Annotated in this window: 49 protein-coding genes and 4 tRNA genes (2 of these 53 only partly in view); 28 read left to right on the top strand and 25 right to left on the bottom strand. The window is 54.1% G+C overall.

Annotated features, from left to right (window positions below):
- From AB8996_RS07695 to AB8996_RS07645, 11 genes are all read left to right on the top strand, one after another.
- Positions 1-1753, top strand: the 3' portion of a protein-coding gene (locus tag AB8996_RS07695) for a TIGR03111 family XrtG-associated glycosyltransferase (protein ID WP_369298393.1). The gene continues 1190 nt to the left of window position 1, outside the view; only the last 1753 of its 2943 coding nucleotides appear in the window; its start codon lies beyond the left edge, outside the window; its stop codon occupies positions 1751-1753.
- On the top strand, positions 1750-2859 hold the full coding sequence (locus AB8996_RS07690) for a hypothetical protein (protein ID WP_369298392.1): 1110 nt from the start codon (positions 1750-1752) through the stop codon (positions 2857-2859). Before AB8996_RS07695 ends, AB8996_RS07690 begins: the two co-directional genes overlap by 4 nt.
- Positions 2856-3323 carry a 6-carboxytetrahydropterin synthase gene (locus AB8996_RS07685; RefSeq protein WP_369298391.1) on the top strand — a complete coding sequence of 156 codons (468 nt, stop codon included), beginning with the start codon at positions 2856-2858 and terminating at the stop codon, positions 3321-3323. The genes AB8996_RS07690 and AB8996_RS07685 overlap by 4 nt, the downstream gene beginning before the upstream one ends.
- Position 3324: 1 nt before the next feature.
- Entirely contained in the window at positions 3325-5841 is a 2517-nt protein-coding gene (locus AB8996_RS07680) for a 6-pyruvoyl-tetrahydropterin synthase-related protein (protein WP_369298390.1), read from the top strand.
- A complete protein-coding gene (locus tag AB8996_RS07675; RefSeq protein ID WP_369298389.1) occupies positions 5798-6829 on the top strand; it encodes a glycosyltransferase in 1032 nt (343 codons plus the stop codon). The genes AB8996_RS07680 and AB8996_RS07675 overlap by 44 nt, the downstream gene beginning before the upstream one ends.
- A 31-nt stretch (positions 6830-6860) precedes the next feature.
- Complete coding sequence (locus tag AB8996_RS07670) at positions 6861-8759, top strand: HD domain-containing phosphohydrolase (RefSeq protein WP_369298388.1); 1899 nt, start codon at positions 6861-6863, stop codon at positions 8757-8759.
- Positions 8760-8785: 26 nt separating this feature from the next.
- Entirely contained in the window at positions 8786-9151 is a 366-nt protein-coding gene (locus AB8996_RS07665; protein WP_369298387.1) for an Hpt domain-containing protein, read from the top strand.
- Positions 9152-9177: 26 nt separating this feature from the next.
- A complete protein-coding gene (locus AB8996_RS07660) occupies positions 9178-11751 on the top strand; it encodes a response regulator (RefSeq protein WP_369298386.1) in 2574 nt (857 codons plus the stop codon).
- 132 nt (positions 11752-11883) lie between these two features.
- Positions 11884-12702 (top strand): amidohydrolase family protein, encoded by an 819-nt coding sequence (locus tag AB8996_RS07655; RefSeq protein WP_369298385.1) that lies wholly within the window; start codon positions 11884-11886, stop codon positions 12700-12702.
- A gap of 22 nt (positions 12703-12724) precedes the next feature.
- Complete coding sequence (gene pnuC / locus AB8996_RS07650) at positions 12725-13471, top strand: nicotinamide riboside transporter PnuC (protein WP_369298384.1); 747 nt, start codon at positions 12725-12727, stop codon at positions 13469-13471.
- Positions 13458-14654, top strand: coding sequence for a sugar MFS transporter (locus tag AB8996_RS07645; RefSeq protein WP_369298383.1), 1197 nt, complete (start codon positions 13458-13460; stop codon positions 14652-14654). The genes pnuC and AB8996_RS07645 overlap by 14 nt, the downstream gene beginning before the upstream one ends.
- Positions 14655-14716: 62 nt before the next feature.
- On the opposite strand, the gene AB8996_RS07640 is transcribed toward AB8996_RS07645, so the two are convergent.
- From AB8996_RS07640 to AB8996_RS07585, 12 genes are all read right to left on the bottom strand, one after another.
- Positions 14717-15904, bottom strand: a complete 1188-nt coding sequence (locus tag AB8996_RS07640; RefSeq protein WP_369298382.1) for a glycine C-acetyltransferase — start codon at positions 15902-15904, stop codon at positions 14717-14719.
- A gap of 169 nt (positions 15905-16073) precedes the next feature.
- Positions 16074-17111 (bottom strand): L-threonine 3-dehydrogenase, encoded by a 1038-nt coding sequence (tdh, locus tag AB8996_RS07635; RefSeq protein ID WP_369298381.1) that lies wholly within the window; start codon positions 17109-17111, stop codon positions 16074-16076.
- Positions 17112-17342: 231 nt separating this feature from the next.
- The gene (locus tag AB8996_RS07630; protein WP_369298380.1) at positions 17343-17843 is read right to left on the bottom strand and encodes a Gx transporter family protein; all 501 of its coding nucleotides are present in this window, start codon (positions 17841-17843) and stop codon (positions 17343-17345) included.
- A 70-nt stretch (positions 17844-17913) separates the two neighbouring features.
- Positions 17914-18264 (bottom strand): NusG domain II-containing protein, encoded by a 351-nt coding sequence (locus AB8996_RS07625; RefSeq protein WP_369298379.1) that lies wholly within the window; start codon positions 18262-18264, stop codon positions 17914-17916.
- 3 nt (positions 18265-18267) lie between these two features.
- The gene (locus AB8996_RS07620; RefSeq protein ID WP_369298378.1) at positions 18268-18816 is read right to left on the bottom strand and encodes an Rnf-Nqr domain containing protein; all 549 of its coding nucleotides are present in this window, start codon (positions 18814-18816) and stop codon (positions 18268-18270) included.
- On the bottom strand, positions 18816-19424 hold the full coding sequence (locus AB8996_RS07615; RefSeq protein ID WP_369298377.1) for an Rnf-Nqr domain containing protein: 609 nt from the start codon (positions 19422-19424) through the stop codon (positions 18816-18818). The genes AB8996_RS07620 and AB8996_RS07615 overlap by 1 nt, the downstream gene beginning before the upstream one ends.
- Positions 19421-20728 (bottom strand): FMN-binding protein, encoded by a 1308-nt coding sequence (locus AB8996_RS07610; RefSeq protein WP_369298376.1) that lies wholly within the window; start codon positions 20726-20728, stop codon positions 19421-19423. Before AB8996_RS07610 ends, AB8996_RS07615 begins: the two co-directional genes overlap by 4 nt.
- Entirely contained in the window at positions 20728-21663 is a 936-nt protein-coding gene (locus AB8996_RS07605) for an RnfABCDGE type electron transport complex subunit D (protein WP_369298375.1), read from the bottom strand. The genes AB8996_RS07610 and AB8996_RS07605 overlap by 1 nt, the downstream gene beginning before the upstream one ends.
- Positions 21663-23024: an RnfABCDGE type electron transport complex subunit C gene (locus tag AB8996_RS07600; RefSeq protein WP_369298374.1), complete on the bottom strand. Its 1362-nt coding sequence runs from the start codon at positions 23022-23024 to the stop codon at positions 21663-21665. The genes AB8996_RS07605 and AB8996_RS07600 overlap by 1 nt, the downstream gene beginning before the upstream one ends.
- Positions 23025-23035: 11 nt before the next feature.
- A complete protein-coding gene (locus AB8996_RS07595; RefSeq protein WP_369298373.1) occupies positions 23036-24076 on the bottom strand; it encodes an FAD:protein FMN transferase in 1041 nt (346 codons plus the stop codon).
- Positions 24077-24160: 84 nt separating this feature from the next.
- Complete coding sequence (locus tag AB8996_RS07590; protein WP_369298372.1) at positions 24161-25189, bottom strand: hypothetical protein; 1029 nt, start codon at positions 25187-25189, stop codon at positions 24161-24163.
- 217 nt (positions 25190-25406) lie between these two features.
- Complete coding sequence (locus AB8996_RS07585) at positions 25407-28232, bottom strand: ATP-binding cassette domain-containing protein (RefSeq protein WP_369298371.1); 2826 nt, start codon at positions 28230-28232, stop codon at positions 25407-25409.
- A gap of 182 nt (positions 28233-28414) precedes the next feature.
- Between AB8996_RS07585 and AB8996_RS07580 the strand changes: the two genes are divergently transcribed.
- The 10 genes from AB8996_RS07580 to AB8996_RS07535 all read left to right on the top strand — a co-directional run bounded on the left by AB8996_RS07580 (position 28415) and on the right by AB8996_RS07535 (position 40705).
- Entirely contained in the window at positions 28415-29257 is an 843-nt protein-coding gene (locus AB8996_RS07580; protein WP_369298370.1) for a patatin family protein, read from the top strand.
- A gap of 10 nt (positions 29258-29267) precedes the next feature.
- Complete coding sequence (locus tag AB8996_RS07575) at positions 29268-30008, top strand: carbon-nitrogen hydrolase family protein (protein WP_369298369.1); 741 nt, start codon at positions 29268-29270, stop codon at positions 30006-30008.
- A 121-nt stretch (positions 30009-30129) separates the two neighbouring features.
- Positions 30130-31236, top strand: a complete 1107-nt coding sequence (locus AB8996_RS07570) for a cadherin-like beta sandwich domain-containing protein (protein WP_369298368.1) — start codon at positions 30130-30132, stop codon at positions 31234-31236.
- A 768-nt stretch (positions 31237-32004) separates the two neighbouring features.
- The gene (locus tag AB8996_RS07565) at positions 32005-32982 is read left to right on the top strand and encodes a PfkB family carbohydrate kinase (protein ID WP_369298367.1); all 978 of its coding nucleotides are present in this window, start codon (positions 32005-32007) and stop codon (positions 32980-32982) included.
- Complete coding sequence (locus AB8996_RS07560; protein WP_369298366.1) at positions 32969-34243, top strand: hypothetical protein; 1275 nt, start codon at positions 32969-32971, stop codon at positions 34241-34243. Before AB8996_RS07565 ends, AB8996_RS07560 begins: the two co-directional genes overlap by 14 nt.
- Before the next feature lie 27 nt (positions 34244-34270).
- Complete coding sequence (locus AB8996_RS07555) at positions 34271-36067, top strand: hypothetical protein (RefSeq protein WP_369298365.1); 1797 nt, start codon at positions 34271-34273, stop codon at positions 36065-36067.
- Positions 36068-36226: 159 nt separating this feature from the next.
- Positions 36227-37132, top strand: coding sequence for an ABC transporter permease (locus tag AB8996_RS07550; RefSeq protein ID WP_369298364.1), 906 nt, complete (start codon positions 36227-36229; stop codon positions 37130-37132).
- Positions 37133-37147: 15 nt separating this feature from the next.
- Positions 37148-38029, top strand: coding sequence for a carbohydrate ABC transporter permease (locus AB8996_RS07545; RefSeq protein ID WP_369298363.1), 882 nt, complete (start codon positions 37148-37150; stop codon positions 38027-38029).
- A gap of 87 nt (positions 38030-38116) precedes the next feature.
- Positions 38117-39277, top strand: a complete 1161-nt coding sequence (locus AB8996_RS07540) for a uroporphyrinogen decarboxylase family protein (protein WP_369298362.1) — start codon at positions 38117-38119, stop codon at positions 39275-39277.
- A 27-nt stretch (positions 39278-39304) separates the two neighbouring features.
- Positions 39305-40705, top strand: a complete 1401-nt coding sequence (locus AB8996_RS07535) for a trimethylamine methyltransferase family protein (RefSeq protein WP_369298361.1) — start codon at positions 39305-39307, stop codon at positions 40703-40705.
- Between the two features lie 131 nt (positions 40706-40836).
- Here AB8996_RS07535 and AB8996_RS07530 read toward each other — a convergent pair whose 3' ends face one another.
- Positions 40837-41568, bottom strand: a complete 732-nt coding sequence (locus AB8996_RS07530; protein ID WP_369298360.1) for a glucosamine-6-phosphate deaminase — start codon at positions 41566-41568, stop codon at positions 40837-40839.
- A gap of 177 nt (positions 41569-41745) precedes the next feature.
- Between AB8996_RS07530 and AB8996_RS07525 the strand changes: the two genes are divergently transcribed.
- A complete protein-coding gene (locus tag AB8996_RS07525) occupies positions 41746-42882 on the top strand; it encodes an ROK family protein (RefSeq protein WP_369298359.1) in 1137 nt (378 codons plus the stop codon).
- Positions 42883-43417: 535 nt separating this feature from the next.
- On the opposite strand, the gene AB8996_RS07520 is transcribed toward AB8996_RS07525, so the two are convergent.
- The 4 genes from AB8996_RS07520 to AB8996_RS07505 all read right to left on the bottom strand — a co-directional run bounded on the left by AB8996_RS07520 (position 43418) and on the right by AB8996_RS07505 (position 45676).
- Positions 43418-44080, bottom strand: coding sequence for a nitroreductase family protein (locus AB8996_RS07520; protein WP_369298358.1), 663 nt, complete (start codon positions 44078-44080; stop codon positions 43418-43420).
- 218 nt (positions 44081-44298) lie between these two features.
- Entirely contained in the window at positions 44299-44748 is a 450-nt protein-coding gene (locus AB8996_RS07515; protein ID WP_369298357.1) for a DUF6650 family protein, read from the bottom strand.
- A gap of 618 nt (positions 44749-45366) precedes the next feature.
- Positions 45367-45451 (bottom strand) — tRNA-Tyr (locus AB8996_RS07510).
- 149 nt (positions 45452-45600) lie between these two features.
- Positions 45601-45676: transfer RNA gene (locus tag AB8996_RS07505), tRNA-Thr, on the bottom strand.
- A 490-nt stretch (positions 45677-46166) separates the two neighbouring features.
- Between AB8996_RS07505 and AB8996_RS07500 the strand changes: the two genes are divergently transcribed.
- The 3 genes from AB8996_RS07500 (at position 46167) to hisF (ending at position 48031) form a co-directional block, all read left to right on the top strand.
- Entirely contained in the window at positions 46167-46535 is a 369-nt protein-coding gene (locus tag AB8996_RS07500; protein WP_369298356.1) for a helix-turn-helix domain-containing protein, read from the top strand.
- A 118-nt stretch (positions 46536-46653) separates the two neighbouring features.
- Positions 46654-47271, top strand: a complete 618-nt coding sequence (gene hisH / locus AB8996_RS07495; protein WP_369298355.1) for an imidazole glycerol phosphate synthase subunit HisH — start codon at positions 46654-46656, stop codon at positions 47269-47271.
- 1 nt (position 47272) lies between these two features.
- On the top strand, positions 47273-48031 hold the full coding sequence (gene hisF, locus AB8996_RS07490; protein WP_369298354.1) for an imidazole glycerol phosphate synthase subunit HisF: 759 nt from the start codon (positions 47273-47275) through the stop codon (positions 48029-48031).
- Positions 48032-48285: 254 nt separating this feature from the next.
- On the opposite strand, the gene AB8996_RS07485 is transcribed toward hisF, so the two are convergent.
- The 3 genes from AB8996_RS07485 to AB8996_RS07475 all read right to left on the bottom strand — a co-directional run bounded on the left by AB8996_RS07485 (position 48286) and on the right by AB8996_RS07475 (position 50941).
- Positions 48286-48708, bottom strand: coding sequence for a DUF2000 domain-containing protein (locus AB8996_RS07485; protein ID WP_369298353.1), 423 nt, complete (start codon positions 48706-48708; stop codon positions 48286-48288).
- Positions 48692-49525 (bottom strand): AraC family ligand binding domain-containing protein, encoded by an 834-nt coding sequence (locus tag AB8996_RS07480; protein ID WP_369298352.1) that lies wholly within the window; start codon positions 49523-49525, stop codon positions 48692-48694. The genes AB8996_RS07485 and AB8996_RS07480 overlap by 17 nt, the downstream gene beginning before the upstream one ends.
- A gap of 174 nt (positions 49526-49699) precedes the next feature.
- On the bottom strand, positions 49700-50941 hold the full coding sequence (locus AB8996_RS07475; protein WP_369298351.1) for an aminopeptidase P N-terminal domain-containing protein: 1242 nt from the start codon (positions 50939-50941) through the stop codon (positions 49700-49702).
- 199 nt (positions 50942-51140) lie between these two features.
- Between AB8996_RS07475 and AB8996_RS07470 the strand changes: the two genes are divergently transcribed.
- The 3 genes from AB8996_RS07470 (at position 51141) to AB8996_RS07460 (ending at position 52994) form a co-directional block, all read left to right on the top strand.
- Positions 51141-51214 (top strand) — tRNA-Gln (locus AB8996_RS07470).
- Positions 51215-51255: 41 nt separating this feature from the next.
- Positions 51256-51331: transfer RNA gene (locus tag AB8996_RS07465), tRNA-Pro, on the top strand.
- Between the two features lie 916 nt (positions 51332-52247).
- Entirely contained in the window at positions 52248-52994 is a 747-nt protein-coding gene (locus AB8996_RS07460; RefSeq protein ID WP_369298350.1) for a metallophosphoesterase, read from the top strand.
- A gap of 141 nt (positions 52995-53135) precedes the next feature.
- Here the strand turns inward: AB8996_RS07460 and AB8996_RS07455 are convergent, their stop codons facing one another.
- From AB8996_RS07455 to AB8996_RS07435, 5 genes are all read right to left on the bottom strand, one after another.
- Complete coding sequence (locus AB8996_RS07455; protein WP_369298349.1) at positions 53136-53438, bottom strand: hypothetical protein; 303 nt, start codon at positions 53436-53438, stop codon at positions 53136-53138.
- A gap of 297 nt (positions 53439-53735) precedes the next feature.
- Entirely contained in the window at positions 53736-54059 is a 324-nt protein-coding gene (locus AB8996_RS07450) for a hypothetical protein (protein ID WP_369298348.1), read from the bottom strand.
- A gap of 7 nt (positions 54060-54066) precedes the next feature.
- Positions 54067-54504: a hypothetical protein gene (locus AB8996_RS07445; protein WP_369298347.1), complete on the bottom strand. Its 438-nt coding sequence runs from the start codon at positions 54502-54504 to the stop codon at positions 54067-54069.
- A gap of 309 nt (positions 54505-54813) precedes the next feature.
- A complete protein-coding gene (locus tag AB8996_RS07440; protein WP_369298346.1) occupies positions 54814-56682 on the bottom strand; it encodes a SpaA isopeptide-forming pilin-related protein in 1869 nt (622 codons plus the stop codon).
- Between the two features lie 101 nt (positions 56683-56783).
- A protein-coding gene (locus AB8996_RS07435) for an S-layer homology domain-containing protein (RefSeq protein WP_369298345.1) crosses the window boundary here: on the bottom strand, positions 56784-57671 show its 3' portion. It continues 528 nt past the right edge of the window; the window shows 888 of its 1416 coding nt (coding positions 529-1416); its start codon lies off the right edge, out of view; the stop codon is at positions 56784-56786.

Genomic DNA, 57671 nt, shown 5'->3' with positions numbered 1-57671 from the left:
CATTCTGGTGTTCTTTATCCGCATGGCAGGCATTATCAACAGCATTTCCACGGACAGTTCCTGGAGGACGCGGACATTTTCCGAGGAATGGGAGGCTTTCTGCGCCACTGCCAAAAAGCTGTGCAGGAAGCCGCTGGAGGTCTTGGGAAAATTCCGCGGGCTGGTAAACCGAAAACTGCCGGAGAAGTATGACGAGCCGGAGCAGCCTGCAAAGGAGGAGCCGGGGAAACGGGAATGCGCGCCCTGCTCTGTGGGCTGGTATATCGGCACGGGGGTCCTCTGGACGCTGTCGGCGCTGCTGTGCGTGGCGGTGTATTGGTCGCGAAAGACCTTTGGCGTGGAGATCAACGAGATATGGAACACCCTCAAGGGCGGCACGGAGGGCACGGGCGCAGGAATGGTCACGGAGATCCTGACCGGGCTGGTGCTTCCCGTGGCGGTCGCCTTGGGCTGCTGGGTCGCTTTCTGCATAACGGACCGCTTCTTTGCCCGTAAGTTCCGGCGCGGTCAGGGATACCGAAGCTTTCACACGGTGATCCTTTACAGCGCCGCGGCGCTGCTGTTTTTGAGCGTGGTCTATGCCAACGCGTCTTACGGATTGCTGGACTATTTTGAATTGCAGGGCAGCAGGACCACGCTTTACGAGGAACAGTATGTTTCCCCCGGGAACGTGGCGATCACCTCCTCCGGCAAGACAAAGAACCTGATCGCCATTTACGTGGAAAGCTTGGAAACCACCTATGCGTCTGTGGAGGCAGGCGGGCGCCAGCAGGAGAATTTCATTCCCAGGCTGACGGCGCTGGCACAGGAGAACCTCAGCTTTGGGGACACTCCCGGCTTGGGCGGCTTCCACTGCACCCAGGGGACGAACTGGACCATGGCGGCGCTGTTTGCCAGTACCAGCGGCGTGCCCTATGCGCTGCCGGGTACAGAACGGAACTATGGCAGCGATGAGAGTTTTCTGCCGGGAATCGTCACTTTGGGAGACGTGCTGGAGGAAAAGGGGTACGCGCAAGAATTTATCTGCGGTTCTCCGGGGGCTTTTGCCGGACGTTCCAATTATTTCCGGGAGCATGGCAGCTATGAGATATTCGATTTGTTTTCCGCCAGGGAAAAGGGGTATGTTCCCGAAAATTATTATCACAGCTGGGGTATCGAGGACAAGGTCCTGTTCGATATTGCCAGAGAGGAGCTTACCGATCTGGCAAGCGGCGGGGAGCCCTTCAATTTCACCCTGCTGACGGTGGACCTGCACGCCCCGGACGGCTATCTCTGCGACTGGTGCGAGGACAAATATTCCAATGTCACCGCCAATGTGGCAGGCTGCACCGACAGGCTGGTGGCAGATTTTGTGGATTGGTGCAGGACCCAGAGCTTCTACAGGGACAGCGTGATCGTCATTGTAGGCGACCACCCCCGAATGGACGGCAATCTGGTGGACGGCGCGGAGTATTACGACAGAACGGTGTACGACTGCATTTTGAACAGCGATACCGCCTGTGAAGCCGATGTAAAGGATCGAACCTTTACCACCATGGATCTGTTTCCCACAACCCTTGCCGCCATGGGCTTTGAGATAGAAGGGAACCGGCTTGGGCTGGGGACGAACCTGTTCTCCACGGAAAAGACGCTGGCGGAGAAAAAAGGCTTTGACTGGCTCAACAGCGAGGTGCTGAAGACCTCGGAATATTATACCAACGTTTTTGTACAGCAGCCGGTGCAGGGCGGTACGGGAAAGGAGGCGGCAAAATGAAGCAGAAAGAAAAACAGGAGCTTGCGCATAAAGCTCTGGAGCGGCCTGTTCGCAGGAAGCCTGTCGCGTTGATTGCGGCGATGCTGTCTGTTTTGGTTTCTGTTTTTGCCGCAGCCCTCGTCTGGGCAGAGCTGGAGCATTATGAAAGCGGTGTGCTGGACGTATGCGCCACGCAGCAGGACGCTTACGTGCAGCTGGTGCTGGATCAGATCAACCTGAAAGAAAACCGCAGCGATGAGGAGATCATCACCGGGATATTAAGCAGCCTGGACGCTTCCTCCAACAAATACTGGACATTCTCCAGGGAGCAGGCAATGCTGTTCGTCAAGGACGTATTGGAGACCAACAAGTACAAGGGCTTTACAACGGCGACCTATTATTCGTCGGAAAGCGCCCAGGCTTTTTTGCAGTCTTTGCAGGTCAACCGGGTCGTCCACGGGGAGATCGAAATAAACGGGAGCGAATATATCGCTTCCGGCGTGGCGTTCCAGTACCGCGGCGAGGCTTATCGTATCTGCCTGTTGACCAACTGCCGCGTGCTGCTGGATAACAACAGCTTTCTGGAAGCAAAGGTGGGCTTGTGTATTACGGCGGCTGCTTTGCTGGTCCTGCTCTGTATCACGACGCTGGGCATGGCGCTTTCTATCCAGAAGCTGATGGCGGAGCGGGAAAGCCAGAAGCAGCTGGTGGAGAGGCTGAATAGAAGCCTTGTCTCCCTGAACGAGCGCCTGTCCGATCAGGATATCCACAACGCCCGGACCAACCTGTGGAAGCGGGAAGCCCTTCCTGGATTTCTGGAAAAGCTGATAAAGCGCAAGGCGTTCCCCTTTACTGTGGTGAAGCTGGGCTTCCCCGACAGCCAGGGGAAAGACGCGGTGCTGCTGCTTTCCCAGCATTTGATGGACAAAAGCGTGCTGAAATTTGAATGGGGCGGCAGGGCTCTGGTGCTGGTGTTCATTCAGGCGGAGCCAGCCGCTGTGGAGCGCGATATCGCCCCGTTACTTACGCCGTTGGGAACAGAGGTGCTCTACCGCCGCCAGGTGGAAAAGGCTGAGGAAGAGTTTGCGCAGAAGATCATGGGGGAATTGCAGGGGGACGAAGAATGAGTATCCGGCTGTACAGGGAATATCAAATCAAATTTTATCTGAATGCCCGGCACTATATCATTGTGAACGGCCGCAAGGGAGAAGCCCATTCCCATACATGGGAGTTTGCCCTTACTATCAAGTTCGGGCGCACGTCCTTTGTGGAATTTAACGTGTTTGAAAAGGGGATTTCCGACTACCTGAGCCAGTATCAGAACACCGTTTTGAATGAGCAGCCGCCCTTTGACGGTATTTTGCCTACGCTGGAAAACATGGTGGATTACTTCTCCGACGAGTTCTATCGTATCATTCACGATATCGGCGGCGTACTGACAAGAATAGAAGGCAGCGAAACGCCGACCAGAAGCTATATTCTGAACCTGACCGGGGACGAGGAGCATGCCAGGCGTTCGGAAGATGTGGAAGCCTCCATTCTGTCCGACGTGATGGACGCAGTGCTGGATGAAATTGTCGAGGAGCGGTGAGATGAGGGAAAAGCGAACGGGTTGGCAGCTGTACTGCCTGATCCCCCTGTTGTATCTGGGGCTGGCAACTGCCGTGGTAGCGGTGGTCAGCCGGAATGGGGGATATCCCACAGGTTCCGATACCATGTACCACATTTTTCGGGGAGATATGGTCTATCAGGCGCTGCGCAGGGGAGACCTCTGGAGCAGCTATACGCCGCTGTGGTACAACGGCGTGGAGATTTTGCGGTACTGGCCGCCCCTGCCCGCTTATTTTATGGCGCTTTGCCAGGCGGCCGCCGGAGGGGACCCCATGAACGGGTACCTGCTGTTTGTGGGGGCTGTCTGTTTTTTCGGCGCCCTGCCGTGGCTTTGGATCGGCGAACGCCTGGACCGTCCCCTGCTGGGCGGCTTCCTCGGCGGGCTGTGGTTCTTTCTGCCCAATAACCTGCGGGCAGTGTTTCAGGAGGGCAACCTTGCCCGTTCTCTCAGCATGATCTTTCTGCCCATTTTCCTGTACCTGATGGAAGAATACCTCCGCGGCAGGAATTGGAAGCTGGCGCCCGGCATGGTGCTGAGCTTTGTGCTCATGCTGCTGTGCCATCTGGGCTATGCCGGAATGCTGGCTCTGGCGGTTCTGCTGTTTTTGCTGGTAAATCGTATCTTCTGCGGAAAAACGTGGGGAGCGGGCGTGGTGATCCTTTCCATGGTGCTGGGCTTTCTGCTGACAGGCATTTGGTCGCTGGCGGCTTTGCGCGGAGGGATATCCAATATCGACAGCTCCGAAAGCATGGCGGGGTTCTTCCAGGATTTCCTGTTGACCTTAAACCCGGTGGAGCGCTTTTCCACTGGCAGCGGCTATTTCTATTTTGGTCTGGCAGCGTTTTTGCTGGCGCTCTTTGGCATTTTGGGCAGTGGGAAGCGGGAGCGCCCCGGCTTTGTTACAGCCGTTCTGCTCTGCTGCTTTACCGCCTCCTCCGCGTATTATGTGTTCCGTATGCTGCCCGGCGGACAGTATTTGTGGATGCTGCGTTTTATTTCCATCGCGTTGTGTCTGATCTTGCTCAGCTTCCTGTGGTGGAAGACCCTGAAGCTGCCGCTGGCGTTGGCGCTTTGCGTCCTGCTGGTGCTGGACGTCCTGCCCTCCGTTCCTCTCATGACTGACGCACAGAGTGGGGAGCTTGTAGAGGAGCGCATGGCAGGGCTTCAGGAAGCCACCCTGATCGACAAAGGGCAGGAGCTTACCACCCAAAGGCTGGCGCTACTGGACGAAAGCGCGCTGGAAGCCCGGGGAGCGTATCTGGTCTCAGACTGGGGAAACGGCGTGCCGGCTGCCTTTGGCGCCGGCTGGGAGGCTGCGGCGACCTCCTCCAATATCGTGCAGCTGAATAAGGCGTATTCCCAGGGGAAATTTCTCTATCTTTTTGACCGCTGCAAGGAATTGGGAAACGACACGGTGCTGATCTACGAGCGCCGCCTGCCCGCTGACCCGGCAGCTGTGGAAAAGCTGGACGCTGCGGCGGAACAGACGGGCTATGGGCTGTCTGCAAAAAGCCCGGGATATCGCCTGTACCATTTGGAAACGGGAGCGAAAAACTGGGGCACGAAAACCAAATATCCCGCCATCGCCATCGGTTCAGGCTCCGCTGCGCTGGCGCTGGATTTTCCCGCCATGAAGGAAACGGATTTCGATAACCTGAACGATTACACCTTTGAAGAATTGTCTCAATACCAGGTCGTTTATCTGGCGGGCTTTACCTATAATGACCGGGAAAGCGCGGAGGAGCTGGTGCTCCGCCTCAGTGAGGCGGGGGTGCGTGTCGTCATTTCCGCAGACGATATCCCCGAGGACAGAGCTGTGGACAGGCGCACCTTTTTGGGCGTGACATGTAACCCTATCACCTTTTCCAACGGGTATCCCGAGCTGGACACGGTGGACGGCGTTATCAACGCAGACCTGTTCCCTTCGGAGCATTCCACCTGGGATACCGTATTTTTGAACGGGCTGGACAACTGCTGGGGCAAGCTGTACGACAACGGGCTGGAAATGGAATTTTTCGGCACGGTGAAAAATGAAAATATCGTGTTCATCGGCATCAATCTCAGCCGGTTTTACGGCTTAACGGAAGACGCGGCGGTAGGGAAGCTGCTCAGCCGGGCAATGGAGCTTTCCTCTGACAGATTGCCGGAGCGCACCATCGTCCCGCTGGAGATTTCCCAAACATCTCACGAGATTTGCATTGATTCCCCGGAAGACGGGGTGAACACCTCCATTGCCTATCACGACAGCTTTGTGAGCGGGCAAAGTATTGAGGAATATAATCATCTGACCTATGTGGGCAAGGGAGAAACGGTGATTTCCATAAAATTCCCTTACCTGCTGCCGGGAGCTGCGCTCAGTATTTTAGGGCTTGCGCTGACCATTGCCTTTGTCCTTTTCCTGCGAGCCCGCAGCCGAAAAGCACAGGATCAGTCTGCCGGAGAGGAGGAAGCAGATGAGCGGAGCCATGAAATGCGGGATACTGATCCCGGCGTATAACCCGGACGAACGCCTGATTTCCCTGGCAAAAAAGCTGGAAGATTTTCAAATCATTGTCGTCAATGACGGCAGCGATGATCCAGAGCTGTTTTCCCGCCTCAGGAAAGTGACGGGCGTTACCGTGCTGACCCACCCGGAAAACAGGGGAAAGGGCGCCGCCCTGAAAACAGGGTTCCGTTATATGCTGGAAATGGGCTTTACCCACGCGGTCACTGCCGATGCAGATGGGCAGCACTCCCCGGAGGATATCCGGCGGATCGTGGAGATCACCATGACGCGCCCGGAGCAGTTGATCCTGGGGGTCAGGGAGCTTTCCCAAATGCCGCTGCGCTCCCGGGCGGGCAACCGGCTGACCTGCCTGCTGTTCCGAAGCATGTACGGGGTCAGCCTTACCGACACCCAAACCGGGCTGCGCGGGCTTCCCCTCAAAGAAGCCCTGCTTTCCCTTGCGGGGGAGCGGTACGAATACGAAACGGAGCTGCTCATTCACACCGGGGAGCTGTTCCCCGCGGGGATTTTCGAACTGCCTATCGCAACGATCTACAGTGAGCACAACGAGAGCTCTCACTTTCGACCGATCCAGGACGGGCTGCGGATCTACGCGATCCTGTTCCGCAGCCTGCCAAAATTCCTGCTGGTCTCCCTGCTGTCCTTTGGGCTGGATTATCTGTTGTTCCTGCTGCTGTATTACAGGGTGCTCCATGGGGCGGAGACCGCCACGGTTCTGGCAAGGCTGTGCAGCGGAAGCTTTAATTATCTCTGTAACAGCAGGCTGGTGTTTTCAGGGAAGGGAACCCGGTACACAGCTAAAAATTATCTTCTTCTTGCCTGCGGGCTGCTGCTGGCGAATGTGGCGCTGGCACACCTTTTTATCACCATACTGGGGCTTCCTGCGGCGGCAGTCAAGCTTTGTGTGGAGTGCACCCTGTATTTTGTCAGCTTTCTGGTGCAGAGCCGTCTGGCAAACCGCCGGACAGATCGAAAATGAATTTCGGAGATGGGAAAGGGGAAAACGGAAAATGCCGGAGCAAAAGAAAAAGCAGAAAATTTTGATCGCTGACGACTCTGAAATGAACCGGGAATTGCTGGTGGAAATGCTGCAGGACCAGTATGAGCTGCTGGAAGCGGAAAACGGGCGGCGGGCGGTGGAGCTCTTGACCGAGAAGCCGGGGGAGATATCCCTTGTGCTGCTGGACCTGCTCATGCCGGAAATGGACGGCTTTGAGGTGTTGGCTGAGATGAACCGCTGGCACTGGATCGAGGAAACGCCGGTGATCGTCATTTCGGCAGAGACAGCGCCCGCCTATATTGACCGTGCGTATGAATTTGGCGTGACTGATTTTATCACCCGTCCCTTTAACATGGCAGTGGTACATCACCGTGTGGAAAATGCGCTCCTGCTTTTTGCCAAGCAGAAGAAAATGACCGGCATCATTGCAGACCAGCTTTATAAAAATAAGCAGAACAGCCGCCTGATGATCTCCGTGCTGTCCCATATCGTGGAGTTTCGCAACGGTGAAAGCGGATTGCATGTGACCCATATCAACGTCATTACCTCCCTGCTGCTGCAGCAGCTGCGGCAGCGGGAAAAGAAGTACGGCGTCAGTGCGGAAGCCGCGGACCTGATCGCTACAGCTTCTTCCCTCCATGATATCGGGAAGATCGCCATTCCCGCCGAGATACTGAATAAGCCCGGTAAGCTGACTGATGAGGAATTTGCCGTAATGCGCACCCATTCCCTGCTGGGAGCGGAAATGCTGCGCAGCCTGCCGGAAAATCAGTGGGGCACTCCGCTGGTGCAGCTTGCCTATGAGATCTGCCGCTGGCACCACGAGCGGTATGACGGCAGCGGCTATCCTGATGGGCTGAAGGGAGACGGCATTCCCATTTCAGCTCAGGTGGTGTCCCTTGCGGACGTGTACGATGCGCTGACCAGCCAGCGCTGCTATAAGAAAGCATTTTCCCACGAAACGGCATTGGACATGATATTCAGCGGGCAGTGCGGCGCCTTTAATCCCGCTTTGCTGGATTGCCTCCGGGATATTGCTTCGGAGCTGCCGGAGGAACTGCTTGCCAATTCCGACCTTCAAAACGAGCAGGAGGACGCCCACCGGGTTGCCGAGGAGATGCACAGCTATGGTCTGATATCTTCTGAGCATGCTTTGGAAACGAATTTCCCGGAGCGGCAAAAAGAGGTATCCCCCCTGCTTCCCCATGATGCCGCCACACGTCTCGAAAAGCTGGAAAAGGCGATCCGGCAGGTGTCAAACGGCAGCTTGAACGTTACTTTGGAGCCGGAAAGGGACGACGAGATCGGGAAGCTGGTGACAGCGTTCCAAAGCATGGCGATAAATCTCCACAAAAACCTGAAAGAATTAAATGACCGCGCTTACCGGGACGGTCTGACCCTGGTAAAGAACCGCGCCGCCTATCAGCGGGATATCGATAAGCTGGACGAACAGATCAGGGCCGGGTCGGACTGCCGCTTTGCCGTGGCGGTCATGGACGTGAACTATCTGAAATATATCAACAATACCTACGGGCACGCAGTGGGAGATGAGTTGATCGTTCAGGGCTGTAAAACGGTTTGCCATGTTTTTGACCACAGCCCGGTGTACCGTATCGGCGGCGATGAGTTTGTGGTCATTATGAAAGATGACGATTACCTCCATCGGAAGGAATTGACGGAAAAGCTTCGGAAAAGCGCGGTGGAGGTGGATTGTCAGGACGGCACGGTGTTCCGTATGCCCATGTCTCTGGGGCTGTCAGACTATGACCCGGAAGCGGACCGCTGCTTCCGCGATGTGTTCAACCGGGCGGACGCCCTGATGTACCAGAACAAAATGAACATCAAAAGCGCGTATCCGCCGCCCGTTCCTGCGGGGAAAAATCCCCCGCAAGCCGATACAAACCCATAGGCTGTTTTTAAGAAGGAGGAAACAGAATGGAACTGAAAGAGTGCTATGCCGCCTTTGGCGGAAATTTTGACGAGGTTGTCGGCAGGCTGCCCTCGGAAAGTCTGGTAGAAAGGTTTTTGTTGAAATTCCCTGCCGACGGAAGCTTTCAGGGGCTTTGTGAAGCCTGGCAGGACCAGGACGCAGAAACCGCGTTTCGCATGGCGCACACGTTGAAGGGCGTCTGCCAGAACCTTGGCATTACACCGCTGGGGGAGGTTTCCGCCGCGCTGTGCGACCTGCTCCGGGGCGGCTCGATCCCGCCGGAAGCAGGGGAAATGCTGGAGAAGGTAAAAAAGGAGTACGGCAATACGCTTCAGGCGATAACCGCCTATCGGGCGGCTAAGGCAGAATAAAATCCACGGAGAAAGGAGGGTACAGCATGGACAGCAATCAGCTAAGGAAGAAAACAACGCGGTTCCTTATCATCAGCTTTGCATTTTTGGCGGTGTTCAGCGTGGTGGTATTCAGCCTGATGGGGATTTTTGTGAGCAGCAAGAGCACGGAAGCCCTGTACGAGTTGGGGGAGCTGTACATGACCGGCATGAGCGAACAGCTCTCCAACCATTTTGAAACCACCATTCACCAGCGTCTCCGTCAGATGGAGGGGCTCAAAATGGTGGTGCGCACAGAGGATATGAACGATGACGAGCTGTATGATGAACTGACCTACCGCGGCAGTGTGCGGGACTTTGACTACCTAGCTCTCTGTTCTGAAGAAGGCGAGTTTGAAATGGTATACGGCGATATGCTGACGGTCAAGAACCTGCCGCCGTTTCTGGAAGCGCTGAATAACGGGGAGAACCGGGTCGCGCTGGGGCGTGACACCGCGGGCAATGACGTGGTGCTGTTCGGGGTCAGCGCGTCCTATCCCATGAAGGACGGGAAAAACTGCACCGGGCTGGTGGCTGCCCTTCCTATCGGCTACATTACAGAGACCCTTTCTCTGGAAGAGGACAGGGAAGACACCCTGATCTACAGCCATATCATTCGCCCAGACGGTAGCTTTGTCATTCAAAATTGCAATATGGAAATGAGCAGTTTCTTTGAAAGCGTACAGGAACTTTATCAGGCGGACAGCGCCGGAGAGGCTTTCCCGGAGGTCATTCCGCAGGCGAGTGAGTTATATGCCGCGTTGAAAAACAGCAGCAAATTTTCCTCCCTGCTGGAGCTGGACGGGGAAAAGCGGCAGATCTACGGGGTAGCGCTGCCCGATTCCGAATGGTACCTTGTAATGGTCATGCCCTACGGCATGATGGATAAAGTAGTCAGCGACCTGACAAATCAGCGCACCTGGGGGACATTGGGCGCGTGTGCTGCTGTTTTAGTGGTGCTGATCGCTATTTTTATCCGTTATTTCTCTCTGTCAAAGATGCAGATACAGGAGCTGGAAAAGGCGCGCCATGAGGCGGTGCAGGCAACAAAGGCAAAAAGTGAATTTCTTTCTAACATGAGCCACGATATCCGCACTCCTATGAACGCCATTGTAGGCATGACAGCCATTGCCCAATCCCATTTGGAGGACCGGGAGCATGTGGAGAACTGCCTGAGAAAGATTTCCCTGTCCAGCAAGCACCTTTTGGGGCTGATAAACGACGTGCTGGATATGTCTAAAATCGAAAGCGGCAGGATGACCCTTGCCATTGACCGGGTATCGCTGAATGAGGTAATGGAAGAGATCGTCAGCATTACCCAGCCTCAGATCAGAACCAAAAAGCAAAGCTTCGATGTACATACCGACAATATCACTGCCGAATATGTGTATTGTGACGGCGTCCGTTTGAACCAGGTGCTGCTGAACCTGCTGTCCAACGCGGTAAAGTATACCCCGGAGGGAGGCTCTATCCTGCTGGCTCTGGCAGAAAAAGAATCCCCCAAGGGAGAAGGCTATGTGCGGCTGTGCCTGAAAGTGAAGGATAACGGTATCGGAATGTCGCCGGAATTTGTAAAACGGGTGTACGAATCCTACAGCCGTGCCGACAATGCGCGGGTGCATAAGACCGAGGGTGCCGGGCTGGGCATGGCGATCACCAAGTATATCATCGATGCCATGGGCGGTACGATAGAGGTGGAAAGCGAGCTGGACAAAGGCACAGAATTCCGTGTGACGCTGGACTTGGAGAAGGCGGAGGTTACGGAAATGGAAATGAAGATGCCGCCGTGGAGAATGCTGGTCGTGGACGATGACGAGACCCTGTGCCGCACCACCGCCAGCGCTCTGGAATCCATTGGCGTGCGCCCGGAATGGACCTTGAGCGGAGAATCTGCCATTGAAATGGCAGTGCAGCGCCATAATGCCGAGGACGATTACAAAATTATTCTGCTCGATTGGAAGCTTCCCGGCATGAGCGGCATACAGGTTGCCGCCGAGCTGCGTAGCCAGCTGGGAGACAGCATTCCGATCCTGCTGATTTCCGCCTATGATTGGAGCGAGTTTGAAACCGAAGCGAGAGAGGCGGGAATCAACGGGTTCCTCTCCAAACCCCTGTTCAAATCCACCTTGTACCACGGACTTAGCAGCTATATGGGCGTTTCGCAGGAGCCAAGTGTTTCCGAGGAGCCAAAGGTGCATATGGAGGGGCGGCGGGTGCTGCTTGCGGAGGACAATGAGCTGAACTGTGAGATCGCCAACGAGCTGCTCAAAGAGATCGGGATAGAAGCCGAATGGGCGGAAAATGGGCAGATATGCCTGAAAATGTTCCAGGGCTCTCTCCCGGGCTATTACGACGCGATCCTCATGGATATCCGAATGCCGGAAATGAACGGCTATGAAGCCACCAAAGCCATTCGCGCCCTGTCCCGTCCCGATGCACAGACCATTCCCATCATCGCCATGACGGCGGACGCTTTTTCCGAGGATATCCAGCAATGCCTTGACTGCGGCATGAACGCCCACATTGCCAAGCCGGTAAACCTTGCGGAGATCACCCGTCTGCTCAATAAATATTTCCAGTAAGTCTTTGAGAAAGCGCCTCCCTATCCGTCTTTTGGATAGAAGCGGGGCGCTTTTTTTGCGTTTGACATTTTTCGGAAAATGTCATAAAATATCCATGTTTGTGCAAAATCTGGAGAAAGGTGATTGGAAATCGTGGACAAAAGTACGCTCATGGAAAGAAAGATCGACTGCCACACGCACATTGTCAGCCCGGAGATACGGGAGGAATATTTCCGCCGCACGTCCGGGTACGCCCTGGTCATGCAGTTCCCGGAAAGCATACTGGCAAATGAGAAGTGCATTGAGACTGTAACGGGGGACAACCGCCTGTTCCTCAATGCCTGTATAGATTTGAAGGTCCCCATTCCACTCCAGCTGCACACCATAGAAGCCCATCTGGACGACTGGAAGGTAGTGGGTCTGAAAATATATTTGAGCTATCAGAGCGGGAAAGCAAGCGATAAGGCGCTGTATCCCATTTACGAATTTGCCGCCCGGCATGAGCTGACCGTGACCTTTCACACCGGGCTGTGCTCGCTGGTGCTGCCCTCCGACAACGATATCGAGGGTTCCGCCGCCAGGTACATCGCGAAAGCGGCGGAGGATTTCCCCACGGTGAATTTTGTCATCGCCCATATGGACGACCCGCGGTTCACGGAGTGTATCCGCATCGTGTCGGAGCACGACAATCTGTATACGGATTTTTCCGGCGCGTATGAAACCGGGACAAAAGAGGGGAACGATGTGGACGGCGCCATCAGAACCTTTGGGGACGCCATTCATTCCCAGCCCGGCACGGAGCGGAAAATCCTTTACGGTACGGACTTCTGCCCGCCCATCAACCTCGCCCAGCTGGACGAGTACGATTACAGTATCGAAAAGATTTTCCCGCCGGAAGTTTTTCCGCTGATTTATTACGAGAACTGTCTCCGGGCATTTCCCCGGCTGAAACGGTATCTGGAAGCCCAATAGGGCAGTCTGAGAAAGGATATGTATGAAGCATTTTTTGAAAACATTTACCCCTTATCAAATTATTTACCTTGCCGCTGTGTTCGTAATGACCGGCGCGTTCATCGTTTTTCTGCCCAACTACATTCTGGACGATACCAGCAATACCCTGGCGGTGGTCTGCTCTGTCATCGCAACATTGTCGAACCCGGTGTGCGAGCTGCTGATTTCCAAGCAGAGCAAATGGAACTTCCTTGTGGATATGTTTCTCATTGAGCTGCCGGAGCTGGTGCTCTGCCTTGCCATGGGCTGGTACACCATCGCCATCGTCACCATGGCGTTCTGGATCCCTATTGACGTGATAAGCTTCCTGCGGTGGAAGCACCACCCGGACGAGCAGGAGGAGGAGCTGACCGTGGTCAAGCGCCTCAGTATCAAGCAGGACATTCTGGTGGTGCTGGCGATCCTTGCCTTCGGCTTTGGCGTGGGCTCCCTGATCTCCCTGATCCCCGGCGCGGCGGATTCCTATTTGGACGCGCTGGCGGCGGCGTTCGGCATGGCGAACGGCATTCTGCTGCTGCTGCGCTACAATGAGCAGTGGTACGCGTGGTTCATCACATTGGTGCTGTACGCCGTGCTGTACATCATTTCCGGCACGTATATCATGCTGATCACCGTTGCCGCCATGCTGGTGAATACCTGCTACGGCTTCACCAAATGGGTGCTGTATATCAAACGCCACCCTGAGGGACATACGGCGGATAAAGGGGACGCGGAACATGGAAAAGCATAAAGGAAACTACAACCACACGAAATATGCCTGTTATATCGCTTATGTGTCCCAGGCGGTGGTGAACAATTTTGTTCCGCTGCTGTTTTTGACCTTTCAAAAAAGCTTTTCCATTTCCCTGAACCAGATCGCCGTGCTGGTGACGATAAATTTCGGCGTGCAGATGGCAGTGGACCTTTCCAGCTCTCTCTTTGTGGATAAGCTGGGATATCCGCTGTGTATCAAAGCCGCCCATCTTTTTGTGACGGGCGGTCTTGTAAGCCTGTGTTTCCTGCCCTCTCTGCTGCCGGACGCCTTTCTGGGCATCGTGCTGGCGGTGATCCTGTACGCCGTGGGCGGCGGGCTGCTGGAGGTGCTGGTCAGCCCCATTGTGGAAGCCTGCCCCACGGAGAAAAAGGAATCGGAAATGAGCCTGCTCCATTCCTTTTACTGCTGGGGGCATGTGCTGGTGATCGTGTGCAGCACCCTGTTTTTCGCCCTGTTCGGGCTGGAAAACTGGCGCGTGATGGCATGTATCTGGGCGCTGATCCCTCTGGGCAATTTCTTCTTTTTCTGCACGGTTCCCATTCCCTCGCCTGCGGCGGAGGGGAAGGGCATGAAGATCGGAGAGCTTGCGAAAACCGGCATATTCTGGAAGCTGTTTTTGATGATGCTCTGCGCCGGGGCTTCTGAGCAGGGCATGAGCCAGTGGGCGTCCGCCTTTGCGGAGGCTTCCCTCCACATTCCCAAAACAGCCGGGGACCTGCTGGGCCCCTGCGCCTTCGCCATCATGATGGGGCTTGCCCGTCTGTTTTTTGGCAAACAGGGGGAGAAGATCAGGCTGGAAAAATTCATGAATTTCTCCAGCCTGCTGTGCATTGCCAGCTATCTGCTGGCAGCGCTGTTCCATGTGCCGGCGCTGTGCCTGCTGGGCTGTATGCTGTGCGGGCTTTCCGTGGGTATCATGTGGCCCGGCACGTTCAGCATTGCGGCAAAAGGGCTGCAAAACGGCGGGACTGCCATGTTTGCCCTGCTGGCGCTGGCAGGGGATATCGGCTGCGCAGCAGGACCTGCTCTGGTAGGCAATGTGGCGGAATTTTCCGGCGGAAATTTGCAGACCGGGCTGCTGGCGGCGGTGATCTTCCCCGTCCTGCTCCTGTGCTGCAATTTGATTCGGAAAAGGAAGCCAACTTCTAAACAAGCTTAAAACACGCCCCGGACAACAGTCCGGGGCGTGTTTCCCAATAACTAATTTCTAACAACTGACAACTAAATACCCATTTCTTCCTTGACTTCCCGGAAGCACTGCACGGCGAAATCCAGGTCTTCCCTGGTGTGCCCTGCGGAAACCTGCGTGCGGATACGCGCCTTGCCCTGAGGGACCACGGGATAGCTGAAGCCCACGACATACACGCCCTTTTCCAGCATGCGGGAAGCAAATTCCCCAGCTACCTTGGCGTCGTACAGCATGACGGGAACAATGGGGTGGGTGCCGGGCAGCACGTCAAAACCCAGCTTGCCCAGCTGCTCCCGGAAATAGGCGGTGTTGGCGTGCACCTTGTCCCGCAGCTCCGTGGACGCCATCAGCAGCTCCAAAGTCTTCAGGCTGGCGGCGCAGACTGCCGGAGCCAGCGTGTTGGAGAACAGGTAGGGGCGGCTGCGCTGACGCAGCAGATCCACGATCTCCTGGCGGGCTGCGGTGTAGCCGCCGGAAGCGCCGCCCAGCGCCTTACCGAAGGTGCCGGTGATGATGTCCACCCGCCCCTGTACGCCGCAGTATTCCGGGGTGCCCCTGCCGGTGTCGCCCATGAACCCGGCGGCATGGCTGTCGTCCACCATGACCAGCGCGCCAAATTCCTCTGCCAGGTCGCATATCCCCTGCAAATTGGCAATGTAGCCGTCCATGGAGAACACGCCGTCGGTGGCGATAAGCATGACCTTACAGCCCGCTTCTTTGGCGGCTGTAAGCTGGGCGCGGAGGTCGTCCATGTCGTTGTTCTTATAGCGGAAGCGCTTTGCCTTGCACAGGCGCACGCCGTCAATGATGGAAGCGTGGTTCAGCTCGTCGGAAATCACCGCGTCCTCAGGACCTAAAAGGGTCTCGAACAAGCCGCCGTTGGCGTCGAAACAGGAGGAGTAAAGGATCACGTCGTCCATGCTCAAAAACTCTGCCAGCGTCTGCTCCAGCTGCTTGTGGACGGACTGCGTGCCGCAGATAAACCGCACGGAGGACAGCCCGAAGCCCCATTTGTCGTAGCTTTCCTTGGCGGCTTCGATCAGCGCCGGGTGGTTGCTCAGCCCCAGATAGTTGTTGGCGCACATATTGACCACCTGCTTTGCCTGGGTGGTGTCAATGCGGGATTTCTGGGGCGTGGTGATGACGCGCTCGTCCTTCCACGTGCCTGCCTGCCGAATGGCTTCCAGTTCGTTTCTGTATTTTTCCAGTGCCTGTTTCATGAAAATGACCTCCTGTGAATGAGTTGTTCGTTGTGGGTGGTTTGTTATGAGAAAGGGGGAAGAGAACAAGTAACCGCTAAACTCCCATTTATCTTTTTCTTTCGGTCGGGCTTATCATTTGCGGTTTTCGCTGGTCAGCTCCACGTGTGCCCCCGGTGCAGCCGGAATTTCACTTGCTCCAATCCAGAATGACCTTGCCGGACTTCCCGCTGTTCATGGCGGCAAAGCCCTCTTCAAACTGGGTGTAATGATAGCGGTGGGTGATGATGGGGGACAGGTCCAGACCGCCCTGCACCATGTAGGACATCTGGTGCCAGTTGTCCATCTTTCTCCCGTAAATGCCCTGCAGGGTCAACCCCTTGCAGATAATGCTGTTCATATCCATGGGGACGGGCTGGTTGGAAATGCCCAGCAGGCTGATCTTGCCGCCGTTGCGCATGACGGAGATCATCTGGGTCAGGGCGGCGCCGTTGCCGCTCATTTCCAAACCGATGTCAAAGCCCTCTACCAGCCCCTGCTTCGCCATGACTGTGGGCAGGTCCTCGTTCTGGATATTTACGGCTGCGTCCGCGCCCATTTTCTTTGCCAGCCCCAGGCGGTACTCGTTCACATCGGTGATGACCACCCGGCGGGCGCCGGCGTATTTGCAGATCCCTACGGCGATCATGCCGATGGGACCCGCGCCTGTGATGAGCACGTCCTCGCCCACCATATCCCACATCAGCGCGGTGTGGGTGGCATTGCCGAAAGCATCGAAGAACGCCACTACGTCCTCCGGCAGGCTTTCATCGATGATGATGACGTTGCTTTCCGGGATACAGACATATTCGGCAAAAGCGCCGTCCCGGTCCACGCCCACGCCCATGGTGTCGTGGCACCATTGGATATTGCCGGTGTGGCAGTTCCGGCAGCGCCCGCAGGTGATGTGCCCCTCGCCGCTGACCCGCTGCCCTACATGGAGCCCGGTAACGCCGTCGCCCAGCTTGGCGATCTCGCCCACGTATTCATGCCCGATGGTCATGGGCGGGCGAATGTGTTCCCGCGCCCAGGGGTCCCAGTTATAGATATGTACGTCCGTGCCGCAGATCGCGGTTTTGTGGATCTTGATGAGCACCTCGCCCGGTTTTGGCTCCGGAACGGGAACCTGCCGCAGCTCCAGCCCGGGTCCGGCGACAGGCTTTACCAAAGCGTCCATGAGTTGTGCCATAATTGTCCTCCCAATAAATACAGTTTTGCCGAATATTGGCGGTTTTGTGCTTTTTCTGAGGACAGTATAGTCCGCAAGTTCTGAAAAGTCAATAGTACAAATACAAAAACTTAGAAATGTCTTTATTGTGAGGACGGTTGTGTCTACCAAGGGGGAAAACGCAGAAAAGGACCTGTGTGTCCCCAGGGACATACAGGTCCTTTTGAAAACATTTGCTGTCTGCCGCATTGGTCACAGCTTTTCCATGCGTTTGAGCACGATGCCGGAGATCAGACCGATCAGCACGCCTGCTACCACGCCGCTGATGAGCAGCACAGGGAGGTAGTATACCAGTTCAGCTGTTTTGGTGACGAAGCATGCCACAATGATCTGTCCGATATTGTGGCACACGCCGCCTGTCACGCTGACGGTCACGCAGGAAAAGCGCCGGCTCTTTTTCAGCAGGATCATGACGGTCAGGCTCAGCACCGCACCCGCCACGCTGTACATCAGGCTCATCACGGAGCCAAACAGTACGCTTACCAGAAAAATGCGGACCAGGCTCACCGCTACTGCTTCCTTTTCGCCGATGCCGTACAGTACAAAAACAATGGCGACGTTGGGCAGCCCCAATTTAATGCCGGGGACAGCCACAAGGGGCGGGATCTGATGCTCGATGAAAGATAAGATCATCGCCAAAGATACGAATAGTGCCAGAGTAGTAAGTTTCGAGACCTTTTTCATCTTTTTCATTCCCTAAAACCTTTTTGAAGGAGGTCAGCATTTTGCGCTTCAGGAGTTCGACCTGATGGTTGCCGTGCAGTCACCCAACGATCTCCACAAAACTATCTCCGCCGGAAACCGTTACAGTCAGCTTATTGGGCAGACAGGTGATGGTTTCGCCTGTCCGGCTGACAGAACCCTGGTGGATACAATACTTGTCGGGGCAGTTGGCTTCCTCCATGCGGGCTTTCCCGTCTTCGATACGCAGCACATTGGTGCCGCCGTTCAATTCGTAAACACCCTCTGTGGAAAGGGAGTACCGCCCCTGCTCCTGACCGTCCACCCGGACGATGACCTCCGCGCCTTCCTCCCTGCCAAGCTGCAGGAAGAGGAACAGCACCAGCGCTACCAGCAGAATACCGCCGATCACGAGAAAATCACGGCGTTTCATGCTTTAATATGCCAGCAGCGCCAGCGCCATCATGCCGGCGCAGAGCAGGCAGACAGGCAGCCCGCGGAACGCCTTGGGCACGCTGGTTTCGTCGATCCGGCTGTGCAGCTTGGAGAACACGGTCATGGTCAGGGTGAAGCCAATGCCCACCGCCAAAGCGGTGAGGACAGCCTCGCCGTACGCCAGCTCCGTATTGTGGATGCACAGACCCAGTACGGCGCCGTTGATGGCAAATTTCATAAAGTCTACCTTGCAGTAGCTTTCCAGCTTTCTTTTGGCAAACACGTGGATCAGCTCCACCACCAGCAGCATGACGATGACAAACGCCATGGTGCGCAGGTAGGGGACGTCCTTCAGCAGATAGGTCTGCAGCGGCCAGGTGATTACGGTGCTCAGCACCATGACGATAGTGCTGCCCAAGCCTACTACCAGGGATTTCCTGGCGGAACGCTCGTTTTCGATCACTGCGCCCGTGCCCAGGAAATGCAGAAGGGCATAGTTGTTGGAAAGCAGCCCGGCAAGAAGAATCCCAAAAATCACATCAGCAGTCATCAGTCAGTTCCCTCCTTTTTTGTCGTTGCCTTATCGTGAATGGCGCGAATGGCGGCAAACACGATCGCCAGCACCAGATAGCCGCCGAACACGCCGGCGAGAGCGGAAACGCGATAATCCTGCAAAGCAGAAATGGTGACGCCCCAGATGCTGCCGTTGCCCAGGACCTCACGGATCAACGCGCAGACCACCATAATAACGGTGAACAGCAGGCCGGTTTCCAGGGCGGTCTTAATGGTGATCCCCTCGGTATGGCTGCCCGCCACGTCCTCCGCGTTGCGGTAGGGGACGGCGCTGACTGCCAGGGCAGCCAGATGGACGCCAAGCATATTGACCACATTGGGGAAATATGCCTGCATCAGCATATCAATGAGGGAAACGAACCCGGTGATGATCAAGATGTAAATGGGAAGATGAGCCTTTGCAGGGATCAGCTTCCGAAGCCCGGAAATGACGGCGGCGCTGAAAAACAGGGCAAGCAGAACCGCCGCGCCCATGCCCAGAGCAGCCCGCAGGTCCGCGCTGGAAGCCATGACAAAGCCTACGCCCAGGGGCAGCAGGTAAGCGGCTTCTTTATTGGAAATGCTGGTTTGTTTGGTCTCTTTCAAGATTCTACACCTCCGTTTTGTACTGCCGGGAAGGCTGCAAACACATCGTTTACCGCCTGCTGCATGGCATGAGACGTCATGGTAGCACCGGCGATCAGGGCATTGTCGCCCGTCCAGGTATCCTGGGTCAGCCCGGTAAAGGACTCCTTGTAGGCGGGCTGGTCTACGGTGTCGTCCACATTGAAGTATTCTTCATCGAAGAACAGCTTTTTCGCATCTGTCTTGACAATAGCGCCGGAAGCGTCCAGTACCACATAAATGTCCATGATCTGGTAGCCGTACCCTCTGGCGGCAAAGCCGTAATAGGTGTCTTCGCCCACCTGGAAGGAATCGGCAGCTACCAGCGAACCGAAAGTATCCACCGCCAGAGGCTGCATATTGGCAGCGCCCTCCATCATCTTTTCAAAGCGGGCGACAGCCGGCTCGTCATAATCATGGCTCTGGTTGGCGTCGGCATGAGCCTTGGCTTCCTCTACCAGGGCGGCATGGTCGGCGGTAACGTCGTTGCCCTCCACGTCGAAGACCTTGGCTGCGCCAAAGGCATTGACGGCGACCAGCAGGGTGGAATCCCCCTCGGTCATGATGTAGGCAAAGCCGGAATCGTTCAGCGCCTTGACGCCGCTGAGCATATTGCCGGAAGCCTCGATCTCCTCGGTCTGCAGCATCCCGTCGCTTGCCATGCCGGGGAAGACAGTGGGCAGCAGTTCCATCAGCAGCTGGTCGTCGCTCTTGACGCCCTCGGCGATGAGGGAGTTGGAGATCAGGGCGTTCAGCGCCTCGGAAACGGCGTTGCGGAACGCGGTGGAGGAGTAGGTGGTGCCTGCTACCGTGCCCACGTCGGCAAGAGCGGAATCCTTGCCCACGTAGGTGGAAAGGTACTCCGGGTCCTTGGCGCGGAAGTCAAAGCTTTCCGTGTCGTTATATTCGTCGATCTGCACGTTGTAGATCTTTCCGTCAGCGGAAACGCCCAGCGAGATCTGCATGGGAGCGGAGGAATAGGTGGAGGTCGCGGTCACATGGACGGCATAGCCTGCGCCGCTCGCCTCCTGATAGATAGCGGTGACGGATTCGGGAATATCGGTCAGGGTGGAGTTTTCCGGCGCCGCCGCGTCATAGATCATTGCGTCTGCGGCAAAGGAAGCGCCTTCCGGCATCACTGCCAGCAGCGGACCAAAGGTGGCGCTGGCGTTGTTGGCTTCGATCAGGGGAGCGGTGTGGATATTCAGCCCGAACATGGCGGCGCCGAATACCACTACAACTGCCAGCAAAATGACGATAGACTTTACAAGGTCGGTACGTTTCATTATTTAATACCTCCCAACGTCTTTTTGGTAGTCCAGGTCTCAATAAAGGGGGTGAAAAGGTTCATGGTGAGAATGGAAATGGAAACGCCCTCGGGATAAGAGCCGAACTGGCGAATGGCAAAGGTCAGCAGACCGCAGCCAATGCAGAAGATCACTCTGCCCAGCCCGGTGTCGGGGGTGGTAACATAGTCGGTCGCCATGAAGACGGCGCCAAGGATCAAGCCGCCCGCCAGCACCTGTGCCAGCGCGTATGTAGCGTCCCCGGTGAACACCAGATAGCACAGGAACACGGTGGCGACAAAGGAAACGGGCACATACCATTTGATGACCCGGCGGACCACCAGATAAAGGAACCCGACCAGCAGGGCTACGGCACAGGTCTCACCGATAGCGCCGCCGTGGACGCCGAGGAACAGGTCCATCATGGAGGGGGCGGTTTCCAGCCCTTCCACACCCTTGTTCAGCTCAGCCAAAGGCGTAGCGGTAGCTTCCAGCTCCACAAGGGTGGGCATTGCGCCGCCGCCTACCGCGCCGAAGGTCAGCAGCATAAATACACGGGCGGCAATGGCGGGGTTCACAATGTTCTTGCCCAGACCGCCGAACAGCCCCTTCACCACCACGATGGCGAAAACAGAGCCCAGCGCGCACTGCCACAGCGGCACGTTGGTGCTCAGGTTCAGGGCGAGCAGCAGCCCGGTGACCACCGCGCTGAAATCAAAAACAGTCTGTTTTTTGTGGACGCAGAGGTTAAAAAGGACTTCCGCCAGCACGGCGCTGGCGATACAGGTCAGAATGATCAGCAGCGCCTGCAGACCAAAGAGCACCACCGCAGCGATGGCGGCGGGCACAAGGGCGATCACCACGTCCAGCATGATATTGCTGGTGGAAATGCTGCTGTAGATATGAGGAGCGGCGGAAATATGAAGGTCTTTCATCACTGATTTCCTCCTTCTTTTTCTTTTTGAGCAGCGGCATACTGCTTCAGCCACCATTTCGCTTCCTGGTTATTTGCCAGCAGGGGACGGCGGGCGGGGCAGATGTAGGAGCAGCAGCCACAGTCCACACACTGGCGCACGCCGGTGGCGATCAGGGCTTTCTCCCGCTTGCTTTCGTCTTCCAGCTTCATGGCGTCGTCCACAGCGGCGACATTGATGTTGATGGGGCACTTTTCAATACATCTGCCGCAGTGAATGCAGGCAGTGGGGGTGGGCAGAACACTGTGCTTCTCATCAAAGACCAGGACAGCGTTTGCCACCTTGACAATGGGGTCCTCCGCAGAGCAGGTCGCCGTGCCGTTCATGGGACCGCCGATGACGATCTTGCCCGGCTCGGACGAAAGGCTGACCTGCTCCAGCAGGTAGCTGATCCGGGTGCCGATAGGGGCGATCAGGTTCTTGGGTTCCTTCACCGCGGGACCGTCCACCGTGACGATGCGCTCCACAAGGGGCATGCCGGTGGAGATATATTCCGCCATTTTGGCGAAAGAGGACACGTTGATGATGACCGCGTGGAAGTAGGGGAAACGCTTGCCCGCAATGGCGACCCTGCCGGTGGCGTTGTACAGCGTGACCTGCTTTGCACCCTGGGGATAGATGGCTTCCAGCTCATGGACCACCACGTAATCCTTGCCGGCAAAGGCTTCCTTCAGCTTGGCAATGGCGTCCGGCTTGTTCTTTTCCACACAGATCATGAAGCGGGCGTCCTTCAGGAACTCGTTCATATACGTTCTCAGATATTCCACGCCCTGAACGATCAGATCGGTATGGTCCAGCATCATGCGGTGGTCGCTGGTGATGTAGGGCTCGCACTCCGCTGCGTTGACCAGCACGGTGTCCACCGTATACTGCCCGCTGCACATTTCGTTGAACTTTGCCCAGGTGGGGAAGGCGGCGCCGCCCAGACCCACCAGACCGCTTTCCCGCAGCGCCTGCAGGAACTCATCGCAGTTGTGGATCTCAGGGGGTTTCAGGTTTGGGTCAGCTTCCATTTTGCCGTCGCTTTCAATGCGAATGGTGACCGTTTCCTTGCCGGAGGGCGTCTTCATGGTGCCGATCTCCGCCACCGTGCCGGAAACACTGGCATGGACGGGGGAAGAAAACCTCCCTTCCTCTCTTGCGACGAGCGTCCCCACGTAGACATGGTCGCCTACTTTTACAACAGGCTCGGCGTCGTGCCCGGAGTGCATATTCATGGGAAGGATCACTTCGGACGGTGTGGGAATGCGTACCGGGACGCACCCTGCCGTGTGCTTGTTGTGAGGGACGTGCAAAGACGAAATATTTTTTCGTTTCAGCATTCTTTCTCTCCTCATTTCTTTTCGTTGTTTTTGTATTCTATGGGATGAATGCCGGAGGTGTACTGCTGTGTGCCGTCCAGCGAGATCCAGACGGCCTCCACAGTATCTTCCAGCGAATTCACTAATTCCAGCCCGTCCTCGTAGCTCATACAGAACAGGGCGGTAGAAAGGGCGTCCGCCAGCCCGCTGTCTTTGGTGATGACGGAAACGGAAGCAAAATGATCCGCCGGCATCAGGGTATCCTCGTCAATGATGTGGTGGTACCGGGTGCCGTCCACCGTAAAGAACCGCTCGTAAATGCCGGAGGTGACGCAGGAAGTGTCCGCAAGCTCTACATACATGGCGTACTGGCTCTCATGATGGAAGGGGTCCTTGATCCCGGTGACCCAGCTGCCGCCATCCGGCTTGTGACCGATGATGCGGATATTGCCGCCGATATTGAGCACATAGCTTTCTGCGTCCCGCTCTTCCAGGACTTTGGCTGCCTGCTCTGCGGCGTAGCCTTTTCCCAGGGCGCCCACATCGATCCTGGCGTCGGCGTCGGAAATGCGCACGGTGCAGTTTTGCTCGTCAATTTCCAACAGGGAAATGTCCGTGTGCTTCTCCGCCTCCCGAAGCTTGTCCATGTCGGGAATGGAAGCCGTTTCCGGGTTTTCCGAGGCGGCGGTGCGGCAATCGTGCCACGGAACCAGCACCGCGCCCAGCATCACGTTCATCTTCCCCCTGGTCAGTGTATGCAGTTCTTTGGCGTAAACAAGGAAATCTATGAGCTTTTTGTCCACTGTCAGCGGTTCTTTTCCCGCCTGCTTATTTACCGTACACAGATTAGTAATGCCCGCGTATTCGTGATAAATGTCAAAGAGCCGATGGTATTCGTCCAAAACCTCAGCAGCGGCTTTTGTGTTCTCATCAAAGGACTTTTTGGAGTCCCCCGCGTAGCTGTAAATAAAGGAAACGGTGTCAAAATAATTGTAATATGCCTTGCCAACAGGCTCTGTCTTTTCTGCAACAACAGGGCACCCCGTCAAAAAGACGGAGAGCCCCATTGCCATACACAGGCAGAGAAGACTTTTCAAAAGTCCGCTTTTTGGAAGCTTCCTTTTATCAAGTTTCACGCCATTCATTTCTGTTTTTACTTAGCGGGCGTTCTTTGCAGCCTTTGCAGAGGTGTCCTTCATGGAAGTGATCTGCATGGAGCAGCCGGCAGACAGCAGGTCCTTATCGGCAGCGATCTGATGGCCGTTGGCGTCCTGAGTTTCCAGGGCGGAAACCTCATCGGCAGTCTTGCCTACGATGAACTTGGAGAATGCCTCGGACTGCTCGAACCACTCCTTCATCACGCCGTCGCCGTCGTTATCGACTTTGCCTTCCATACCGTACTCGCTCTTCAGGTTACGCTTGGTATCCTTGTATTCCGTGCTGACGATAGCGCCGTTGGCGTCAATGGTGATCTTGGGCTGCACAGCGTCGTTCAGAGCGGCAACGATCTTGCCGTCGGAAACAACAGCAGCGGAGAAATCGGTGTACATGGCAACCAGACCGTCCTCATCGGCGGTGGCAGCGGTGGAATCAGCAGCAGAGGTGTTTGCCGCAACGCCCAGAGTGAACTCGCCAGCCTTGAAGGACATGCCCTGCTCGTCGTTGCAGGCAGCGGCAACAGCCTTCATGAAATCGGTGATCTGCATGGAACAGCCAGCCTTCAGCAAATCCTCGGCAACAGCAATCTGTTCACCGTTAACTTCCTGCGTTTCAAAAGCCTTGACTTCATCGGCGGTCTTGCCCACCACATACTCTTCAAACGCCTTTGCCTGAGCGTCCCACTCCAGCATAACACCGTCGCCGTTGTTATCGACTTTGCCTTCCATGCCATAGCGGCTGCCCAGCTCCATCTTGGTCTCAAAGGTAGCGGCAGTGTCTACAGCGCCGCCGGTAACGTCCATTTTGCTCTGTGCCACGTCGATCCGGCAGGAAACGATCTTGCCGTCCTTATCGGTGACAACAGCAGCCACGGTAGCGTCGACCTGAGCATTGTTCTCAGCGGAGCTGTCCATGTTCAGCGCCACGCCCATACCGAGCTTGTACTCAGACCCGTTTGCTCCGCCGGAGCATGCTGCCATAACAGCCAGCATGCAGATGCAAAGAACGATTGCGAAAACCTTCTTCATTTTGAACCAACGTCCCTTCTGATAAATAATGTAATAGATATTTTGAGAGCGATTTGCGCTCACGCATGATTATACCCTAAGTGTACCCAAAATGCAAGGTTATTTTTTTGACAAAGAGAGACATGGAAAAAGATGGTTTTTTGGGCTGTATGCCGTCAAAGTGAAAAAAAGGAAGGACGGCAGCGGTTCCTGTCGTCCTTTTAGTATTTTTTGTTGCTTATTCTGTGCGGAGCGCCGCCACGGGGTCTTTTTTCGCGGCACTTTTGGCGGGCAGCAGACCGGCGATCACGGTAATCAGCACACTGAGAGCCACCAGCAGCAGAGCCGCCGGAATGGGCAGGGAAGCGGTAAGGGTAGCTGCCCCCAGCAGGCTTTGGAGCAGGGAAGTGATGGGAATGGTCAGCAGCATGGTGACCCCCACGCCCAGCACACCGGCAAGCAGCCCAATAATTACGGTTTCGGCGTTGAACACCTGGGAGATGTTCCGCTTGGAAGCGCCCATGGCGCGGAGAATGCCGATCTCCTTTGTGCGCTCCAGCACGGAGATATGGGTGATAATGCCGATCATAATGCTGGAAACGATCAGCGACACGGCGACGAAGGCGATCAGCACATAGGAGATCACGTCGATGATGGTGGTGACGGAGCCTGTCAGCAGCGCCACATAGTCGGTATAGGTGATCTGATCCTTTTCCTCTTTTCCTTCATTATAATGGGTGATACAGCTGGAAATGGCGTCCTTGTTTTCAAAGCTGTCGGTATACATGCTGATAGAAGAGGGCGCGTCATAGCTGACCTTGCCGAAGCTTTCCAGGTTCTCCTTGAGGGAGGAGCCGTCCAGATACTGGTCATAGACGGAAAGCAGCAGCTCCTCGTCCGGGGAGTTTTCCAGCCAGTTGTCCACAGCCGCCGCCATGGCGGATTCGTCCATCTGGCCGCCCATCGCGGCGCGGCTGTCGGCAGGGAGACCTTCCATGCCTGCGGGAACGCTTCCGGCAGGAGCCGCGCCCTGCCCGCTTTCACTGCCTTCGGCAGCTTTCTGGGAATTGTAATACATCATCATGGAATAGAAGGAAGCCTTGTCGGAAACGCCCATGCTGGAAATGTACTGCTTGGCGGCGTCCGTTTTGGCGTCGTCGTCTATCGCCTCAAATTTCACGCCGCTCAGCACGTTTACCGCTTCGTCGGCTTCCTGCGCCTTGACGACAGCGCTTTCGTTGGTGTGCTCGATAATGTGGTCGGTCAGGAGGGACGTATAGGCGATGGGCGTACTGATTTCGGCATTGTTAGCGTCTTCTGCGGGACGGATCACGCCCACGATCTTCAGCTTGACGGCATCGTCCAGCAGTGGTTCGATCTTCAGGGTATCGTCGCCCACATAGGTAAAGGTGCCGTCCTCATTTTCCTCGTAATGGTCGCAGCTGGGCAGCATATAAAAGGTATGGCCGCAGATGCTCTCGTAGTCCCAGATATGCTCCTCGGCTGTGCCGCCGTCCTGGATCTGCTCCGCGATCTCGTCGTATTCCCTGCCGCTGAGCAGACCAAGCTGGTACAGCTCATCGGCGGAAACGGAATTGCGGCGGTCCAGGACCAGCATCACTTCGTCATACTTCTCTGCCCACCTGCCGTACAGCACGTCGTAGCTTTCGGTGAGAATGGGGCTGACCACCTTGCCGCCGCTGCCGGGCATGAGCTCGGAGAAATTCTCCGCCCCGGAGGAGCCTCCGCTGATAATGCTCCGCATCAGGGTCATGTTCTGAAAAGCGTTGGCAGTCATGCTGCTGAACGCGGAGTCAGACTCGCCCTGCTCTACATCGGCGTCGGAGCGTATCAGCTCGTCATCCTTATTATAGGAATACACATTGAAATGCACCCCGTAGGAGTATACAATGCCGTTTTCTCCCAAATACTGGTGGATCTCACTGTCAGGATCGTCCAAATACTTTTTGAACTCTGTAAGGTTGTTTTCCTTTACGCTGTTTTTCATGCTTTCGTTGACCTCCAGCATGGCGTAGTCCGCGTAAACGGCGTCCCGTTTTTCCGTGGCTTCTTCCTCCACGCTCCCTGCCATCATGCCGCCGCGCATTCCCATCATGCCGGAGGTATCCATCGCCTGGGAGCTGATGGTGATGGGGTAGGAGGTCATGGTTTCCTTTTGAATGTCGTCAATATAATTGTTGACGCCGCTGGAAAGCGCCAGGATCAGCGCAATGCCGATAATGCCGATGGAACCGGCGAAGGCGGTGAGGATCGTCCTGCCTTTTTTTGTCCGCAGGTTGTTAAAGCTCAGGGAGAGAGAGGTGGAGAAAGACATTTTTGCCTTTTTCTGCGCCGTTTTTGCGGCGGCTGGAACGATCTCCTCAGGCTCATAGGGATCGCTGTCCCCGGTGATCTTCCCGTCCCGCAGCTTTACAATACGGGTAGAATACCGCTCTGCCAATTCGGGGTTGTGGGTGACCATTACCACCAGCCTGTCCTTCGCCACCTGCTTCAGCAGCTCCATGACCTGAATGCTGGTTTCCGTATCCAGCGCGCCGGTGGGTTCGTCCGCCAGCAGGATATCCGGGTCGTTGACCAGCGCGCGTGCAATGGCGACGCGCTGCATCTGCCCGCCGGACATCTGGTTGGGGCGCTTGTGAAGCTGGTCGCCCAGCCCAACCTCCTCCAGCGCTTTTTTTGCCCGGCTCCGGCGTTCGCCCCGGGAAATTCCGCCGATGGTCAGCGCCAGCTCCACATTGGCAAGCACGGACTGATGGGGGATCAGATTATAGCTTTGGAACACAAAGCCGATGGTGTGGTTGCGGTAGGTGTCCCAGTCCCTGTCCTTATACTTTTTCGTGGAGATGCCGTTGATGACGAGATCGCCGGTGTCGTAGCGGTCCAGCCCGCCGATGATGTTCAGCAGCGTGGTCTTGCCCGACCCGCTGGGTCCCAAAATAGAGACGAATTCATTGTCCCGCAGGTTCAGCGAAACGCCGTTCAGCGCCTGCTGGACAAGCTCTCCTGTTTTGAACTGTTTTGAGATGTTTTTTACCTGAAGCATGAGGCGCCCTCTTTCCACAAAATACAGTTTTTATCCTATCATAAAGATTTTTTCCAAAAATGTACAAAATGTTAAACTAACGTGACAAAACGGTAAATGCTGCGGAATTCCCGCCGCCCGTTGACAGGAAAACCCGGAAGCGGTAAACTGACCTCAGTGTATAGAAACAAGGGAGGACCGTCATGAAGCTTGGGCTTGTACTGGAAGGCGGCGCCATGCGGGGAATGTATACCGCCGGGGTTCTGGACGTGCTGCTGGACAGCCAGATCGAAGTGCAGGGCGTGATCGGCGTTTCCGCCGGAGCGGTATTCGGGGTGAATTTCCTTTCCCGGCAGCGGGGCAGGGTGATCCGCTATAATAAAAGGTATAACGGCGATAAGGAATACATGGGCGTCCGCCAGCTTTTGAAGACCGGCAACCTTGTCAGCACCGATTTTGCTTACGGCACGGTCCCCCGGGAGCTTGACCCCTTCGACGATGAGACCTTTCAGGCGTGCGGCGTGCCCTTTTATGCGGGCGTTACCTCGCTGGACAGCGGGAAGATAGAGTATATGCAGGTCAAAAGCGTGCTGGAACAGATGGACGTCCTGCGGGCGTCTGCGTCCATGCCCTTTTTGTCCCGCCCTGTGGAGCTTCACGGAAAGCGCTATCTGGACGGCGGTGTGGCGGACAGCATTCCCTTTCAGAAAATGCTGGAACTGGGCCATGACAGGCTCATCGTTGTGCTGACCCGGGACAGGAGCTATGTAAAAGCCCCCATGCCGGCAGCGGCGGTCAAGCTCTGGTACGGGCGCTACAGGGGCTTTTCCCAGGCGCTGCTCCACCGCCACGAGGAATACGCCCGCAGCGTCCGGCAGCTGGAAGTGCTGGAACAGCTGGGCGCGGCTTTCGTCTTTCGCCCCTCGGAGCCTATCACGATCGGGCGCATGGAAAAGGACCCGGAAAAGCTGCAGGCGGTGTATGAGCTGGGTCTCGCGGACGGTCGGCGCGGCATGGCGGCGCTGAAGGAATTTTTAGAAAGGTGAGTGGCGGGAAATGGAAAGAAAGCTTGCCCTGGCAGTGCCGGAAAAAGGCGCTGCCCTTTCGGAAATGAAGCGGTTCTTCGCCATGACGGAAGCGGATATTTTCCTGTTCCCCGAGGGCTTTTTGGAGGAAGAAGACCTGCCCCGGGCGCTGGAGCTGAGCCGGGAACAGGGAAAATTCTTTATTGCCGGGCTGGTGCAGAGAGGGGAACGCTCCTGCCAGAAAGCGGTGGTGGTGGATAACGGCGAGCTTATAGGCGAGTACCAGAAAAATATCCTCGCGCCGTCGGAGCGGGAAAAGGGAAGACAGCCGGGAGAGAAGATACACTGTATCGACACCCGGTTCGGCAGGATCGGCATTCCCATCTGCTACGAGCTGCACTTCCCGGAGGTCTCCCGAATCATGAGCCTGGACGCCCCCTGCTGCCTTGTGAATCTGATCGGCACGGGAATGTACCACGAGCTGCAATACACCCAATGGCTGACCCTGGCAAAAGCCCGCGCCATCGAAAACGAGGTATATGTGTTCGGCTGTTCTCACGCGAACGGGGAGCTTCCCATTGCCTTTGCCATCGCCCCGGACGGCAGCCTGCTGGGGGAACAGAAAAACGAACCCGGCTGCCTTGTGGTAACGGCGGACCTTTCCAAAAGCCACGCCAAGACCTACCGCTATCTGGAGGACCGTCTGCCTGACCGGTTCCAAAGGCTGGTGGAAGAGCAGGGAGCTATCGGGAACTCCATTGCAGCAAAGTAAAAATAATTCACGGTCCTGAATCGCGGAAACGCTTCATCTGCGCCCATTTTCATGCTATACTGAAATAAATTGGAAAAATTTGGCATTTTTTTCAAAAGAAATTTTCAGGAGGGCAGAACAAATGAAAAAGCTTTCTGTTCTGCTTCTCCTTGCTTTTTTCCTTCTTACAATGCCTTTTCCCGCGGCTGCGGCTGGTTCTGTCGGGTTTTGCCCTCAGCTTTCCAGGGCAGAGGGCAGAGCCGGGGATACGGTGGAGCTTTCCGTTCCTTACGATGGCAGCCTGGGCGGGCTGGGCGCGTTTTTGATACAGGTGGACTTTGATTCGGAAAGCTTTGCTTACCTGCGCGCCGGGGAAAGCGCCGCCATGCGTGGCGCGTATTCTTTGACGGAGGAGGACGGAACCTCCGTCCGTTCTGTTTGCAGCATGAAAGGGGAAGCGCCGCTGCCGGCAGGCGGGACCCTTACCTATCGCTTTCAAGTTTCAGAAGGCGCTGTTCCGGGTGGGCATTCCTTTTCCGTGACTGTCTCCCAGATTCTTTCCGCGGACGGCGAGAAACTGCCCGATATTTCGGAGCGGCTGACATATACTGTCCTGCCGCCGCTGAGGGAGGAAGCCACACTGACTTCTCTCATGCCCAGCGATGGGACCTTGCAGCCGGAGTTTTCTCCCGACTGCTTTTCTTATGCCGTTACAGTGCCCTTTTCCATCACAGGAATGACCTTTTCCACAGAGCCCGCCGAGGGCGCTGTCTGCAAAGTAAACCGCAGGAACCTGGGCGCAGGCGGAAGCGATACCCTGTTCCTCATCACCGTCACCGCCGAAGACGGCAGGACAAAGGCGGAGTATCGGATCGTTGTCCACCGGGAAGAAAAGGAAGCGTCCCCAAAGCAAACGGCTGAGCCAAAGCCTGAAAAAACACAGGCGCCTGTGAAAGCCGCAGAGGAATCGGTCTCTTCCAAACCAACGGCTTCTTCCGCGCCAAAGCCGACGGCGGTGAGCCCAAAGCCGGCTGCCACAGCGCAAAGGGCTGCTGCGCAAAATTCCCAAACAGGCGGCGCACGCCCGTCCATCGTTGTCCGAAATAACAGCACGCCGCTGCCGGCGTTTTTGATCGCGCTGGCATTTGCCTTCGCCTGTGTGGTCCTCCGTCCGCTATCCCGATGGTTGGCAAGCGGGATAGCTGCGGTCAAGGAGGAAAAAGGGGAGGACGAGGACCGTGAAAAATGACAGCAGCGTTTCAGATGACAGACTTTTTCTGATACCAGATTATGAAAAGGAGGTTTTCCAAAAAAGGAAAGTCTCCTTAATGTTTTACGGGCATTCGGCCTGCGCTTTTATCCGTTCCCTGAAATACAGCGCCCCGACAGGCTGTGACCGCACGGAGTGAAGCAGGGCGCGGGTCGCTTCGCGGAAGCGTGCCGCCAGTGTGTGCCTGTCGTGGATTTTCGGCAGGGGAGGGAAGAAAACTATCCCATGCGGCACAGTGAGATCCCGCGCGCTGCCTTAAAAGGCTGATTTGAGACGTTTTTCATTCTTGCAGACGATAAAGGCTGGTTGAAGCGCTGAGGAAAAATCAGATTATTTAATATCATTAAAGATATAGGGCGGGCATGTAAAAAGTTGAATACGCAACGCAAAATTTGTATATTATACATAAAATTTAGAAAAATTATTGTCACATGTTTAGAAATTGTAGTAATTTGTCAAAACCCATTGACTTTTGGTGCCGGGGAAAGTATCCTATATATAAAATTAAGTTAAAAAATAAAATTTGCAGCCGGGACGTCTCCTGTATCTCTTTATTTAAGTATTGAGATTAAAAAATCAAGTGTCGGTTTTGCGAGAAAGGAGGGAAGTGTTCTGGAGAAAATAATAGAAAGGCTGCGTACGGCAAAGCGGCATCCGAATGTGGTCGTAGGGTTTGACGGATATGTAGACAGTATTCTCCGGGTCTGCCGGCAGACAGGAAATGCTGAAACAGAGTTTTTTAATACCATGGAAGAATTTGGCAGCTACATAAAAGGAAAGTCCTGGAAAAGCTGCTCTCTGGAGCTGAAGCTGCAAACGGAAAAACCGGGAGGGAACGCACCCATCTTTTCCCAGACCATGGCTTGCCTGGGCGCCCGTGTCAGCTGTATCGGCGCTTTTGGGACGCCCCGTCCGCTGCCGATCTTCCGGGAACTGGAACAGCGCTGCACCCTGTACAGCCTGTGCGGTCCGGGTCTTTGCGAGGCGCTGGAATTCCGGGACGGAAAGGTCATGCTGGCGCGGAACGATCGGATCAAGGTGGACTATCAGTCCCTCACCAAGCTGCTTCCCGTCCCCCGCCTTCTGGAAATGATGGAAGAAGCTGAGCTGCTGGCGTTCTTCAATTGGAGCGAGCTGCCGGGCAGCACCTCCATATGGCAGGGCTGCCTGCGGGATGTGTTCCCAAAGCTCACCGCCCGGAAACGGCTGATGCTGGATCTTTCGGACTGCTCCCAAAGGTCGGAAAAAGAAGTGCGGGAAGCCGGAGAGCTGATCCGGGAATTTTCAGGGTATTTGGACACAATTTTGAGCCTGAACCAGAATGAAGCCGAAACCCTGGCGGGAAGCCTGGGGATCGTCTCAGAAGAAAAAGCCGCTTTAGCTGCGGCGCTGCGAGATCGTCTTGCCTGTGAAATGGTGGTGATCCACCTGCTGGATAGAGCCTTTTGCGCCACGGAAACGGGGGTTTCCTGCCACGTAGGTCGGCAGATTCAAAATCCTCTCCTTTCTACCGGCGGCGGCGACAACTTCAACGCGGGGTTCGCATTTGCCCTGCTTCAGGGTATGCCGCCTGAGGAAGCGCTGGCGGTAGCCAACGGCGCCTCCGGGTTCTATGTATCTCAGGGCAGGAGCCCTGACCGGGAGGAGCTGGCGGATTGGATAGAGGAGAACTTCACAGGAAAAAATGAAGAACAGAAAGGAAAGATTTGTTATGAGAGCGCCTAAGATCGTGTTTATTGGAGCAGGCAGTATGTCCTTCGGCACGCCTACCTTCCGGGATATCTTTACCACGCCCAAGATGAAGGGAGCAACCCTGTGTCTGGTGGACATCGACCAGGAAAATCTGGACCGTATGTACGGTCTGGCAGTAAAGCTGAACGAGCACAGCGGGTTCGGCTTGAAAATCGAAAAGACCACACAGCGCCGGGACGTGCTGCCGGGAGCCGATTTCGTGATAAACTCCCTTGCCATTGAGCGCTGCGAGCTGTGGAAGCAGGATTTCAACGTTCCCAAGAAGTACGGCGTGCGCCACTGCCTGGGAGAAAACGGAGGTCCGGGAGCGCTGTTCTTCACCATGCGCACCTTCCCGGTAATCATGGACATCGTCCACGATATGGAGGAGCTTTGCCCCAATGCATGGTTCCTGAACTTCTCTAACCCGGAGACCCGTATCATTCTGGGTGTGAACATGTACTCCAAGATCAAGTGCATCGGTCTGTGCCACGGCATTTTCATGGCGCAGCACGATATGGCGAAGATCATGGGCAGGGACCCGGAGACCATCGAGGTGTTCGGAGCGGGCATGAACCATTTCCAGTGGATCCTCTCCGTGCGGGATAAGGAGACCGGCGTTGACCTGTACCCGGAGTTCCGCGAGAAGGAAAAGAGCTTCGATCCCACTTTCATGCCCTATTCCAGAAAGATGTTCCATTTCTTCGGTCTGTACCCCACCTGTTCCGACGACCATCTGGGCGAATATCAGGCTTACGGCTATGAAGCCGGCGAGCACGGCTATGATTTCGACTGGGACGCCCAGGACAGGGTGGAGATGAAGAAGACCATTGCCGCCCTGGTGGCAGGAGAGAAGGATATCGACGAATGGCTGGTCCCCTCCGGCGAGCAGGCAATCAATGTCGTCACCAGCATCTTCTTCAACGACCGCAGGAACATTCCCTCCGCGATCTGCTATAACGACGGCGCCATCAGCCAGCTGCCGGACGACGTGGCGGTGGAGCTGCCCATCACGGTAGATGGGGACGGCGTGCACAAGCGGGTGGTCCGCGATATGCCCGACGGCGTGATCGGTCTGATGAACCAGCAGGTCTCGCCCCAGCGGCTTTCCATTCGGGCGGCTGCCCAGGGCTCTAAAGAACTGGCGCTGCAGGCGCTGTTGTGCGACCCCACCATCAACAGCACGGACGCGGCGGTAAAAATCGTAGATGAACTGTTTGAAATCAACAAGCAGTACATTAGGAAATGCATTTGACCTCATTCTGAGAAAGGAAGACAAAACATGAAAAAACGAGTATTTGCACTTCTCCTTGCCGTTGTTATGCTCCTTGGGTTTACAGCCTGCGGCAATAACGGCACATCAAGCGCCGGCGGTCAGACAAGCAGCAAGGGCGGCGGATCGCAGCCCGTATCCTCTCAGGTGGGAAGCGGCGAAGACGAACCCTACAGCGGTCCCATGACTCTGGAAGAGGTCCCCTCTCCCACAAAAGACCCCTTTGGGAAATACGATCCCCCCATCACGGTGACCACGATCCATACCGCCAACGACGGAGCTTTCTGGTTCGCCGAGGGAGAAAACCTGGAAGACAATGTTTATACCCGCCGTTATGCTGAGCAGCTGGGCATCAACTATGAGTTCAAGTGGACTTGCCCCGGCTCTCAGGCAGCTGAGAAAATGAACACCATGCTGACTTCCGGCGACCTGCCCGACTTCCTCTCTGTGGACAGGACTACTTTTGAGAAAATGTACGCGGCGGACCTGCTGGAGGACATCACCGTGCCGCTGATCGAGTACGCCAGCGAGTATACCAGGAAGTATCTGACCGGCGATTATTCCTACCTGCTGGACACGGTCACAAAGGACGGCAGATACTATGGCATCACCAACGGCTTCAGCTATCAGGACGGCGGCGATATGCTCTGGATCCGCAAGGACTGGCTGGATAAGCTGAACCTGAAGACCCCTGAAACGATGGAGGACCTGGAAGCCGTCATGGAAGCGTTCAAGACCCAGGACCCCGACGGGAACGGTGTGGACGATACCTATGCCGTCGCCATGAGCGCCAGCTCCCAGAATGCCTGGCAGTGGACGCTGGGAAATGCTTTCTTCAATATGTTCAACGCCTATCCCAACGTCTGGTATGAGAACAGCAAAGGCGAGATCGAATCCGGTCTGTTCGGGGAAGAGTCCCGTGAAAGGACCCGCGCTGCTCTGGAAAAGGCTGCTGAGTATTATCAAAAGGGCTATTTCCCGCAGGATTTTGCCACCATGGATGCCGATATGCAGAACGAGGATATCTTTAATGGGAAGTGCGGTATCTTTGTGGGCGATGTATGGGGGGCTTACTGGCCGTTGATCCTCCATCTGGATCATGACCCTGAGGCGGACTGGATCGCAGTTCCCGTTGTAAGCGGACCCTACGGCGAAGGAAAGATCGCCCGTGACGCCGCGCAGACCCAGAATATCCTGGTTGCCACCAAAGGCTGCGAGCACCCGGAAGCCCTGGTCAAGATGACCAACCTTTACCACGACTTAAACAACAATCCCGAGACCATGGAATTTGGTACATTTAATACCAACCCTGAGGACAACAACCAGCCCTTCCTGATGTACCCGTTGAACATTTACAATCCCTCCTTTAACTATGAGGGTCATATCGCTATCAAGGAAGCAGAGAAGACCGGGAATACCGACGGCTTGTGCGAAGCCTACAAGCAGTTCTACGATCAGGCGCAGGCTTATGAGAATGAGGGCGACAAAGCCGGGTTCCCCGCATATCGCTCGTATCTGACAGAGGGCAGCTCCTTTGAGGTGATTGAGACCTACCTGGACAACAAGCGCATTGTTTTCAACGAGTATACTGCGGAGGAAACCCCCTTCATGATCGAAAACGGTCCCACCGTAAAGAAGATGTACGATGAAATGGCGATCCAGGTCATTACCGGGAAAGCCGATATCACCGCTTTTGACAGCTTTATGCAGAGCTATGATGAAATCTACGGAACGAAAGCCACCGAGGAAGTGAACCAGTGGTTCCAGGATAAAGGCGGTGTAAGCGTTCAGAGCCAGATGAAGTAAAAAGTGAAAAAGCTGCAGAGCCGGAGCGTTGTCTTTGCTCTGGCTCTGCAAAGCTTTTTTCAGACAGAAAGAAGACGCGCAGAAATTTTCCCGTTCCCAAAAGGAGAGGGTACATTGCGGCAGGCGGGAGAATGAAGCAGATAAGGGAGGAGCACGGTTATGAAGAAATCCAGATCGGCATATCTAAAGCGCCAGATCCCTTTGTTCGTGATGATGGCGCTGCCTGCGATCCTGGTGCTCATATATTCCTATGGTCCCATGCTGGGCCTGGTGATGGTATTCCAGAAATTCCAGCCGGCAAAAGGCTTCTTTGGGTCGGAATGGGTCGGGCTGGCAAATTTTGATCGAATTTTTCAGCTTCCCGATATCGGGACCATTGTATGGAACACCCTGTTTATCGCTACGATGAAGATCGTTTTGGGCATGATCTCCGCCATTTTGGTGGCAATCCTTTTGAACGAGCTGCAAAGCAAGGTGTTCAAAAGAAGTGTACAGACGATCATTTACGCCCCCTATTTCCTTTCCTGGGTCATTCTGGGCGGCATTTTCCGGGAACTGCTTTCCAGAGACGGTCTGGTGAACCAGATGCTGGGCGTGTTCGGTGTTTCGGGCATCAATTTTCTGGGTGAGGCGGCGATCTTCCCATGGGTGCTGATTTTGACCGACCTGTGGCAGATGACAGGCTTTAACGCCATCGTCTATCTGGCTGCCATCACCAATATTGATCCCACCCTGTATGAGGCTGCCGCCATTGACGGAGCGGGAAGGTTCAAGCAGGTGCTGAAGATCACCCTTCCCGGCATCATGACTTATATTGTCCTGATGATGATCCTGAATCTGGGTTCCGTGCTGAACGCCGGACAGGACCAGATACTGATGCTCTATTCGCCCAGTGTGTACAGTACGGGCGATGTGATCGACACATGGGTCTACCGGGCGGGTCTGAAGGACGCCCAGTATTCCCTGGCGGCGGCTGTGGGCTTTTTGCGTTCCATCGTCAGCCTGGTGCTGGTGTCCGCGTCCTATCTGATCGCGAAAAAGAAGTTCGACTACAACGTGTTTTAGAAGGGAGGGGAAGCAATGGTTTCCAATACTGTTGGCAGGAAAGTGTTTCGGGTGGTCAATGCCATATTTTTCATCGTGTACGGTCTCGTTTGTCTTGTCCCCATTATCCATATCGTTTCCATGTCCTTCAGCTCCAGCGTTGCGGTCAGCGCCGGCAAGGTCACCCTGACTCCTGTGGAATTTACGCTGAAGTCCTATGAATACGTGCTGAAAAAGACGGAGTTTTGGACGGCGTTCCGCATTTCGCTGGTACGGGTGGTGCTGGGCGTGTCCGTCAATATGCTGATGGTGATTTTTGCCGCCTTCCCGCTGGCAAAAACGCGGCAGGAATTTTGCGCGAAAAATTTCTTTGTGTGGTTCTTTATGATCACCATGCTGTTTTCCGGCGGCATGATCCCCACCTTTATGGTGGTGAAGTATACCGGGCTGCTCAATTCCATTTGGGCATTGGTGCTCCCCGGGGCTGTGCCGGTATTTAACGTGGTGCTGATGATGAATTTCTTCAAGGCGGTGCCCAAGGAGCTGGAGGAAAGCGCCTTTATGGACGGCGCAGGCTATTTCCGTATCCTGTTCCAGGTATATCTGCCTGTGTCCCTGCCCGCACTGGCAACTTTGGTGGTCTTTTCTCTGGTCACCCATTGGAATTCCTGGTTTGACGGCATGATCTATATGAGCGATGCCAAGAATTATCCCATGCAGACCTATCTGCAGTCTATTATGGTATCTCCAAGCACTCGCATGATGACGAAAGCGCAGGCGAATCTGCTGCGCCTGATCTCCGACCGAACATTAAAAGCGTCGCAGATCGTGATCGCCACCGTCCCGATCCTGCTGGTGTATCCCTTCCTGCAAAAGTATTTTGTAGCGGGCATGACGCTGGGCAGCGTAAAGGGGTAAATATTTTTGATGCCGGAGCCTGTTCCCGCGGGCGAGGAGCCTTTGAAACGAAGGCAGCTTGCGGAAACGGGTCCCAGAGGAGAGCTTATGAAAAACATGCCTGATTTCAGGGAGCACAACCGGGAGGTCAGAGAGCTGTGGGACGCTTATCGAAAGGGCACGCATACCCGTGTGCCCATGATCACCGGCGTGTCCGACAGGTTTTACGTGCTGAATCCCGTTACCAATCCCGGAAATGTTTCGTTTTACGAGTATACCAGCGACCCCGACCTGATGTTTGACATGCAGTGCGCTTTCAGCGAGTACGCCAGGTTCCACATTCCCGGGGACCACGAGCTGGGGATCCCGGAAGAGGGCTGGAACGTCAATATAGACTTCCAGAATTATTACGAAGCGGCGTGGTACGGCTGCGAGGTGCGCTTCCCGGACGGAGAGGTGCCTTATGCTGTGCCGCTGCTGAAGGACGACAAGAAAAACCTGCTGTTTGAAAAGGGGCTTCCCGACCCCTTCGGCGGTTTTATGGCAAAGGCGAAAGAATACTACGACAGGTTCCAGGAGCGCATAAAGTCGGCGGAGATTCTGGGGCAAAGGGTCACCAGCGTGGGAGCGCCGTTCACCGGCACAGACGGTCCCTTTACCATGGCATGCGAGCTGCGGGGAGCGGATAACCTCTGTATCGACCTGTGTGAAGACCCGGACTACTACCATCAGCTGATGGAATACCTCACGGAAAGCATCATTCAGCGCATGAAAGCCTGGAGGAAGTACATGGGCTTGCCGGAGGTGGCAAAATCCTTCGGGTTCGCGGACGACAGCATTATGCTGCTGTCTGTGGATATGTACCGGGAATATGTGCTGCCCTACCACAAAAAGATGGCTCACGCGCTCTCCACCATGGAGGAGCGGGGCGGCGTCCACCTCTGCGGGGACGCTACCCGGCACTTCAAGACCCTGCGGGACGAATTGAACATCTACAATTTCGACACCGGGTTCCCGGTGGACCACCGCGCCCTCTGTGAGGAACTGGGGGAAGAGGTCGCCATTCAGGGCGGTCCCCGGGCACAGCTGATCCATCAGGGCACGCCGGAGGAGATCGAAGCGGAATCCAAACGGATCCTGGAGGCGGTAAAGCCCGTGTCCCGGCGCTTTATTTTCCGGGACGGCAACGATATCCCGCCCTATACGCCTATGGAAAATATTCAGGCGCTTTACGACGCCTGCCTGAAGCATGGGCGGTACGACAACTGATAAATTTAGAAAGAAAGGACGATTCCAATGAAGCAAATCAAAACCTCCATTGAAGTCTTGTCTCAGGACGAGCTGCTTTTGATCCACAACGCGGCGCTGAAAACGCTGGACCGCGTGGGGATCAGGGTGCCCAACGACGAGGTGCTGGGAATGTGCGCCGATCTGGGCTGCAAGATCGACCTGGAGAAAAAGGTGGTCAAATTCCCCGTTGCCGTCATGGAGCAGTTTATTGACGGCATGCGTGCCGAAAGCCAGCTGAAGCCCGAAGATAAGGCGCAGAAGCTGAAAGGCTGGATCTCCACCCAGGTGACGCTGGTGGATTACGAGACGCAGACCCGGCGGTACGGTCTGCGGGACGACAATTTCAAAAATATCAAGCTGGTAGAAAAGCTGAAGAATATCCCAGCCTGCAACGCGGCAGTGGTGCCCTCCGACGTTCCCTATGAAATTGCCGATGTGGTGAGCATCGCCGATATCCAGAAGTATTCCACAAAGCCGGGAGGCACCTATATTCTCACGCCCTTCGGCGCCAAGTATGTCAGCCAGATCAACAAGCTGCTGGGTCTGCGGGACAACTACCTGTTTGAAACCATCAGCCCGCTGAGCTTCAAGCAGGATACGGTGGAGATGGCGCTGACCTTCGCGAAAAACGGCGGCTCTCTGGGAATTGCCCCCATGGCTATGAGCTCCGCCACCGCCCCTGTCACACTGTCCGGCACGCTGGTGATCGAAACGGCGGAGGTGCTGGGAAGCTGCTTCCTTGTGCATATGATGACCGGGGAATATCCCGGCTTCGCGGCGTCCTGCCATTCCATCGACCCCCGCTCCATGCTGTGCTCCTTTGGTTCCCCCAATCAGGCGCTGTTCGGCGTGGCGGTTTCCCAGCTTGGGAAGTTCTATGGCATTCAGGGTGGCACCAATACCGGTCTGACAGACGCTTTGGTGCCGGATTTCCAGGGCGGTCTGGAGAAGGGGCTCACCGCCGCCTTCAACAGCATGGGCGGTATGCACAGCATCGGCTGCCAGGGTATTGTGGGAGCCGATCAGGGCTTCAGCTATGAGCAGCTGGTCATAGACAATGAATGGATCGACTACTACAATTATATCGTCAGCGGCTTTGAGGTTTCCGAGGATATGATCGGCTACGATATGATCGAGGAAGTGGGGATCGGCGGCAACTTCCTGGGAGAAGAGCATACGGTGGAGTATATGCGGGAAAGCTACTGGATGTCCAACCTCTTTAACCGGGACGACTGGGGCAACTGGGTCTCCAAGGGCTCTAAGAGCGTTTACGACAAGGCTCACGAGTTCGTAGAGGAGGTCACGGCGGGCTACCGGGAAATGGAGCCTGTCCAAACGCCCGGCGTATGCGAGGAGCTGGACCGTATCGTTCAGGAAGCTTATCGCGAAGTGGAAAGCAAGAACTGATCTGGTTCTCCTTACAAATAAAGAGCACAACATAAAAAAGCGTGGCTGCCATGTGACAGTCGCGCCTTTTTATGTTATTTTTGAAATAGAGCGGAGGTGATTTGTATATACGCGGCGCGGAAAGACAGGGGTCACCCTTCCCCGCAGAGGGAGGCGGCGTCCTTATCGCACCAGAATGCGGCGTGGGGCATATCCTTCAGCGCGGTGGCAGGAAGCTGGTTTGTCACCGGGCTGTCCAGAACCTGCTTCACGATCTGGCTTTTCTTTTCTCCGTTTACCACCAGAATGGCCCTTTTCGCGGCGGCGATGTCGGCAATGCCGATGGTGATGCCGCCGGTCAGCTCAGGGGCGGACTCAAAATACTTTTTTCCCACCTGCCGCGTCACACTGTCCAGAACAGTGGTGTGGACGGAAAGGGAAAAATCGACCCCCGGCTCGTTCAGAGCCAGGTGACCGTTGATGCCGATCCCCAGCACGATCAGGTCAAAGCCGCCGGCAGCTTGGATAATTTCCCTGATCCCGGCGCATTCCGCCTGTGGGTCAGCGGCTTTCCCGTTGACCAGGCGGACCCGCTCCCGGGGGAAATTTACCTGGGACAGGAAATTCTTTACCAGAAAATCCCCACAGCTCCCCGGCGTGGTCTCATTTATGCCCGACCATTCATCCATGGCGGAAAAGCCCGCCCGGGAGAAATCCACCTTCTTTTCCTGAAAGCGCCGGATCAGCTCCCGGAACAGACCCAGAGAAGAATGACCTGCCGCGATGCAGAGCAGAGCGTCCGGCTTTTCCTGCAGCAGCTCACATACGGCGTCCGCGGCAGCGGAGGAAAGTGCGGTATCGTTTTCAAAAACTTTGAAGTCCATAAGCGTACCTCCTATTTTCTTAACTTAATTAAATAATAAGGCTTTTCGGAGGAGAAGTCAAGAGGAAAGACATATTATTTTAGAAAAGCCAAGCAGAATTATTCAGGATTTGCTTGACAGAACGCTGTTGCCCCTTTATACTTTTAACAGGATTAAAAAATGCCGGGAGGAACCGCAGTGAAACCGTATGTCTCGTCCCATTTGAAGGATATGAACCGAAGAAATGTTTTCGAGCTGCTCTGTAAGATGGAGGAGACTTCAAAAGCGGAGCTTTCTCACATTACAGGGATCAGCCCGCCCACCGTGATGAAGATCATACAGTTTCTGGCGGAAAAGGAGCTGGTGACCGAGCTGGGGAAGGGAGAGGCGGCGCTGGGAAGAAAGCCGCAGATGCTCCGTTTGAATAAAAACCGCTACTATTTTATCGGCGCGATCCACGAGGGAGATTTTCTCAGGGTGGGGCTCAGCAACCTGAAAAATGAGCTGGTGGCGCTGAAAAAAATCAAGGTCCATGCCGATTTTAAGCAAACCATGGAGGAGACCCTGTTTCAGGTGATCAACGAGCTTCTGGTAGAAAATGAGATCTATCTTTCCGATGTGCTGGGGATTGGGCTGGGGCTGCCCGGCATCTATGACGTGGAGCAGGAAAAGATTTTAACAGCGCCCCTGATCGGGATACCCGGAGAAATGGAGATCGGTCCCATTCTTCGGAAGATAGAAAATTATTACCACAAGTCGGTTTCCGTGGACAACGATCTGAATATGGACGTGCTGGGGGAATTTCTGGACCTGGAACTCACCCCCGAAAATGATCTTTTGTACCTTTCCTTCGGCACCGGCATCGGCAGCGGTGTGATCCTGAACGGCAAGCTGCGCAGGGGAAAGCATTACATGTGTGGTGAAGTGGGATATATGACGTTTTTGGACGATTATGTAGCGGGTTCGGGAGGCGCCGGGTGGTTGGAAAGCAAGATCAATCTGGGCGCGATCCAGAAAAAATTCGGGCTGCAGCCCGATGGTTCCATTTCTGAAGCGAACCGGGAGACCGCTACCGAATATGTGGCGATTTGCGGCGCGCTGTGTATCAACAATATGATGATGTGTTACGATTGCGACAATATTTCTCTGGGCGGAGAACTGCTTGACCTGCTGGGAGACCCGCTTTTTGACTCCATCTGCAAAAAGGTGGAGCGGATCTCCATCGGCGGGATACGCCTGCGGAAAAGCACCTGCGCGGATCCCGGCGTGCTGGGATCCGCCGCCATGGCGAAGGAAAAAATGATCCCCCTGATTTTGGCGGAGGAAGAAGAATAGGGCAGGGGCGTCCCGTTTCAACTGAAGCAAAGCGAAAGCCGGCGTTTTCAGGCGCTGGCTTTTTCCATCATAAAATCGGTCACGCCATGCCATCTTTTTTGGGGAATGGCATGGCGCTTGCCGGTTACAACCGAACAGGGAAACCAAGCGTGGTCTACGCTTCGCTTCGGCTGGTGCTGTACCCCACTGGGGCACAGCACCTTTTTGGAAAGGAGCCGCAACACATAAAGTGGCGCGATAATTCTTGTAAAAAACCGCCGCAAACTCAAAAGCGTTTGCGGCGACGTGGTGGGGTGAGATTGCCTTCTGCTGGAAACGACCAGTTGCCCCCGCTTTGGAATAAATCACTGGGCGTAAACGACAGAAAATCCACGGGCTAAAATTGTCCCACTGGGGCGTTTCCTCAGAGATGCACGTTCTTGTGCATTTCTTGCGCTTCTCGAATCCATCTCCTGCGCCGTATAGTTGAAAAGAGAGAAGATACCTTTGGTATCTTCTCTCTTTTCAATGTAATAGCGGAATACTATAGATATTTTTAAGCCCACTCAAAATTATCTTTTCCGGCACCAACTTCAAAATGATATTTTCCGATACCCAGATCAATGCCTGCGAAGTGACCGCTGTCACAGGTAAGGTACACCTTGTTCCCGTCACCCCTGACTGTGAAAGCCTGCTTGTTCAGGGCGGTAGGGGCCAGAAGCAAGGCGTCTACACCATCAATAAACCACTGAGGGGCGGTGCCTTTGTAGCTGCTGATTTCCGCTGCGGTTTTGGATTTATGAGGAACACCCTGTGTCTGACCATAACCGATTGCCAGCACACCATTGATACGCGCAGCACTGCTGTCCATATTTTTCTGTGCGCCCTTGGCATTGTACATTCCACCAACCCACCAGGTGTTGAGACCAAGAGTCTGTGCATACAAAATCATGTCTGCGCCGCAGTAACCCAGTTTTTCGTCAAGGTCCGTAGAATTCGGATCGGCCAAAACAATATAGTTCTTTACCCCCTTGCCGAGCATCTTTGCCAAAGCACCCAAGCCATCAGCATTCCCAGTTACGAGGGAAAGAGAGAGATTATGTGTCTGATTGTTTTCTGCGATTCTGGTGTTCAGCTTTTCCATCAAATCACTGGGAATAGGTCTATCAATGTATTTGCGAACCATGTGTCTTTCTTTTATGGCTTCTTTGATGGTCATATTGTTTCCTCCTGATCTTCGGTAGGTGTTTTTAAGCCATCGCTAATAAGGTAATTTCATTATACAGCGGTTCTCCGTAAGATGCCATAATAAACATATAATGTTTACAAAAAATTGACAGACCAACTCCTTGGCAGGCTGTCAACTTATCTTGTAATAGCGGAACACTATAGATATAATTGAGAAGGCAGAATTAACTTTCTACTAAATCCCTATATTTACCACATATCTGAAATGTGCCCTTTGAAAACTATTCCTGTTTGCTTTTCAATTTCTTTAATAGGCTGTCTAAAAGCCTCACGGAAAGTTTTCATTGCTGTGTCAAATCTCAAATCTTCCCATCTATCTTTATTTTTATATATGAGATGAGGATAATCCGCTTCATTAATATTGTTAAGGAAATCATTACACCCACTAATCATTTGCCGGATACAGTTCAGATTATTTTCAGAAAATGAAATATCTTTTGTTATCTCCACTAATACTGATTTTATTTCTAATGCAGAATTAACGCACTCTCCTACAACTTCCATTGATATTGGGTTAGTTAAAATTCGTTTAGACTCTAAATAGAAAAACAAATATTGTATCCGATCTTCTTCCGTAATATATTTTTCCCATGAGATTCCACCTATCGGTGTGCTAAATTCATTTAATCTGTATCCCATTCAAGTCCTCTCCCAATACAATACTTTGACATGCTGGCTTTTTATTCCAAATGGCTCCTATCTTAAATTATACCATAGTCGCTGTGCTTGGACAACAATATGTCTATAACTTTCGAGAATACTTATAAATCGGTTTTATCGAAAAATGGTGTTTAAATTCCGACTTCGCGTAAAAATATTTGTTTTGCGTTTAGGGAGTTTTGGAAAGACGGTATTTTAATATAAAAAACTGGAAAGCCCCATATATCAAGGCATCCCGCATATGACAAGTCCCGCTTTTCGATAAAATTGTTCAAAAAGCGGGACTCGTTCACAAACGACAGTAAATCCATGCCCTAAAAACGCCCCGCCGGGGCGTTTTCTCAGAGATGCAGCGCTCTTGTGCATCTCTTGCGCTTCTCGAATCCATCTCCTATGTTTCAATGGTAGGGGAGATTGCTTTCTGCTGGAAACGACCAACTGCCCCGCTTTGTGATGAATCGCAGGACGCAACTGAGCGGAAATCCACGGGCTAAAAACGTGCCACCGGCACGTTTTATTAACGCCCTTTCGAATCCATCTCCTTCGCTTCACAGTTGAAAAGGGAGAAGATACCAAAGGTATCTTCTCCCTTTTCAATGGTGAGGGGAGATGGATTCGAACCATCGAAGGCATAGCCAGCAGATTTACAGTCTGTCCCCTTTGGCCACTCGGGAATCCCCCCATATTCGATTTTAGATGCTGGATAAGGTCTTTGCCCTTGCCCTTTGCCAAAGAAAAATCGCAAGATTTTTCTTTGAGAGGAGGAGCCGGTCGTCAGGCGACCGGAGCGCCGCTTGCGGTGCTCCAAGCCACGAGACCGAGCTCCGACGATGGAGCTGGTGGACGGACTTGAACCCCCGACCTGCTGATTACAAATCAGCTGCTCTACCAACTGAGCTACACCAGCGAATAAAATGAGCAGTGTGCGAAGGTTGGTAGAGCTACCTACACAACTGAGCTACACCAGCGAATGAAATGAGCAATCGCACGATCTCGCACAATCTCAGTATGCACAATTTTCAGCGCTTGATTATTATATCGTGACATCGGAAGAAAGTCAAGCCTTTCATTGGAACTTTTTTTGCAAAAATTCCTCCAGGACAGAATTTCCGCACCGCATCTTCAATTTGCGCCGTATTTTCTGGAAAGCTGTAACCCTGTTTGTCCGATCGGGTCTATTTGATTTATGTGAGAAATGAAAGCGGGTGAGATCAGAGCAGTGAGGGTGTATGGCGCAGCTTTTAATGCATTTTCTAAAAAAATATTATAGAATTTGTAATTTTTCCTTGCAAAGACGCAGAACCTGTGCTATTCTGTCATAGAGGAAAAGTGCGTAAGTTATCTTCACGCATAAAATCCAATCAAATTGACTGAAGTATTTGCCGAGGAGGGCTACCATGAATGCCAAAGAACTGAAGTTCAGAGAAAATTTTTCAGGGCTGCTGCGAAAATTGCGGATGGAATGTGGCTATCGGCAGGAAGACTGCGCTATCGCGTTGGGCGTGAGCCGTTCCACTTATTCCTATTACGAGCTGGGGGAGACCGCACCGGACCTTTGCATGATTCGGGAAATCGCCGGGATATTCGGCGTTCCGGCAGAGATCTTTTTGTACCCCGAAGATTATTTGGGGGAAAAGGCGATACCGGGACGCCGTTCCCCCCGGCTGGTACGGAACCGCCCGGAGCGTGTTGGGGATTTAAGCAGCGAGGAAAAGAAAGCAGTCGCCACCATGCGGGCAGAGGCCGTCCGTAAAATGTACAGTTGAGCGCTGATATAACACTTTCCAAAGAATTTGAAAAAACCTGTTGTGCAAAAGAAAAAATTCTTGCACTGGCAGGTTTTTTATGATATGATTGCTTTATTATGATAGCGAGGTAAAGCGTATGATAGCCATAATAGACTATGGGGCGGGCAATCTGCTCAGTGTGGAAAAGGCTCTGCGCCACATCGGGTGCCAATGTGAGATCACTGCCGAGCCGGAGCGGCTAGAGGCGGCGAATGGAGCGGTCCTGCCCGGCGTGGGCGCTTTCGGCGACGCCATGAAAAACCTGAGAGCACGGGGGCTGGAGCAGCCGATTCAAGAGTTCATTGCCTCCGGCAAGCCTTTTTTCGGCATTTGCCTGGGGCTGCAGATCCTGTTTGAAAGCAGCGAGGAATCTCCCGGTGTTTCCGGGCTGGGTCTCCTGAAGGGGAAAATCCTCCATTTGCCCCAGGTTCCGGGCTTGAAGGTGCCCCATATGGGGTGGAACTCCCTGAAGCTTCGCGGGGACAGCCGGTTGTTTGCAGGCGTTCCCGATGATACCTACGTCTATTTTGTGCATTCCTACTACCTGCAGGCGGCGGAGGAAATCGTGACCGCCACCGCGGAATACGGGACGACGATCCATGCCGCCGTACAGAAGGGCAATGTGCTGGCGTGCCAGTTCCACCCGGAAAAGAGCGGGCAGGCGGGGCTTTCCCTTTTGAAAAATTTTGCCGGACTGTGCGGGGAGGGGCGATAATATGTACGCGAAACGCATGATCCCCTGCCTGGATTTGAAAAACGGAAGAGTGGTAAAAGGGGAAAATTTTGTGGCGCTGCGGGACGCGGGGGACCCGGTGGAGGCAGCCGTGGAATATGACCGTCAGGGCGCGGACGAGCTGGTGCTGCTGGACATCACAGCCTCCTCAGACAACAGGGATATCATGACAGACATTGTACGGCGGGTGGCGGAGAGTATTTTTATCCCCTTTACCGTGGGCGGGGGCATTCGCCGGGTGGAGGATTTCACCGCCATTCTCCGTGCCGGGGCGGATAAGGTATCCGTCAATTCGGCGGCGCTGAAAAATCCTGAGCTTATTCGGGAAGCGGCGGAGAAATTTGGCAGCCAGTGCGTGGTGGTCGCCATGGATGCGAAGCGCCGCCCCTCCGGCGGCTGGACCCTCTATCTGAACGGCGGCAGGGTAGACACCGGCAGGGACGCTGTGGAGTGGGCAAAAGAGGTGCAGCGCCTGGGCGCGGGCGAAATTCTGCTCACCAGCATGGACCGGGACGGCACGAAGATCGGCTATGACCTGGAGCTGACCCGTGCGGTCTCTCAGGCGGTGTCCATTCCCGTGATCGCCTCCGGCGGCGCGGGGACGCTGGAACACTTTTATGACGCCTTTACCGGGGGCGAGGCGGACGCCGTGCTGGCGGCGTCGCTGTTCCATTTTAAGGAGACCTCCGTGTCCGAAGCAAAGCAGTATCTTGCTGCCCGGGGAATTCCCGTACGGTTGTAGAAGCAGGCTCCCATAATGAGGGGGTTCTTTCCATCGGGGGAGCTTCTTTCTCCTGCTACAGTCTGTCGATAAAGCCTCCAATTAACGAATACGGAGGGAAAGAGAGTTGTGAGAGAGAACCGTCGGGGTTCTCTTTCGCTTTTCAATACACAACATATTGAGGGAATCAAAGATTCCCTCAATATGTTTGAGCGGGGCGAAATGTTTTTCGACACGCTCAAGCAGGAGCCGGATTCATTTGAACCCGGCTCCTGTTATCTCAATAGGGGCATACTGCCTGTCAGGCGGTTGATTTTCTTCTTTTCCCCGCAAATGGCAATACCAAAGTAGCGCAGGTCCCGTTCTTCTGTCCGCGCCATTTTTTCCCGGAACTCATCGTATGTCTTACAGCTTTGCGCCTTGTCGGAAAAATCCACCACGGTCAGACCTTGAAATTCCGGCTGGCACAGCTTTTTTCGGATTTCCCGAAGACCTTCCGCCGTGCTTTTCAGGACCGGCACGGGAAACTCGATAATGCCCAAATGTTTGCCGCCGCTTCCGTCTGCCACGTCAGCGCCCACCACCTCCGGGCGGTGCCTGCCCAAAGTGATCCCAAGGATCGCCGCGGTGTTGGCAAGAATGCCTGTGGGCAATTTTTCGTCCAGTATCACAACGCATTTTTCATTTTGCCGGTCCATTTTCTTTCTCCTTTGTAAAAATCTCCCGGTACAGACCGGGGGTCAAGCCTAACAGCCGATGGAACACACCTGTAAAATGGCTCTGGTCGCAGAACCCCGTATCCAGCGCCGCTTCCATAGGAGTCGCGCCATGCTCCAACAGGTGTTTTGCCCTGCCGATACGAAGGTTCACCAGATAATTGTAGGGAGTCATGCCTTTTGCTTTTGCGAAAGCCCGCAGCAGGGTGGATTTGCTCAGCCCTACAGCGCCGCAGATCTGATCCAAACTGACCGGTTCCGCAAGGTGCTCTTCCAAAAACGCACAGGCGGCGTCTATTTCTTCCCGGTATCCGCCGGGAAAGGGCTCAAAGGGCTGCCCGTACTTTTCCAACAGCAGGGAGAGGAAAAACAGCAGGCATTCCTCCTTTTCTATGCCGGGGGAATGTTCCATGACAAGCCCGTGCAGACGGCGCAGACAGCACCCGATCTCCTCGTCAAGCACCACGTGCTTTGAAAATCCCGGCAGCTCCGGCTTCCCGGTTAGCTCTTCCATTAAAGCCATCATAGTTTCCTGGGGGAGATTTACGCCCCGGTAATCCAGCGCCCCGCCGCTTTGGACACAGGCATGGCTGTCGCCGGGGCAGAACAGCAAAATATCTCCGGCTTTCACAAACAGGTTTTCACCGTTGCAGGAAAGGAGCCGTTCGCCCTGCTCTACCAGCCCGATCACATAGTAGTCGTGAAAATGGCTGGGAAAGGGCTGGGTGACCCCCTCCAGCCGATAGGCTTCTATGTGCAGTTCCCTGTCATATACCGCGGTGCGCTCTTCTCTTTTCATGGGGCTGCCCTCCCTTTTACGTTCAGTATAGCAGATATGGAACGGAGAGGCTTGTAAAATATCTTCATTTTTTCGGAACAGCCCGGAAAGGTGATTGAGATAATAAAACGACCACCCGTTTGATTCGGGCGGCCGCTTGTCTGATAAGTAGAAAAAGGCTGAGGGAGAGAATCCTTACTTTTTCATGGCTGCTTCCACGTCCTCCAGCTTACGGGGGATTGCGCCGGTCAGGTTCTCACAGCCGGTTTCCGTCACGTGGCAGTTGTCCTCCAGGCGGAAGCCGATGCCGCTGTCTTCGTCGTAGATGCCGATGTCCACGCAGAACACCATGCCGGCGGACACCGGGCGGGTCATATCCACCTCGTCGTGAACGTCGTAGCCGATATGGTGGGCGCCGCCGTGCCACATATATTTCCCGATCTCATCATAGGAGCTGAGCTTCCCCAGCTTTTTCAGCTGCTCACAGCAGAATTCCCGGGCGGTCTGGTCCACGGAAGCCATGGGCATTCCGGGCTTGATGATGGAGAACATATACTCCGAGGTGTTGTAGGCGCACTGGTACAGCGCCGCCTGCTCCCTGGTGAATTTCCCGTTGCAGGGCCAGGCGCGGGACACGTCGTTCACTTCGTTGTCCCACCATGCGCCCACATCGTTCAGGATCAGGTCACCGTCCTGCGCCTGCCCCATGTAGCTGTCGTAGTGAATGCAAAAATTGTTTTTCCCGGCGGAAATGATGGAGTGGAACGCCGGGGTCAGCACGCCCCGCTTTGCTAAAGCATAGTCAAATTCCGCTTTGTATTCATACTCGTACATGCCGGGCTTGGACGCCTGCATCATGGCGCGAATGCCCTCGCCGGTGATCACGGCAGCCTTTTTCATCGCTTCGATCTCACAGGGCTTTTTGATGGTGCGAATGCGCCGCATGAGGGGCATAACGTCCTTTACCTGTACGCCGGGATATTTTGCGGCAGCGTCTTTTGCGAAGCGGTGGGGCAGGGTGAGGGATTCGTCGGCGGTGTTCAGGAACAGGTCCAGCCACAGGGTCTCGTAGTCGCCGGAGGTGGCGGCCCGGCGGAAATCCTCTTCAAAATTCTCCACCATGCGGATATTTTCCAGCCCGGACTGCGCCCTGACCTCGTCTATGGTGGGGCGGCGCCCTGTCCAGCGCTCTTTCATCACGTCATGGGGCAGAATATAAATGGTTTCCCGCACCGTGCCGTTCCGCTTTTGAAGCAGCAGCACCAGCCCGTGAAAGTCCACGCCGGTGAGATAGAGGAAGTTCCGGCTGCAAAAGAAAGAGTAATAAGCGTCGGCGGACTGCCGGGGCGCTTCCCCGGAGAACAGCACAGCCATTGAATTGTCCGGCAAAGCGTTCAGCAGCGCCCTGCGGTTTTCCACATGAAATGAAGCGTTCATCGTAAATCCTTTCCACGGCAAAATGCCATTATGTTAAATTTCCGTGTTCCATTATAGTCCCGCATTTTTCCCAATGCAAGACCACAGAAAGAAGAAAAAAGGAAAATTTTGATTTTTACCTTGACAAGCGTAAAAATTTGGGTATAATATATATTGCTGTTCGGGTCAGCGTGCTTTTGAGGACTTGGACAAGGGCTATAGCGGTATTGTGTAATGGTAGCACAGCAGACTCTGACTCTGTTCGTCTGGGTTCAAATCCTGGTACCGCTGCCAAGCAGCCTCGGCGATAACATTTGAGCCGAGGCTGCTTTTTACGAGGTGTAGCGCAGTTGGTAGCGCGCCACGTTCGGGACGTGGAGGCCGCGAGTTCGAGTCTCGCCACTTCGACCACACCTGCGGTGAGCAATTCGCGAACCGCAGGTGTTTTCTATGTTTTTGCTGCGTGACCCGCGCTGAAAATATCATTTTTATGGCAGAACCAAAAGTAAGGGGAGACTACGCAAGGGCAGCCTTCCCTTGCTTTTTGTGGTAAGAGTGACTCGGACTCGGGAGAGGTGCAAAGCGCCGGTGGCGCTCTGGTGCGAACAGCCCGAATCGACAGATGAGACGGATTTGAACCACGGTCTCGCCTGTCGGCTCGGTCGGACCTGGACGCTCGCCACCGGCGAGCAGGTCCCTTCGGGTATGAGCCCGGGCGGTCTCAAACATGGGAAAGTCGCAGATTCAAACCTGCTCGAAAACGAAAAATTCCAGCCAACCCACAAGGAGTTTGCTGGAATTCTTTGGTTGCGGGGGTTTGCAACACAGTTTGCCAGAAATACTGTTTCAATATTGCATTCGGTCGAATTTTCTGTTATGATATGAATGCATGGGAAACCGTGCGGAAGTCTGCCATAACGGTAGGCGGTTGGCTACACCACCCGAAAGGGGGTGAAGCAATGCCGATTACATTGACTTTTCACATCCTTATTTGGACTGTGACAATTCAGGTAAAAAGCAGCAGCCGCCACTCTGCCAAGTAGCGACTGCTTAGTACTTACTAAACATCCTTCTTGAGTCAACCGTCTATCGGCAGACTTTCTTTACGCTTATATTATAGAGGATAAATCAAGTGCTGTCAAGTCTTGATACGTGCAATAAACAAAAACAGTCGCCCCGACCAAGGTTAGCAACTGCTTTTTTAAGTAAGTCATAACCGGGTCAACCGTCTATCGGCAGACTTCCTATATGTTTATTATAGAGGACAAATCAAGTGTTGTCAAGTCTTGCGCTTGCAATTTTTCTTATTTGGACAGAGGAGATCAGCATGAAGTATTATGTAGTGTCCGACATTCATGGGTATTTTACACAGTTCAAAAACATCTTGGAACAAGCAGGGTATTTCACGGACTCGGAGCCGCACAAGCTAGTAATTTTGGGAGATCTGTTTGACCGTGGGTATGAGGCGGACGCTCTTCAGCAATTTGTTCTTGATCTCATGGATCAAGATCGCGTGATCCTGATTCGAGGAAATCATGAAGACCTTTTCCGAAAGCTGATCACCACAGACCACGGGGTGTTGTACAGTCACCATCTGCACAATGGTACTTTTGATACCGTTTTGCAGCTTAGCAAGCTGGATTACATTGATGCGTTGTCTGGCGAGAAACTGATCGCGGAAGCAGAAAAAACGCCCTACAACAGCAGAATTATTCCCGCAATGAGGGATTACTACGAGACAGATCACTATATTTTTGTTCACGGCTGGATTCCCTGCAACGAAAGTGCAGAAGGCTACAGCTTCATGGAGAATTGGAGAACGGCAGGTGCGGAAGAGTGGGCAAGGGCGCGGTGGTATAACGGCATGGACGCGGCGCAAACCGTGACGATAGAGAGAAAGACCATCGTTTGCGGTCACTGGCATGCCAGTTATGGGCACAGCAAATTTGAGAATAAGGGATCAGAATTTGGAGCGGACGCTGATTTCAGCCCCTACTATGGGAAAGGAATTATTGCCATCGACGCCTGTACCGCCCATAGTGGAACGGTCAACTGTATTGTAGTGGAAGACTAATAATATGCAACAAGGAACCCCTGACCGATATGGTCAGGGGTTCCTGCCTGTCTATTTTCGGTTTCAGCCGAACAACTTTTTTACAGTTTCTTCAGAATGTCTTACCAGATCCAGTGCCGCTTCCAAATCCGGCGTTCCAGATCAGAGCAATTCCTCAATGGGAAAGTCTTCATCACCATAGGCTCTTTTTGTCAGCTCACCAATGGCGATGTTATACGACTTGATGAGCTGGAGGAAATCGTCATAGAGTGCGTCACCAGACCACTCCATCATACGGAACAGTTTTTCATTGATAGATTTCATTTCCTGCAGGATTCTGGCATAGTCCCCTGGAGGAAATTCTTTTGGCTTGACCCCTCGTGCCAGCTGGCGGAGATATTCGCTGACAGACAAGCCACAGCGGTCAGCTTTTTTCTGTAACGCTTCTTTTTCCTTGTGTAACATACGAATCAAAACTTGAGCGTCTTGACGTCTCATTTTCTTTTCCCTTTCTGTGAATGAAATGTAAGTGTGGGGGTGTCAGGGGCTTGCCCCTAAACAGCGGCATGAGTGCCACCTTGGATATACGTTTTGTATATCTAAGGTGGTGTACACATGCGGTGCTGGCTAGGATAGAAAATCACCCCTTTCAGGATTGATTTTTCATATCAATCCTATCTCCTTTTGAGGGGCGGAAGAGCGAATTTTCAACCCAAAAATCAGCCGAATAATCTGCTGTTTTCACGCCTTTGGATTTGCTTTTCAATCGCCCGGGAGGGCGCTTTGACGTTCCAGTTTTTCGATCTGCCGGAACAATTTTTGGACGTTATAGGTGTAGATTTCGGCATCAATTTTCCCGGTAGAGTTTGCCACGGCGGCGACCTGGTTCAGCAGGTTGCCGATTTTCCGCAGTTCTACCACAGCTTCTCCGATCCACTCCGGCGGAGTTGAGTTTCCGTAGGAAAGGCGCTGAAGTCGGCGGCGAAGATAGGTGCTGACGGAAACGTCTTCCTTGGCGGCACCGTCCCGGTACGTTCGGTATTCGCCCTCTGTACAGTAGAGGGTCACGTTTTTCTGCTTGCTCATTTACACTTCATTCTCCTTCCATATCGATGGGGCAGTAGCTTTCCTCCAGCGATTCCGGGAGGTCTGCAATGGGAACCTGCTGCCCGTCTCTGCAAAGTTTTGTGCCGCCGTCTGAGAGAAGCTGGGAAGACTGATACGCTTCCTTTTCCAGCTCGCGGACAAGGGAATACTGACCTTTCATGAGCTTCCCGATGTTCTCGCTGTCGATGTCCCCGATCTCTCGTGCGACCTCGGAAATATTCTGCAAATCATTGGCGATATCTCTCATACATTGCAGGATCGCCGCATAGTCACCAGGTGGAAATTCGCTGGGGGCAATGCCGAGGAGCAGACGGCGGAGATACCCGCTTTCGGAAACATTGCACTTCTTGGCATACTCTGTCAGCCGCTGCTTCTCAATATCGGACAGATACACGTGCACACCGTTGTCTCTTTTCCTTGGCAAAGATATCACGTCCTTTCGTTTCGTTTGATGTGCGGAATAGCGTATAAAGGGGGTTTTAGGGGCTTGCCCCTAACCAGAGGGTCGTAGCGCCGGAGGAGCAAAGCGGGACGTGTCCCGCTTTGTGTCCTACGGTGGGGCTCACGACCCAGTGCTGGCTAAGATAAAATCGTCAGTCAGCTCTTTCAGAGAAAAGCGATCGGGATTCTCTGGCTCTCAGACTGTAAATAAGTACCTGTTCTCTCTTTTGGATAAAAAGAGAGAGGGAAAAGCTGGGAATCCCCTGCTGTTTCCCTCTCAAGATAGGCTTATTCAGCTCTGCGGATAGGAATACTTGATACCGTCGATATTCCTGTAGCTGCTGCTAAATTCATTTCCCTGCAAGAAGTTGTCTAAGACCTTTTCCCGTGTATCATCAAAGGGGGTTACGTCTCCATGTACAACCTGTCCGATGTCTAAGCAGGTACATCCGCCGTTTTTTAAGGTGGTGAGCAATGCAGAGGGCAGAAAGCCACATTCGCCGTTTTCATCTGTGATGGCGAGAAATTCTTCGCCATAAAAATCAAAATAGACGAGAATGTCAGACCTGGCTTCTCCCTTTTCGTTCTTCATCGTCAGTTTGACGGGGAAGAAACCGTCCTCCGTTTTGTCCATGACCTCCAGCGTATTGACAGGAAGATCTTCCGCTGTTTTGGCAGTTACCTTAGATCGCGCTTTGGAATGGGAAGCCTCTCCGTTCAAGACCAGCTCGTTAGCCGCTACCTCTTTCAGAACGAGCTCACTGGGAGTAGCATTTTTCAAAGCCAGTTCTGCGGGGGTTGGGGTGAGAGCGACCCATGCTTTCTCATCGCTGAGCAGATACCCGCGGGGCGGGGAGATTTCCTTGAAGTAGTATGTTCCAGCAGGATAAGCTTTTGTGACAAATTCTCCCTTGGAATCCGTAACATACGTATCCAGCAGGGTGTCGTTTTTATCGTAGAAGCCATACACGGCTCCGGCAAAAGTAGCGTCACCCTGCGGAATTCTCCCGGTTTCGGAATCCGTTTTAATGAACCTAACCTTGCTTTCCCACGGGATTTCCTCCTGCTCGCCTTCCCCGGTCTGCACGGCAATATAGGCAGCCACGGGGTCGATCTCATTGTCTTTGCATTCCACCATGGGCTGGTAGTTACCACTGGTCTTCCAGAGAATGAAAGCGTCCTTGCCGCCCTCGATTTCAAAGACAGCCTTTTTTGAAATCACTGAATCAGCGATCTCGCCATTTGCGGTGAGCTTCAGGTTGTTGCCAGTTTTTTCCGCGGTTACGCTACCATCTGCAAAGGTGAAATCAAAATGGTCGAGCACTTTGTTTTTATCCTGCACTATTAACGAGAACGTGCCATCATCTTTGGCTGAAAGGGTGGCAGGGCGATTAAACGCTTCTGTGTCTTTTCTAAAAGCAAAGCTGGGGATCTTCCGCAGAGCAACCAGTTTGTTCTTCAACTGGAAGAAATAAGCGTAGTACTCATTGTAGAAGCCGCTCTGCATAGCGATCAGCTCCACATCGTGGGAAACGCAGTCCTTAAAGGTAATAACGCCGTTGGAATCATAATAGATATTTCCGCCCAACGCCGCCCAGATCATCATCTGTGTGGCGCAGAATTTGTACCGCTCCGTTTCAAAGGGCGTTTCCTTGCCGAATTTATCCCCACTGTACTGCCAGCCATTGGCGATGATGTCGCCGATCAGCGCCCGCGTTTTTTCATCGTAGCCGCTGGGTGCGCTTTCGGAGTAGTCGATGCCGTCAGCAGAGGGCTTCATGTATTCCAGGCAGTACACGACCTTGTATTTCCCGTCCTTTTTCAGCGCCTTTACGGTCTGGTAAGAAATGCTGCCGTCCCCATGACCTAAACTGGTCAGCCCGGAAACCGGGTTCTGGATACAGCGGATATCGTGGCGCTCTACCAGAGTGCCTCTTACCGCTTCCCTCGCTGCCGCCCGTCTCATACCGTTAGCGGATACAGGCTGTTCTTCGCAGATCATAGGTGTTTCAAGGGTCTCCGTCAGATTCTCCTGTGCGGTGGGGGCGTTGAGCGCTTCTACACTCTGAATAGAAGCAAAGGCAGGAATTGCGCCGCTGATACAGAGGATAACTATCAGCAGTAACGTGAGGCATAAAAATGATTTTTTTCGTATTTTCATGAATTTTTTCCTTTCGCTTTTTGAATTTAGGGTGGAGAAACCTCATTGGATTTCTCCAACAGGGGTTCAGGTAGGAATCGCTTTACTTATGAAAAAATTTTTCAGGCTTCCCAGTGAATCAGCCGCTCGGTACCATCGTCATTCATTCCCTCGAAAGAAATGTAGTAAACAACATATCCCTCCAGAGAATGACCGTCTTGAATCCACATATGCTCATAGGTGTGAACCATCCAGTCGGCTTCAGCGTCTGCGCTTTCCCTTGCTAATCCATCTGAATCGGACCAACTGCCGCCATGCGCTTCTTTCGACCACACAAAGCCGGAAGGCAGACGTTCCGCAACCAACCGTTTTACTTCTGCGGTATAGGCGCTGTCAGCAGGGTCTACAAAAGCATCAGGGGTGTTGATGAGGTAGATATGATAATAAAGGTCTTTGAACACTGTACCTACGTCATCAGTGAAATCATTCAGAGCAATACAAAAGTACTTTACATCTGAAAATTGTTCAAGCTTTTTCTGGATGTTTTCTATCATTTTTTCTACAGATGTTGCCCGGCAAAAAGATTCCATTTTTTCATCACCGTTCATGACAATAAATGTTTCTTTGCGGGCTGCACCAGCTCCGCCGTGGCTTGCGCCCTTCAGCGCAATTTCATTCCAAACGGCGTTGCCGGTCTTGCCCTTTAAGCCGTCGATGAGCTGCTGCTGGATAGCAGGGTCAACGTTATTCTTACTGCTCACCTGCCAATCATTGGCGGCGCTGTATTCCCGGGCAAACACATTGAACACGTTGTTGGGGTGCGCCTTGGGGTCAGTGGAGGGTTCCACGGGTTCTTCATCGGGCATGACAGGCTCTATCACCATCGTATTGCTGGTGAGAATGCTGCTGGCGCTTAAAAACACCTGCGCTACCTGCGCCCGGGTCGCCGTTCCCTTGGGGTTCAGCTTGCCATCGCTGCCGTTGATGATACCGTGGGAGGTCGCCCACTT

The sequence above is a fragment of the uncultured Neglectibacter sp. genome, from assembly GCA_937958185.1.
Lineage (GTDB): Bacteria > Bacillota > Clostridia > Oscillospirales > Acutalibacteraceae > Acutalibacter.
Note: the sequence above shows the minus strand (reverse complement) of the source record. Positions and strands in the feature narration are given on the sequence as shown.

What these genes read in the sequence shown, in the direction of transcription:
- AB8996_RS07460 (WP_369298350.1), top strand. Translation starts at nt 52,248, where the DNA reads ATGAAGTATTATGTAGTGTCCGACATTCATGGGTATTTTACACAGTTC.
- AB8996_RS07570 (WP_369298368.1), top strand. Translation starts at nt 30,130, where the DNA reads ATGAAAAAGCTTTCTGTTCTGCTTCTCCTTGCTTTTTTCCTTCTTACA.
- AB8996_RS07455 (WP_369298349.1), bottom strand. Translation starts at nt 53,438, where the DNA reads ATGTTACACAAGGAAAAAGAAGCGTTACAGAAAAAAGCTGACCGCTGT.
- AB8996_RS07595 (WP_369298373.1), bottom strand. Translation starts at nt 24,076, where the DNA reads ATGGCAATGGGGCTCTCCGTCTTTTTGACGGGGTGCCCTGTTGTTGCA.
- AB8996_RS07590 (WP_369298372.1), bottom strand. Translation starts at nt 25,189, where the DNA reads ATGAAGAAGGTTTTCGCAATCGTTCTTTGCATCTGCATGCTGGCTGTT.
- AB8996_RS07440 (WP_369298346.1), bottom strand. Translation starts at nt 56,682, where the DNA reads ATGAAAATACGAAAAAAATCATTTTTATGCCTCACGTTACTGCTGATA.
- AB8996_RS07665 (WP_369298387.1), top strand. Translation starts at nt 8,786, where the DNA reads ATGGAACTGAAAGAGTGCTATGCCGCCTTTGGCGGAAATTTTGACGAG.
- AB8996_RS07485 (WP_369298353.1), bottom strand. Translation starts at nt 48,708, where the DNA reads ATGGACCGGCAAAATGAAAAATGCGTTGTGATACTGGACGAAAAATTG.
- AB8996_RS07560 (WP_369298366.1), top strand. Translation starts at nt 32,969, where the DNA reads ATGAGAGCGCCTAAGATCGTGTTTATTGGAGCAGGCAGTATGTCCTTC.
- AB8996_RS07680 (WP_369298390.1), top strand. Translation starts at nt 3,325, where the DNA reads ATGAGGGAAAAGCGAACGGGTTGGCAGCTGTACTGCCTGATCCCCCTG.
- hisF (WP_369298354.1), top strand. Translation starts at nt 47,273, where the DNA reads ATGTACGCGAAACGCATGATCCCCTGCCTGGATTTGAAAAACGGAAGA.
- AB8996_RS07605 (WP_369298375.1), bottom strand. Translation starts at nt 21,663, where the DNA reads ATGAAAGACCTTCATATTTCCGCCGCTCCTCATATCTACAGCAGCATT.
- AB8996_RS07585 (WP_369298371.1), bottom strand. Translation starts at nt 28,232, where the DNA reads ATGCTTCAGGTAAAAAACATCTCAAAACAGTTCAAAACAGGAGAGCTT.
- AB8996_RS07660 (WP_369298386.1), top strand. Translation starts at nt 9,178, where the DNA reads ATGGACAGCAATCAGCTAAGGAAGAAAACAACGCGGTTCCTTATCATC.
- AB8996_RS07625 (WP_369298379.1), bottom strand. Translation starts at nt 18,264, where the DNA reads ATGAAACGCCGTGATTTTCTCGTGATCGGCGGTATTCTGCTGGTAGCG.
- AB8996_RS07675 (WP_369298389.1), top strand. Translation starts at nt 5,798, where the DNA reads ATGAGCGGAGCCATGAAATGCGGGATACTGATCCCGGCGTATAACCCG.
- AB8996_RS07670 (WP_369298388.1), top strand. Translation starts at nt 6,861, where the DNA reads ATGCCGGAGCAAAAGAAAAAGCAGAAAATTTTGATCGCTGACGACTCT.
- AB8996_RS07610 (WP_369298376.1), bottom strand. Translation starts at nt 20,728, where the DNA reads ATGAAACGTACCGACCTTGTAAAGTCTATCGTCATTTTGCTGGCAGTT.
- AB8996_RS07690 (WP_369298392.1), top strand. Translation starts at nt 1,750, where the DNA reads ATGAAGCAGAAAGAAAAACAGGAGCTTGCGCATAAAGCTCTGGAGCGG.
- AB8996_RS07550 (WP_369298364.1), top strand. Translation starts at nt 36,227, where the DNA reads ATGAAGAAATCCAGATCGGCATATCTAAAGCGCCAGATCCCTTTGTTC.
- AB8996_RS07540 (WP_369298362.1), top strand. Translation starts at nt 38,117, where the DNA reads ATGAAAAACATGCCTGATTTCAGGGAGCACAACCGGGAGGTCAGAGAG.
- AB8996_RS07530 (WP_369298360.1), bottom strand. Translation starts at nt 41,568, where the DNA reads ATGGACTTCAAAGTTTTTGAAAACGATACCGCACTTTCCTCCGCTGCC.
- AB8996_RS07575 (WP_369298369.1), top strand. Translation starts at nt 29,268, where the DNA reads ATGGAAAGAAAGCTTGCCCTGGCAGTGCCGGAAAAAGGCGCTGCCCTT.
- AB8996_RS07475 (WP_369298351.1), bottom strand. Translation starts at nt 50,941, where the DNA reads ATGAACGCTTCATTTCATGTGGAAAACCGCAGGGCGCTGCTGAACGCT.
- AB8996_RS07500 (WP_369298356.1), top strand. Translation starts at nt 46,167, where the DNA reads ATGAATGCCAAAGAACTGAAGTTCAGAGAAAATTTTTCAGGGCTGCTG.
- AB8996_RS07515 (WP_369298357.1), bottom strand. Translation starts at nt 44,748, where the DNA reads ATGGGATACAGATTAAATGAATTTAGCACACCGATAGGTGGAATCTCA.
- AB8996_RS07565 (WP_369298367.1), top strand. Translation starts at nt 32,005, where the DNA reads ATGGAAGAATTTGGCAGCTACATAAAAGGAAAGTCCTGGAAAAGCTGC.
- AB8996_RS07640 (WP_369298382.1), bottom strand. Translation starts at nt 15,904, where the DNA reads ATGAAACAGGCACTGGAAAAATACAGAAACGAACTGGAAGCCATTCGG.
- AB8996_RS07580 (WP_369298370.1), top strand. Translation starts at nt 28,415, where the DNA reads ATGAAGCTTGGGCTTGTACTGGAAGGCGGCGCCATGCGGGGAATGTAT.
- AB8996_RS07520 (WP_369298358.1), bottom strand. Translation starts at nt 44,080, where the DNA reads ATGACCATCAAAGAAGCCATAAAAGAAAGACACATGGTTCGCAAATAC.
- tdh (WP_369298381.1), bottom strand. Translation starts at nt 17,111, where the DNA reads ATGGCACAACTCATGGACGCTTTGGTAAAGCCTGTCGCCGGACCCGGG.
- AB8996_RS07645 (WP_369298383.1), top strand. Translation starts at nt 13,458, where the DNA reads ATGGAAAAGCATAAAGGAAACTACAACCACACGAAATATGCCTGTTAT.
- AB8996_RS07555 (WP_369298365.1), top strand. Translation starts at nt 34,271, where the DNA reads ATGAAAAAACGAGTATTTGCACTTCTCCTTGCCGTTGTTATGCTCCTT.
- AB8996_RS07535 (WP_369298361.1), top strand. Translation starts at nt 39,305, where the DNA reads ATGAAGCAAATCAAAACCTCCATTGAAGTCTTGTCTCAGGACGAGCTG.
- AB8996_RS07450 (WP_369298348.1), bottom strand. Translation starts at nt 54,059, where the DNA reads ATGAGCAAGCAGAAAAACGTGACCCTCTACTGTACAGAGGGCGAATAC.
- AB8996_RS07480 (WP_369298352.1), bottom strand. Translation starts at nt 49,525, where the DNA reads ATGAAAAGAGAAGAGCGCACCGCGGTATATGACAGGGAACTGCACATA.
- AB8996_RS07600 (WP_369298374.1), bottom strand. Translation starts at nt 23,024, where the DNA reads ATGCTGAAACGAAAAAATATTTCGTCTTTGCACGTCCCTCACAACAAG.
- AB8996_RS07545 (WP_369298363.1), top strand. Translation starts at nt 37,148, where the DNA reads ATGGTTTCCAATACTGTTGGCAGGAAAGTGTTTCGGGTGGTCAATGCC.
- pnuC (WP_369298384.1), top strand. Translation starts at nt 12,725, where the DNA reads ATGAAGCATTTTTTGAAAACATTTACCCCTTATCAAATTATTTACCTT.
- hisH (WP_369298355.1), top strand. Translation starts at nt 46,654, where the DNA reads ATGATAGCCATAATAGACTATGGGGCGGGCAATCTGCTCAGTGTGGAA.
- AB8996_RS07620 (WP_369298378.1), bottom strand. Translation starts at nt 18,816, where the DNA reads ATGACTGCTGATGTGATTTTTGGGATTCTTCTTGCCGGGCTGCTTTCC.
- AB8996_RS07630 (WP_369298380.1), bottom strand. Translation starts at nt 17,843, where the DNA reads ATGAAAAAGATGAAAAAGGTCTCGAAACTTACTACTCTGGCACTATTC.
- AB8996_RS07685 (WP_369298391.1), top strand. Translation starts at nt 2,856, where the DNA reads ATGAGTATCCGGCTGTACAGGGAATATCAAATCAAATTTTATCTGAAT.